The organism is Rhodococcus sp. 21391 (assembly GCF_016772255.1).
Taxonomy (GTDB): Bacteria; Actinomycetota; Actinomycetes; order Mycobacteriales; family Mycobacteriaceae; genus Rhodococcus_F; species Rhodococcus_F opacus.
In genome coordinates, this window is sequence record NZ_CP063781.1 from 114,673 (window position 1) to 171,554 (window position 56,882).

52 protein-coding genes and 1 pseudogene (2 of these 53 only partly in view) are annotated in these 56,882 nt (G+C 67.1%); 23 read left to right on the plus strand and 30 right to left on the minus strand.

The window, feature by feature from the left end; translation table 11 throughout:
* Both GO592_RS00520 and GO592_RS00525 read right to left on the minus strand, forming a co-directional pair.
* A protein-coding gene (locus GO592_RS00520; RefSeq protein ID WP_039953129.1) for an AMP-dependent synthetase/ligase crosses the window boundary here: on the minus strand, window positions 1–445 show its start. Its footprint begins 1,226 nt before the window's first position; 445 of the gene's 1,671 nt are visible here — the first part of the coding sequence; the start codon lies at window positions 443–445; its stop codon lies beyond the left edge, outside the window.
* Complete coding sequence (locus GO592_RS00525; RefSeq protein WP_007301722.1) at window positions 442–1,425, minus strand: phosphotriesterase family protein; 984 nt, start codon at window positions 1,423–1,425, stop codon at window positions 442–444. Before GO592_RS00525 ends, GO592_RS00520 begins: the two co-directional genes overlap by 4 nt.
* 188 nt (window positions 1,426–1,613) lie before the next feature.
* Here GO592_RS00525 and GO592_RS00530 point away from each other — a divergent pair, with 188 nt between their 5' ends.
* Window positions 1,614–2,738, plus strand: coding sequence for a PucR family transcriptional regulator (locus GO592_RS00530; RefSeq protein ID WP_007301721.1), 1,125 nt, complete (start codon window positions 1,614–1,616; stop codon window positions 2,736–2,738).
* A 144-nt stretch (window positions 2,739–2,882) separates the two neighbouring features.
* Entirely contained in the window at window positions 2,883–3,188 is a 306-nt protein-coding gene (locus GO592_RS46220) for a hypothetical protein (RefSeq protein WP_337460067.1), read from the plus strand.
* Between the two features lie 286 nt (window positions 3,189–3,474).
* Here the strand turns inward: GO592_RS46220 and GO592_RS00540 are convergent, their stop codons facing one another.
* The 3 genes and pseudogenes from GO592_RS00540 to GO592_RS00550 all read right to left on the minus strand — a co-directional run bounded on the left by GO592_RS00540 (window position 3,475) and on the right by GO592_RS00550 (window position 5,902).
* Window positions 3,475–4,065: a hypothetical protein gene (locus GO592_RS00540; RefSeq protein ID WP_007301719.1), complete on the minus strand. Its 591-nt coding sequence runs from the start codon at window positions 4,063–4,065 to the stop codon at window positions 3,475–3,477.
* Window positions 4,066–4,551: 486 nt separating this feature from the next.
* Window positions 4,552–5,273: pseudogene (locus tag GO592_RS00545) on the minus strand (mycofactocin-coupled SDR family oxidoreductase); the annotation flags it as partial.
* Window positions 5,274–5,371: 98 nt separating this feature from the next.
* Window positions 5,372–5,902: a 2,4'-dihydroxyacetophenone dioxygenase family protein gene (locus tag GO592_RS00550; protein ID WP_007301716.1), complete on the minus strand. Its 531-nt coding sequence runs from the start codon at window positions 5,900–5,902 to the stop codon at window positions 5,372–5,374.
* A gap of 241 nt (window positions 5,903–6,143) precedes the next feature.
* Between GO592_RS00550 and GO592_RS00555 the strand changes: the two genes are divergently transcribed.
* On the plus strand, window positions 6,144–7,046 hold the full coding sequence (locus tag GO592_RS00555) for a LysR family transcriptional regulator (RefSeq protein WP_039953128.1): 903 nt from the start codon (window positions 6,144–6,146) through the stop codon (window positions 7,044–7,046).
* A gap of 70 nt (window positions 7,047–7,116) precedes the next feature.
* On the opposite strand, the gene GO592_RS00560 is transcribed toward GO592_RS00555, so the two are convergent.
* From GO592_RS00560 to GO592_RS00575, 4 genes are all read right to left on the minus strand, one after another.
* Window positions 7,117–7,362 carry a double-stranded RNA binding motif domain-containing protein gene (locus GO592_RS00560; protein ID WP_007301714.1) on the minus strand — a complete coding sequence of 82 codons (246 nt, stop codon included), beginning with the start codon at window positions 7,360–7,362 and terminating at the stop codon, window positions 7,117–7,119.
* 769 nt (window positions 7,363–8,131) lie between these two features.
* Complete coding sequence (locus tag GO592_RS00565; RefSeq protein ID WP_007301713.1) at window positions 8,132–8,410, minus strand: YciI family protein; 279 nt, start codon at window positions 8,408–8,410, stop codon at window positions 8,132–8,134.
* A 90-nt stretch (window positions 8,411–8,500) separates the two neighbouring features.
* Window positions 8,501–9,676: an Nramp family divalent metal transporter gene (locus GO592_RS00570; RefSeq protein ID WP_007301712.1), complete on the minus strand. Its 1,176-nt coding sequence runs from the start codon at window positions 9,674–9,676 to the stop codon at window positions 8,501–8,503.
* Between the two features lie 367 nt (window positions 9,677–10,043).
* The gene (locus GO592_RS00575; protein ID WP_005565809.1) at window positions 10,044–10,982 is read right to left on the minus strand and encodes a dihydrodipicolinate synthase family protein; all 939 of its coding nucleotides are present in this window, start codon (window positions 10,980–10,982) and stop codon (window positions 10,044–10,046) included.
* Window positions 10,983–11,160: 178 nt separating this feature from the next.
* Here GO592_RS00575 and GO592_RS00580 point away from each other — a divergent pair, with 178 nt between their 5' ends.
* The gene (locus GO592_RS00580; protein ID WP_007301711.1) at window positions 11,161–12,249 is read left to right on the plus strand and encodes a LacI family DNA-binding transcriptional regulator; all 1,089 of its coding nucleotides are present in this window, start codon (window positions 11,161–11,163) and stop codon (window positions 12,247–12,249) included.
* 168 nt (window positions 12,250–12,417) lie between these two features.
* Window positions 12,418–13,614 carry a TetR/AcrR family transcriptional regulator gene (locus GO592_RS00585; protein WP_007301710.1) on the plus strand — a complete coding sequence of 399 codons (1,197 nt, stop codon included), beginning with the start codon at window positions 12,418–12,420 and terminating at the stop codon, window positions 13,612–13,614.
* Window positions 13,615–13,698: 84 nt separating this feature from the next.
* Here GO592_RS00585 and GO592_RS00590 read toward each other — a convergent pair whose 3' ends face one another.
* The 9 genes from GO592_RS00590 to GO592_RS00630 form a co-directional block, all read right to left on the minus strand.
* On the minus strand, window positions 13,699–15,336 hold the full coding sequence (locus GO592_RS00590) for a thiamine pyrophosphate-binding protein (protein ID WP_007301709.1): 1,638 nt from the start codon (window positions 15,334–15,336) through the stop codon (window positions 13,699–13,701).
* 94 nt (window positions 15,337–15,430) lie between these two features.
* Complete coding sequence (locus GO592_RS00595; protein ID WP_007301708.1) at window positions 15,431–17,245, minus strand: AMP-dependent synthetase/ligase; 1,815 nt, start codon at window positions 17,243–17,245, stop codon at window positions 15,431–15,433.
* Window positions 17,246–17,284: 39 nt separating this feature from the next.
* Complete coding sequence (locus tag GO592_RS00600) at window positions 17,285–18,094, minus strand: enoyl-CoA hydratase/isomerase family protein (RefSeq protein WP_007301707.1); 810 nt, start codon at window positions 18,092–18,094, stop codon at window positions 17,285–17,287.
* 35 nt (window positions 18,095–18,129) lie between these two features.
* Window positions 18,130–18,915: an SDR family NAD(P)-dependent oxidoreductase gene (locus GO592_RS00605; RefSeq protein ID WP_007301706.1), complete on the minus strand. Its 786-nt coding sequence runs from the start codon at window positions 18,913–18,915 to the stop codon at window positions 18,130–18,132.
* Window positions 18,912–20,081 carry a thiolase family protein gene (locus GO592_RS00610; RefSeq protein ID WP_007301705.1) on the minus strand — a complete coding sequence of 390 codons (1,170 nt, stop codon included), beginning with the start codon at window positions 20,079–20,081 and terminating at the stop codon, window positions 18,912–18,914. The genes GO592_RS00605 and GO592_RS00610 overlap by 4 nt, the downstream gene beginning before the upstream one ends.
* A gap of 67 nt (window positions 20,082–20,148) precedes the next feature.
* On the minus strand, window positions 20,149–20,952 hold the full coding sequence (locus tag GO592_RS00615) for an SDR family NAD(P)-dependent oxidoreductase (protein ID WP_007301704.1): 804 nt from the start codon (window positions 20,950–20,952) through the stop codon (window positions 20,149–20,151).
* 26 nt (window positions 20,953–20,978) lie between these two features.
* Window positions 20,979–21,374: a MaoC/PaaZ C-terminal domain-containing protein gene (locus GO592_RS00620; RefSeq protein WP_007301703.1), complete on the minus strand. Its 396-nt coding sequence runs from the start codon at window positions 21,372–21,374 to the stop codon at window positions 20,979–20,981.
* Window positions 21,371–21,826 (minus strand): MaoC family dehydratase N-terminal domain-containing protein, encoded by a 456-nt coding sequence (locus GO592_RS00625; protein WP_007301702.1) that lies wholly within the window; start codon window positions 21,824–21,826, stop codon window positions 21,371–21,373. Before GO592_RS00625 ends, GO592_RS00620 begins: the two co-directional genes overlap by 4 nt.
* 3 nt (window positions 21,827–21,829) lie before the next feature.
* Window positions 21,830–23,017, minus strand: coding sequence for a lipid-transfer protein (locus GO592_RS00630; RefSeq protein ID WP_007301701.1), 1,188 nt, complete (start codon window positions 23,015–23,017; stop codon window positions 21,830–21,832).
* Between the two features lie 312 nt (window positions 23,018–23,329).
* Between GO592_RS00630 and GO592_RS00635 the strand changes: the two genes are divergently transcribed.
* From GO592_RS00635 to GO592_RS00685, 11 genes are all read left to right on the plus strand, one after another.
* Window positions 23,330–24,562: a cytochrome P450 gene (locus tag GO592_RS00635; protein ID WP_007301700.1), complete on the plus strand. Its 1,233-nt coding sequence runs from the start codon at window positions 23,330–23,332 to the stop codon at window positions 24,560–24,562.
* Window positions 24,563–24,581: 19 nt separating this feature from the next.
* Window positions 24,582–24,788 (plus strand): ferredoxin, encoded by a 207-nt coding sequence (locus GO592_RS00640; protein WP_007301699.1) that lies wholly within the window; start codon window positions 24,582–24,584, stop codon window positions 24,786–24,788.
* Entirely contained in the window at window positions 24,785–25,738 is a 954-nt protein-coding gene (locus tag GO592_RS00645; protein ID WP_007301698.1) for an acyl-CoA thioesterase, read from the plus strand. The genes GO592_RS00640 and GO592_RS00645 overlap by 4 nt, the downstream gene beginning before the upstream one ends.
* Before the next feature lie 58 nt (window positions 25,739–25,796).
* Complete coding sequence (locus GO592_RS00650; RefSeq protein ID WP_007301697.1) at window positions 25,797–26,699, plus strand: SDR family NAD(P)-dependent oxidoreductase; 903 nt, start codon at window positions 25,797–25,799, stop codon at window positions 26,697–26,699.
* Window positions 26,700–26,775: 76 nt separating this feature from the next.
* Window positions 26,776–28,341, plus strand: coding sequence for an acyl-CoA synthetase (locus GO592_RS00655; protein WP_007301696.1), 1,566 nt, complete (start codon window positions 26,776–26,778; stop codon window positions 28,339–28,341).
* A gap of 9 nt (window positions 28,342–28,350) precedes the next feature.
* Window positions 28,351–29,508: an acyl-CoA dehydrogenase family protein gene (locus GO592_RS00660; protein ID WP_007301695.1), complete on the plus strand. Its 1,158-nt coding sequence runs from the start codon at window positions 28,351–28,353 to the stop codon at window positions 29,506–29,508.
* 47 nt (window positions 29,509–29,555) lie between these two features.
* Window positions 29,556–30,782, plus strand: a complete 1,227-nt coding sequence (locus GO592_RS00665; RefSeq protein ID WP_007301694.1) for an NAD(P)/FAD-dependent oxidoreductase — start codon at window positions 29,556–29,558, stop codon at window positions 30,780–30,782.
* 13 nt (window positions 30,783–30,795) lie between these two features.
* Window positions 30,796–31,587, plus strand: a complete 792-nt coding sequence (locus GO592_RS00670) for an enoyl-CoA hydratase/isomerase family protein (RefSeq protein ID WP_007301693.1) — start codon at window positions 30,796–30,798, stop codon at window positions 31,585–31,587.
* Between the two features lie 45 nt (window positions 31,588–31,632).
* Window positions 31,633–32,805 (plus strand): CaiB/BaiF CoA transferase family protein, encoded by a 1,173-nt coding sequence (locus GO592_RS00675; protein WP_007301692.1) that lies wholly within the window; start codon window positions 31,633–31,635, stop codon window positions 32,803–32,805.
* 333 nt (window positions 32,806–33,138) lie between these two features.
* Entirely contained in the window at window positions 33,139–34,449 is a 1,311-nt protein-coding gene (locus GO592_RS00680) for an MFS transporter (RefSeq protein WP_237720672.1), read from the plus strand.
* Window positions 34,450–34,553: 104 nt separating this feature from the next.
* Window positions 34,554–35,711 (plus strand): acyl-CoA dehydrogenase family protein, encoded by a 1,158-nt coding sequence (locus GO592_RS00685; protein WP_007301690.1) that lies wholly within the window; start codon window positions 34,554–34,556, stop codon window positions 35,709–35,711.
* A gap of 66 nt (window positions 35,712–35,777) precedes the next feature.
* Here GO592_RS00685 and GO592_RS00690 read toward each other — a convergent pair whose 3' ends face one another.
* The 6 genes from GO592_RS00690 to GO592_RS00715 all read right to left on the minus strand — a co-directional run bounded on the left by GO592_RS00690 (window position 35,778) and on the right by GO592_RS00715 (window position 41,353).
* Entirely contained in the window at window positions 35,778–36,542 is a 765-nt protein-coding gene (locus tag GO592_RS00690; RefSeq protein WP_007301689.1) for an IclR family transcriptional regulator, read from the minus strand.
* Window positions 36,543–36,598: 56 nt separating this feature from the next.
* A complete protein-coding gene (locus GO592_RS00695; protein ID WP_007301688.1) occupies window positions 36,599–37,594 on the minus strand; it encodes a cyclase family protein in 996 nt (331 codons plus the stop codon).
* Window positions 37,591–37,866 (minus strand): hypothetical protein, encoded by a 276-nt coding sequence (locus GO592_RS00700; RefSeq protein WP_007301687.1) that lies wholly within the window; start codon window positions 37,864–37,866, stop codon window positions 37,591–37,593. Before GO592_RS00700 ends, GO592_RS00695 begins: the two co-directional genes overlap by 4 nt.
* 19 nt (window positions 37,867–37,885) lie before the next feature.
* Window positions 37,886–39,223, minus strand: coding sequence for a TRAP transporter large permease subunit (locus GO592_RS00705; protein ID WP_007301686.1), 1,338 nt, complete (start codon window positions 39,221–39,223; stop codon window positions 37,886–37,888).
* Window positions 39,220–40,581, minus strand: coding sequence for an NAD(P)-binding domain-containing protein (locus GO592_RS00710; RefSeq protein ID WP_007301685.1), 1,362 nt, complete (start codon window positions 40,579–40,581; stop codon window positions 39,220–39,222). The genes GO592_RS00705 and GO592_RS00710 overlap by 4 nt, the downstream gene beginning before the upstream one ends.
* 400 nt (window positions 40,582–40,981) lie before the next feature.
* A complete protein-coding gene (locus GO592_RS00715; RefSeq protein ID WP_085990405.1) occupies window positions 40,982–41,353 on the minus strand; it encodes an alpha/beta fold hydrolase in 372 nt (123 codons plus the stop codon).
* On the opposite strand from GO592_RS00715, the gene GO592_RS44000 reads away from it, so the two are divergent.
* Window positions 41,300–41,452 (plus strand): hypothetical protein, encoded by a 153-nt coding sequence (locus GO592_RS44000; protein WP_162130663.1) that lies wholly within the window; start codon window positions 41,300–41,302, stop codon window positions 41,450–41,452. The two genes, GO592_RS00715 and GO592_RS44000, sit on opposite strands and share 54 nt — an antisense overlap.
* Window positions 41,449–42,045 carry a short chain dehydrogenase gene (locus GO592_RS00720; RefSeq protein WP_007301683.1) on the plus strand — a complete coding sequence of 199 codons (597 nt, stop codon included), beginning with the start codon at window positions 41,449–41,451 and terminating at the stop codon, window positions 42,043–42,045. Before GO592_RS44000 ends, GO592_RS00720 begins: the two co-directional genes overlap by 4 nt.
* A gap of 61 nt (window positions 42,046–42,106) precedes the next feature.
* Here GO592_RS00720 and GO592_RS00725 read toward each other — a convergent pair whose 3' ends face one another.
* The 3 genes from GO592_RS00725 to GO592_RS00735 are packed head-to-tail and all read right to left on the minus strand — an operon-like array spanning window position 42,107 to window position 45,196.
* On the minus strand, window positions 42,107–43,318 hold the full coding sequence (locus GO592_RS00725; RefSeq protein WP_007301682.1) for a CoA transferase: 1,212 nt from the start codon (window positions 43,316–43,318) through the stop codon (window positions 42,107–42,109).
* Window positions 43,319–43,343: 25 nt separating this feature from the next.
* Complete coding sequence (locus GO592_RS00730; protein WP_007301681.1) at window positions 43,344–44,351, minus strand: MaoC family dehydratase; 1,008 nt, start codon at window positions 44,349–44,351, stop codon at window positions 43,344–43,346.
* A complete protein-coding gene (locus GO592_RS00735; protein WP_007301680.1) occupies window positions 44,348–45,196 on the minus strand; it encodes an HpcH/HpaI aldolase/citrate lyase family protein in 849 nt (282 codons plus the stop codon). The genes GO592_RS00730 and GO592_RS00735 overlap by 4 nt, the downstream gene beginning before the upstream one ends.
* A gap of 180 nt (window positions 45,197–45,376) precedes the next feature.
* Between GO592_RS00735 and GO592_RS00740 the strand changes: the two genes are divergently transcribed.
* The 3 genes from GO592_RS00740 to GO592_RS00750 all read left to right on the plus strand — a co-directional run bounded on the left by GO592_RS00740 (window position 45,377) and on the right by GO592_RS00750 (window position 52,108).
* Window positions 45,377–46,528, plus strand: coding sequence for an acyl-CoA dehydrogenase family protein (locus GO592_RS00740; RefSeq protein ID WP_007301679.1), 1,152 nt, complete (start codon window positions 45,377–45,379; stop codon window positions 46,526–46,528).
* Window positions 46,529–46,559: 31 nt separating this feature from the next.
* The gene (locus tag GO592_RS00745; RefSeq protein WP_007301678.1) at window positions 46,560–47,312 is read left to right on the plus strand and encodes a GntR family transcriptional regulator; all 753 of its coding nucleotides are present in this window, start codon (window positions 46,560–46,562) and stop codon (window positions 47,310–47,312) included.
* Window positions 47,313–47,626: 314 nt separating this feature from the next.
* Window positions 47,627–52,108 carry an AAA domain-containing protein gene (locus GO592_RS00750; RefSeq protein ID WP_007301677.1) on the plus strand — a complete coding sequence of 1,494 codons (4,482 nt, stop codon included), beginning with the start codon at window positions 47,627–47,629 and terminating at the stop codon, window positions 52,106–52,108.
* Window positions 52,109–52,140: 32 nt separating this feature from the next.
* Here GO592_RS00750 and paaI read toward each other — a convergent pair whose 3' ends face one another.
* From paaI to paaZ, 3 genes are read right to left on the minus strand one after another with little or no spacing between them, the layout of a single operon-like run.
* A complete protein-coding gene (paaI, locus tag GO592_RS00755) occupies window positions 52,141–52,554 on the minus strand; it encodes a hydroxyphenylacetyl-CoA thioesterase PaaI (protein WP_007301676.1) in 414 nt (137 codons plus the stop codon).
* 7 nt (window positions 52,555–52,561) lie between these two features.
* Window positions 52,562–52,879 carry an EthD family reductase gene (locus GO592_RS00760; protein WP_005565792.1) on the minus strand — a complete coding sequence of 106 codons (318 nt, stop codon included), beginning with the start codon at window positions 52,877–52,879 and terminating at the stop codon, window positions 52,562–52,564.
* A complete protein-coding gene (gene paaZ / locus GO592_RS00765; protein WP_007301675.1) occupies window positions 52,876–54,915 on the minus strand; it encodes a phenylacetic acid degradation bifunctional protein PaaZ in 2,040 nt (679 codons plus the stop codon). Before paaZ ends, GO592_RS00760 begins: the two co-directional genes overlap by 4 nt.
* Window positions 54,916–55,074: 159 nt before the next feature.
* Here paaZ and GO592_RS00770 point away from each other — a divergent pair, with 159 nt between their 5' ends.
* A complete protein-coding gene (locus GO592_RS00770) occupies window positions 55,075–56,295 on the plus strand; it encodes a thiolase family protein (protein ID WP_007301674.1) in 1,221 nt (406 codons plus the stop codon).
* Window positions 56,292–56,882 carry the 5' portion of an enoyl-CoA hydratase/isomerase family protein gene (locus GO592_RS00775; protein ID WP_007301673.1) on the plus strand. 138 nt of this gene lie beyond the right edge of the window, so the window shows 591 of its 729 coding nt (coding positions 1–591); it begins with the start codon at window positions 56,292–56,294; the stop codon falls past the right edge of the window. Before GO592_RS00770 ends, GO592_RS00775 begins: the two co-directional genes overlap by 4 nt.

The window sequence follows — 56,882 nt, forward strand, 5'->3', positions numbered from 1 at the left end:
CGACGAGGACGACGTGCTCGATGTCCGCCATACCCAACTTCACCTGCTCCAGGAAGCGCCGCTCGGTAACGGCAACCCGTGGGCCGGCGTTGGCGCAGACCTCCGCGATTTGCCTGGGAGTAAGCGTGTTGTACACCGAGAAGGGCGCTGCGCCCAAGTGCAGAGCCGCCATGTCGGCGATGTGGAACTCGGGTCGATTGGTCAGCATCAGCGCGACGGTGTCCCCGCGCTCCACGCCCAGCGCCGCAAGACCGGCGGCGACGCGCCCCACTCTTTCCGCATATTCTCGCCAGGTGAGCGCGACCCCGCCGTCCGCGGTTCGCAACGCGATCTGATCACCTCTGGCCTGGGCCGTCGTCTGAAAGGCTGCACACAGCGTAAGTGCAGAGAGGGCCGGGATGTCACGGCCTTGCTGTCGGGGCTCCGGCGTCGTCGCGTTCGTCATGACCGCACCTCGAAGTATCGACGCGGGTTATCGATCAACATCTTTCGGATCTGCTCGTCGCTGACCCCGCGCTCCTTGAGAGCTGGCAGCACGTCCTCGGGAACGTGCAGGTAATGCCAGTTCGGCAGCGCCTCACGTACCTGTTCCTGCATCTTCTCTCCGGAGAAGTAATCCATGTAGCAGGCGGCGTCCTGCGAGAGCACGATGCGGTCGGCGTAGCCTTGATGACACAACGTTGCGAGTGTTTCGATCCGGTTGGGGCCCGGATTGAAAACGTCGATTCCGAAGCGATCGCAACCGATGATGGCGCCTTGGTCGGCGATCCAGCGGAGGTAATCGAGGTCGTTGGAATCCCCTGCATGGCCCACGACTACCTTACTCAGGTCCACGTCTTCCGCGCGAAACAGTTCCAGCGCGGCGCGGCCAGTTTGGTGAGCCGCATTGGTGTGCACCGTGATCGGCGCGCCGGTCAGTCGGTGGGCCGCGGCGATGGCCTTGGCAACTCGGGTCTGGTCGCGTGTCAGCCCCCGCTCCTCCACCACGCACTTGAGGAAGGCCGCCTTGATCCCGGTTCCGCCGATACCCTCTTCGATGTCCCGCACGAACATCTCGGTCATCGGCTCCGGCATGTCGAACAGCATGCCCGGGCCACGGTAGGAGAAGTAATGCGGGATCTCGTCGTAGGTGTAGAGGCCGGTTGCCGCCACGATGTTGATGTCGACCTCGGCATTCACCTGCTGGATCCGCGGGATGTAGCGGCCCAGGCCAACCACCGTCGGGTCGACGATCGTGTCGATCCCAGCGGCCTTGAGCGTCTCGAGCTTCGAGATCGCGTCGGCGATCCGCTCATCCTCGTCCCAGTACTCGTCACCGTAGTCCTGGTGAACGTCGGGAGTGAGGATGAATACGTGCTCATGCATGAGCACCTTCCCCAAGGATGCGAGGTCGCGTGGCCCCCGTACCGTCTCGAGCATGGACATTCGGGACCTCTCGTGTGGGAAATGATCGAAGACCACCAGCGTGTCAGCGCCGTGGGCGTGTGGGAATGGAGCCGCCGACAAGTCCTACAAGGCGTGCGTTGTCGGCGGCTCCAAAGAACAGGCCATGCCGTAGAGTCAGCTTCGTGGCAGTACCGCGTCGGCGGACCGGACAGGACGAAACCAAGAGCATGCTTCTCGAGCTGGTACGCCAGCGGCTGGAGCCGCTCGGCAGGCGGATCGTCCAGCGAATGCAGGACGAGATGCCGGCATACGCCGAGTTGCCGGTCGATGACCTGTTGCCAGCGGCATTAGTGAACGTCGAGTTGATGCTGCCTGCCATGTCGTCGTCCCGTTCTTTTACCGATGCCGAAGTTGCTGCGTTTGTGGCGCACGGCGAGGCCCGCGCCCGGCGGGGAATCGCGATCGAGGAACTCTTGCGGGGGTGGCGTCTCGGAACCCGGGTCATGGTCGACGAGATGCTCGCCTTGGCGCGTCAGGAGACGTTGGACGAGGGCATCGTGCTCGAATTGACTCGAAATGTGCTCGCCGCCTCCGACGCGGCCATGGTGTTCGCCGCGCGCGGCCACCGCAATGCCGAACTGCTGTGGGACCGAGCGGAACAGCAGCGACGAGTTGATCTCCTTCGCAGCATCTTGTTGGGAGGTATCGATCCCGCTCAGAGTCGCGAGGACATGGAGTCCCTGGGTCTCGACCCAGATGCGCGGTACCGTGCAATACGCGCCTGTCCCACCCCCGAGATGCCCGCCGACAACGTGGAACGGCTGCTTTCCGTCGGGCCGTGGCGCCACGCGCCACGGGGACTTACGGCTTTGATCGACGGCGACGTGTGCGGGTTCGTCGACCACGTTCCTGCCGACACCACCGAGGTGTCGGTCGGGGTTGGTCCGTCGACGCTGCTCGACGGTCTGCCAACGTCGTTTCGAATCGCCAGTAGGGCCGCTGCGACCGCCGCCGCTTTCGGGCTCGGCGGCGTCCACAGCCTCGATCAACTCGGGTTGCTTCCAGCGGTGCTGGCCGACGACGACGTGGGCGACGAGATGGTTCGGCGTTACGTCGCCCCGCTCGACGACGGCCAGGGCGGCCTAGACGTGTTGGAGACCGTGCGACGGTATCTCGCCAATCATATGAAGGTGGATGTCACCGCCTCGGCGCTCTTCGTGCACGAAAACACCGTCCGCTATCGGTTGCGCCGCTTCGAAGACGTCACCGGTGCAGAGTTGCGCGACCCCGGCAGCGCGATGGAGGTGTGGTGGGGTCTGCAGCGCTCCTCTATCGCCGCCCGACGGACCTGACCGGGTTACCGCAGGCGGTGGCGGTCCTGGGTCGACGACCCCGGCGTCGTCGACCGGTTCGACGCGAAACTCTGTTGGCGCGGCGAGAAGCAGTGTGCGGCGGGGCTGGGGAGTGTCTCGTCCACCGGACACGGTTCCTTCCGGGTGTGCGAGCCTGCCCGGACCGTCCCGCCGCGGCACCGTGCGGGCCACATGATCGCGTACCAACTCGGGTACGGGATCATCCCGCGGCTGGGATGGTCCGGCGCCGACGACGCCGTGCTGTGTCACCAGTGCGACTTCGCCGGCTGCCTGAGCCCACACCACTCGCGCCTGGGCACCAACTCCGTCAACAGCACCGAGTACCACCTGCGCCGGAGTAACCTCGCCAGCCCGCTCGGCGATGTCCGCGGCCCGCCGGGCGCACCCGCGCCTCGCCGCCCCCGTCCGCACCGGTCTCGCCTACGGTGACGACACCGGCAGCGTCGAGAGACGGATCCGGTCTGCGGAAGCGGCTGGGCTGCCTCTAGGGCGGCGGCCAGGACGACTGTTTCGGCGGCCAGCAGGATCAGTACCAGGATCTGGTTCTCGTAGAGATCGCCGAGTGGCACGACCAAGAGAAGGTCTACGCCGTAGATTCCTCGTGCCCATGGTTGTGCAGGTTTCTCGTCATTGTGTCGGGACCCGTCACGATAGCGAACTGCTATCGTAACGGGTCCGCCGTCGGCTTCGTCCCTACATCAGACAGACTCGGTGATCATTCCGGCACGCCATACTTCTCGATGAGCGGGGCAAGAAGCTCCACGGCGCGTCGGGCTGTGATGACGTCCGCGTCGCGTACTTTCGTGACTACCTTGGAGTTGGCGTCCTCATAGACGTGTTCGCCGATCATCTTTCCCTTCTCGTTGTACGGCCACACAAAGGCGAGGGTGCGGCGGACGAGGTGGGAGTCGGCGTCGTATTGTGACTCGGTTGCAGTGTCCTGGTCGTCAAATTGGAAAACATTGTCGCCCAGCAATGATGCCGGAACGAACTGATTGAATTCAGCTTCGCCGGCGAAGCCCCAATCGTTTGCCGCCATCTTCTGCTTTCCGGTCCGCATGACGAGCATGTCCATCTCGGCGAGGGACTTGTAGAAGCTGCGAACCGCGTCCATGTCGTCGAGGATCGCACCTTGCCCACCTTCGAAGATCCGGTAGTGCGGTTCGGCGACCGTCATGTTCGGGGCGAGAAGTTCTTCATAGCGGCCGGAGACTTCGAGGAGTCCGTGCCTGCGATAGTTGATCAGGATCTTGCGGTGCAGGGGGTTGGTGAGGGAGTCGATCAGTGCATCGACATCGTCCATCATGTGGACGAATTCCTCCTCGTAAGGGTATGGGCTGTGGCGGTGAGTGTTTCGTGGGCGGTGCTCATTGTTGTTCTCCTCAGAGATGTTTGCCGAGATCGGGAGTTGCCGATTCCTATCCGTCGTCGTCGACGACGAGCGCGGCGCCAGCGATGTCGCTGGAGTCACGGCTTGCGAGGAATGCCTTCGGGCCACTTCGGAAGGCTGGACCCTTTCGCCGACGTGCGGGACGCAGCGGCGACGGGAGCGGTCGACGCGACGGCGGATCGCGGGAATTTGCCACACGCTGTTCAGCGAAGGCGGTCGTACGCGAGAAGCGTCACCACCGCCGCGGCTGACGTACACGTTCACCAGCGTCTACGGCGTGCTTTTGTGAGTGTTATCCATTCCGGTGCAGGCGCGCCGACCGGCGACCAGTCGCAGCGGGGTGGTGACCGGATGCGACAACAGCGTCCCGCCTAGTGGTGGGGCAACTTGAAATGGTGCGGTAGCGCCGGCGTCGATCGGTAGGGCGACCCCGGTGACGTAGCGGGCTTCCTCGGAGGCGAGCCAGAGCGCTGCGTTGCTGACATCGACGTCCTCGATCCACGGCACGGGCAACGCATTCAGGTTTCTTCATCAGCTCCGCCGCTACCTCGCGGTCCGGATTCTCCACTCCCGGGAGGAACAATTCACGTGTCTCGACGTTGTCGACCATGGGGGTGTCCACGGTCGTGGGATGAATCGAATTGACGCGGATGCGATGAGGAGCAAATTCGGCCGCGAGAGCGCGCATGAGTCCGACCACCCCGTGTTTGGCCGCGGTGTAGTGGGCCAAATTGAGGAAGGCGACGAGGCCGGCGACCGAACTCGTCAAGATCACCGAACCGCCTTCGCCGCGCTCGACCATCGCCGGGGCCACCGCACGCACGGTCTTCCAGACTCCGGTCAGGTCGACGTCGATGACGTCCTGCCATTGCTGCTCGCTGATCTCCAGAGCGGGACCGAAGCTTCCGACACCGGCATTGGCAACGAGCACGTCGATCTTGCCGAACTCGTCGATCGCCAGTCGGTGCGCGCGCTCGAGTGCGGCGAGGTCGCGAACATCGGCCCGAACGCCCAGGACGGACACTCCGCGATCTTTGACGAGACGCACGGTCTCATCCAGATCATCGGTGGTCGCCAAAGGCGTAGGGAACGGAATCGATGTCCGCGCAATGATCGACGACCACGATGTCGGCGCCCTCCTAGACGAAGCGCACCGCGTGCGCCCGTCCCTGGCCGCGGGCACCGCCGGTGATGAACGCGACCTTCCCCGCGAGGCGGCCCATCAGCTGTCGGCCTTGTCGTGCATGTTCACCGACGGGTCGGTGGTGTAGTCGACAATCTGTGCGTGCGCGATCGCGTCGTTGTCGCGGGCCATGTAGTAGTGCAGGCGAGCGTCGGCCACGACGCCGAGGGTCCCGTCGGGCAGGTATCCGGCGATCGGTCCCTCGACGAACGCCAGCATCGTCGTACCGTTCGGCGCGATCGGTTCGTGAATCGCACCTGCAATTTCACAGGTGTAGGTGCCGGCGACCCCGGGATCGTCTTCGTGGTAATGGAATCCGCCGTCGAGGATGTAGGCCTGCACATTGCCCATGTGCCAGTGTGGAGTCGCTTGCACGCCTGGGTCGACCTGCGGAATCACCGTGAAACTTCCGGTCGCCAGATTCGCGTAGAGCAGCCGGAAGCGAGTGCCCGGCATGAGCCAATCCGTCCACGGGATGTTGTTCGGGTCGATGAACTCTGTGCGCGAACCCTTGGGGGTCGTCCCGGGATCGGTCATCCAGAACAGCGGACCGGCAGCTGTAGTACGCATTGCTTGTAAATTCAACCTTTGAAGAGATGATCATGACTCGCCTCGCCAGGCCAGGCCCGCCGAGTCCCATCCGACTGGCGGTGGTCCCGGCGATCGTGCTGGGCCCCACCAATGTGACCCAGCGCGTGATGTGACGTCCATTACATTCCCGACGGGGGGTGTTAACCTTTCACTTAACGTCGCAGTAGAGCGGTGCTGTTCAGCTCGCGCGAAGACGCAATTGACTGTCCGAGGAGATCGGGTGAGCGTGGTGGAGCTCAACCTGCGGCAGGTGTCCTATCTCATCAGCGTCATCGACGCAGGACACTTCGGTCGCGCAGCCGACAAGCTCTTCATCAGCCCCCCGGCATTGACACAGCAGATCCGCAGTCTCGAACGCAAAGTCGGTGTCGAACTCGTCGACCGCTCCGCCCATCCCCTGAAACCGACTCTCGCGGGAGAACGATTCCTGCGCGAGGCGCGCGCGGCCGTCGCGGCCGCCGAACGAGCACTCGAAGCAGTCCGGCAGGAGCAGGCTCACCTCCGCATCGGATTCATGACCGCCGCGATCGGTATCCACACCCAGGCGTTGTTCGACCATCTCCGCCAGGAACACCCCCGGTGGTCAATCGAACTCGTCGAGCTCGCCTGGTCCGAGCAGGCATCAGCGGTGCGCCGCGGCGCTGTTGATGCCGCGGTCGTGCGCCTGCCCATGGCAGACGACCGCGGACTACGCTTCGACGTGCTCTACGAAAAGAGCCGGGTCGTCGCACTCCCCGCTACGCACCGCCTCGCTCATCGCCAGTCGGTGTCCGTCAACGAACTCGACGACGATCCACACGTGACCGACCCGGATGCAGACCACGAATGGGTTCGGTGGTGGGCATGCGACCCGCGTCCGAGCGGAAGACAAGTGACCTACGGCCCCTCCGTACGCACAATCGGCGAACTGCTCGAAGTTGTCGCGTCCGGAGAAGCCATAGCCATCACGAGCGCTCTCGTCCAGAACACTCACCGCCATCCGCAGGTCACCTTCGTCCGTGTGCACGACGTGGCACCCTCCCCGGTATGCCTGTGCACCAGAGAAGAAGACACCTCCATCAAGACCGAAACAGTCAGGAAGGCAGTACGGTACGCACTGACAGACTCCGGGCCCTTAGCATGATTGCGTAGCGTTCGCGTTCCGCAGGGCCGGTGTTGTTTACCGCTGTAAACAAGCGCGTCGGTGGCCGCGTTCAGCTCTCCGTGACGATCGCCTCGACCAGTGCGGTGGCGGAGGCGATCTTGGCGGCGGACTTCGAGCCCGCCTCGGCTGCGGCGGTGCGTCCGGCGAAGTGCGCGGTCGCGGTGAAGCAGGGTGCCTGCGCGGGACCTTCCGTGTGGAAGTCCCACTCGGGCTTCGGGAGCTGTTCGTTCTGGGCGAGGCTCATCAGCCAGGCGACCGGATTGGACGAAGCCTTCCGCTTCTTTGTCTCGGACATGGCGGTAACGGCGGCCAGCGGCGCACGGGCCGCGGCGATGAGGGTGGGTGCGGCGGGAGCGGGTTCTGGTCGGCGCTCCGGCTCCGGCTCCGGCTCCGGTTCCGGCTCTGGGGGCGGTGGTGGGAGGGGGCCATTCCGGTTCCGGCTGAGTGTGGTCGGTTCCGGTGAGGTAGGCCCGTAGTGCCGCCCAGAGGGCGGCCTGTTCGGCGTGCTTCTTCGTTGCCGCGTTCATCCAGACTCCGCGGACGCCTTGGTGGGTGGCGCGGGCGGCGAAGGTTCTGTTGGGGTCGGCGCCGTGCGCTCGGTGATCAACCATGGGCTCTGGTTGGTCGGGTGGCGGCAAGGTCGGTTCTCCTCGCTGCGCTGCGGGGACTCCACCTTGCCCCCGAGCAATCCTCAACCTTAAGTTTAGGTTAAGTGCTGGACACGATGAGAATTTCGTCCATGGATTGCGCTGCGCCGCTGTTGTTTTGGAGTCGTGTCGAACATGTTGATACGGAAGGGCTTGCAATGGACGAGCAATCAGTCGGGAGGGTCGAGGATCGAGTCGATTGCAACATACTGGCGCAGGCCCTCGCCGAGTTCCTCACGAAGAGTGAGCCATTCGTCTGACCGGATACCGCGGGCCGAATGCCGGGGGACGCCATGACGCGTCTCTCGAGGTCGGCGAGCGCGAGGATCTCGAGTCGGTCCTTCCGGCCGCGGTCATCCCACAAAGCTCGCGGATGATCGACCGGTCCGACTCCGAATCCAGTCCTGTCCCATCGTTCTAGAGACGACCCATCACCGGCGTCCACTCGACGATGCGATGGTCCGGTACCAGGCCGTGGATGACGAAGGGATCGTGCGTGAAGAGCTGTGCGACCGTGTCGGTCGTATCGGACTCGACGAGGATGAAGGCACCGCTGTCATCGGCGTACGGACCGCAGGCGATGACTGTCTGGTGGTCGACCAGTTCGGAGAGCCATGCTCGGTGTGCCGATCGGTACGTGTCACGGCCTGCGGCGGTGTGGGCTGAGTAGCTGTAGTCGACGACGAAGAGCGGCATGGGTTCTGATCCCTCGTGGGTTGCGTCAGGGGGTGGATGCAGCAGTCGAGCGGCACACTGCGGTGTGCAGTGTGCCGCCCAGTGTCGGTGTCAGCCGAGCAGTTCGTAGATCAGCAGGCCGGACAGGGACAGGATCGAGAGGAATCCCAGAGCGCCGATGATGTTCTTCCACCAGGTGTTGCGGAGGTTGCCCATCAGCTGACGGTTGTTGCTCATCACGAAGAGCAGGAGCCCGAGGAACGGTGCGATCAGCACGGTCAACGCCTGGGCGAAGATGATCAGCTGGACAGGGGATTTCGTGAACAGGATCGTGATCAGGAGTCCGAAGCCGAGGATCACGGCGCTGGTGCGTTTGGCTGTCGGTGTGCTGGGGGACGGTCCTTTTCCGAGCGCGTCGGAGAGCATGGTGCCTCCGGCGGTGGCGTTGGCGACCATCGCGGAGAACGCGGCCCCGGACAGCCCGAGCGCGAAGATCGTCGATCCGATCGGGCCGGCGATGGGTTCGAAGATCTTGGCCAGGCCTGCGAGGGTGGTTGCTTCGGTGTTCTGTCGGCCGAGGACGGCGGCGGCAACGATGATCACGAGCGAGGTCATGATGCCGGGTGCCACGATGCCCGGGATGGTGTCGGCGATGGTGGTTTGCCGGTATTCGGCTGCAGTGCGCTTACGTTCGTGGGTGCCGTAGGACGTGAAGAAAGCTGCGTTGAGGGAGAAGTTGGTGCCGACGAGGGCGACGACGAGCAGTTGTCCACCCGGCGGGATGCTCGGGACGAGTCCGTCCACGGCCTGGAACCAGTCGGGCTGGGCGATGACGGCGCTGAAGACGAAGGTGGCCGCGAGGAGGGCAACGATCACCAGCAGAACGCGCTCGACGGTTCGATAGACGTTGCGGAACAACAGGATCAGTCCGACGAAGACTGTGCAGACGGCGGACCACACTATCGGGGACCCGCCGAAGACCATCGACAGTCCCAGGCCGGATCCGACGGCGTTGCCCACGGAGAAACACAGGGTGATGATGAAGACTCCGACGCCGGCGGAGACGCCGACGCGTCGGCCCAGGACGTCCTTGACTGAGTTGATCATGGACACGGGGGTGCGGATGCCGAGGCGGACGCTCATGTCGGCATAGACGAGCATGAAGATGGTCGAGACGGCGATCACCCAGATCAGGGAGTAGCTGTACTCGCTGCCGGCCTGGACGGCACTGGCGAGGTTGCCGGGCCCGAACTGCCACGCTCCGGCGATGAATGCGGGACCGGCCATGGCCAGGGTCCGAACCCAGTACCGGCGCTGGGGCCGGACGCGACCTCCGGGCGGCGGAGGGGTGCCTGCGACCACTGAACCGCCTCCGACGGGATCGGCTGATGTGCGAGATGGCTGACTCATCGATGAGCCTACTTTCTGGTGTTCGAACCGCAGACGAGGAGTGTGGCGCAACTGACGATGGGGGCATCCGACGCTGCCGGCTCGGGAGGGGCGAACGGAACCTGCGGCCGGGAGTGGGCCGGGTCTGCTGCGGGCGGTGCCGGCCGGCCCGGGGTGTCCGGGCCGGGCGGCAGAACCGGCACGCGGCGCGGTGGCACAGCGTGCGGTGGATTCGGTGAATCCGAAGGTGACGGGTCGAGCGGGGTCAGGCGTGGGCGACGACCGAGGTCAGCTCGGCCGACTGCAGCGCAGCGGCGATTTCGGCACCTGCGCCCTCGGCCAGTGGCAGCAACGGTGAGCGCACGGTGGCGTGTTCGAGGATTCCGCGGGCGACGAGGCCTTCCTTGAGGGCGACGGTGCCTTCCATGTGCGAGCCGCGGTGATAGACGTTCGCCGTCACCGGCAGGAGGCGGTCGTGGATCGCCCGGGCCGCGGGGTAGTCCTTGGCCTTGCCTGCCGCAATGAGTTCGACCAGCGGCTCGGGTGCGAGTCCGCCGTAGCCGACCAGCAGGCCGTCGACGTCGAAGATGGTGTGCAGAAGGTACTCGTCGTGGCAGCTCAGGATCTGCAGGTCGGGGTTCTCGCGGCGCAGGACCGGGATCTCACGGTCCCAGCGGCGCATGTTCCGCACGCCGTTCTTGGTGGCGAACACACCGGGCTGGGCGGCGATCTCGAGCTGGGTGTCCAGGTTGTACGTGGCCTTCGTGGCGTCGGGGTACTGGAACAGGATCAGCGGCAGCCCGGACCCTTCGTGAATCGCCTTGTACCGATCCTGCGGGGCGCCGTCCTGGTAACCGAACCGCAGCCATCCGTGGGAGGGGTACACGAGGCCGGCCGAGGCGCCCGCGTCGACCGCGCGGCGGGCCTCCTCCACGGAGACCGCGGTGCCTTCGCCGGTGATGCCGGCGATGATCGGCAGCCGGCCGTCGACGGAGTCCTTGAAAGCGGCGATGACGCGAACCTGCTCGTCCTGGGTGAGGAAGGTGCCTTCGCCGGCGTGGCCGAGTACGACCAGGCCCTTGACGCCGTCGACGCTGCCGAGCCACGAGCCGAGGCGCTGGATGGCGTCGTAGTCGACGGCGCCGTCACGGGTGAAGGGTGTCACCGGCGCCGGTGTGAGGCCGCGGAGGTCGAGTGTGCTCATGGTTGCTCTTTTCCATCGGGGGATGCTGGGGCTTGCAAACGTTCCCGGGAACGTTCCCGTGAACGATTTCATCGTGCGATACGATCGTGGCTGTGTCAAGGGTCACGTTCTGAATCGGATGTGATCAGGCCTTACCTCACGCGCGGAGGACCGGGCCGAGGCGGTAGAGAGGAAGACCATGGAAGCCAATGGGAGCGCGCCCCAGCGGGCGCGGGACGGTAAGCACGTCGTGACGCTGCGTGAAGTGGCGGACGCGGCGGGGGTGAGCACCTCGACCGTCAGCCGGGTGCTCGACGATCGCGTTCCACCGTCTCGCTCCGCTACCGCCGAACGAGTGCGGGCGGTGGCCGATCAACTGGGCTACCGGCGTAACACCTTCGCGTCGAGCCTGCGCCGCGGGCAGACCGCGACGATCGGCGTCCTCGTCCCACGGTTGAGCGACACCGTCATGGCCTTGATGTACGAGGCGATCAGCCGCGCCGCGACCCGCCTCGGCTACTTCACGGTCGTCGCCACGACGGGGGACAACCCCGCCGACGAGTCCGACGCGGCGAGGACGCTGCTCGCCCGGAACGTGGACGGCCTGATCGTCGCCTCGAGCCGGCGCGAAGACCCCCTGCCGCGCGAGCTCCGGGAGCGCGGCGTGCCGCACGCGCTCGTGCTCAGGACCGACGGGATCAGTCCGTCCTCGGTCGGCGACGACGAGGCGGGCGGCTATCTCGCCACCCGCCATCTGATCGACCTCGGGCACACCGGCATCGCCGTCCTGTCGGGCCCGTTGTTCGCGTCCACCGCCGTCGGTCGTCTGGCTGGGGCGCGAAAGGCGCTGCGGGAAGCGGGAATCGCGGAAGTGCCCGAGTGGATCGTCGAAACGACGTTCGGCATCGAGGACGGCGAGGAGGCCGGGAACCGGCTCTTCCGCTCCGCGTCCCGTCCGACCGCCGTCTTCGCCGCCAACGACAACCTCGCGCTCGGAGTCATGGCTGCCGCGCACAGATGCTCGTTGACCGTCGGCGACGACGTCGCCCTGGTCGGCTACAACGACATCCCACTGTCGCAACGTCTTCCGGTCCCGCTCACCTCGGTGCGCACCCCGTTCGACCAGATCGCAGCCACCGCACTCGATCTGATGCTCGCCACCACCCCCGTCGACGATCCGATCCGGCGCGCGATGCCCACCCTGATCCCGCGGCGCTCGTCCGGATCGCACCGGGCCACGACCGCGGCACGCCAGCAGACCGCCGGTGTCGTGCACCCCGGCGAATAGTGGCTAACGACTGATATCAGCGAGGCTGGTCCGTGGGATGGATCGAGTCGTGGCACTCCGAAATCATCCCGAACGACTGCTAACATGATGGTGAAGGACGGCGGTGCCCCGGGCGCGCCTCGCCGTGGAGATTCGCCGAGTACGGCACCTGGATGAGAGGAGCGGACCATGACCGAGGTTGCCGTGCAGCGTCGGCCACGAAACCGCAAGCAGCTCATCGTCGCCGCTGCGGCGAAGCAGTTCGAGCGCCGGGGTTTTCACGATGCCGCGATCGCGGACATCGCGGCCGATGTCGGTATCACCGGTCCGGCGTTGTATCGCCATTTCCGAGGTAAGCAGAATCTACTTGCCGCCGCGGTCGAGTTCGAGATCGAGGGGCTCGAGGCGGCCTACGCTGCCCCGCAACCGGGGCTTCGGGACCTGCTCGAGTATGCCGCGGGGAAGTCGCTGGGGCAGAATCGCGCGAGCGCGCTGTGGGAACGTAATCAGGCGTATCTCGATCCGACGGTGGGCGCCGAGTTGCGCGACCGCTATCAGAAGGCGATCGCCCCGTTGCGTGAGGCGATACAGACCGCAAGGCCCGGTCTCGACGGACCGGCGGTGGAACTGCTGGTGGGAGGCGCCCATGCGGTGCTGAGCAGCAACCGGTTGTTCCGTCGGGGAAAACTCGAGCCTTCCCGAGCGCGAATGCTCATGACCGAGGCGGCCTCGGCGGTGTGCGAGATGACAGACCTGGGTGTTGTCGATCAAGCGCTATCCGTGCATGGCGACGCGGGGGGGCGGATCATGCCGGCGTCGCGCCGCGAAGCGATCCTCGAGGCGGCGGTGACCCTGTTCGCCGAACGTGGTTATCAGGCCGTGGGAATGGACGACATCGGTACTGCGGCAGGGATTACCGGCCCGACTCTCTACCATCATTTTCCCGGGAAGTCGGCGATCCTCGTCACCGTGATCACTCGGTGTCTCGACGCGCTGTACTTCGATGTCTCCGGGGCACTCTCGGGCACGGATGATCCTGCCCTCGCGCTCGACGCCGCGCTGGCGTCCTTCGTCCGGATCAACGTCGAACACGGGGACGCGCTGAGTGCGTTGCTCACCGAGGTCGTCAACGTGCCGGAGGACGAGCGCGCACCTATCCGTCGCCTGCAACATGATTACGCCAGCGAGTGGGTTGCGCTGTTGATCCGGGTCCGCCCAGAACTTGCGGCGCCGGAGGCCGAAGCGCTTACCCGGACCGCCCAGTCCGTCATCAACCGGATGCGGAGGCAACTGCGCGGCGACCCGGTGGAGGTCCGGAACCAGTTGAACCGTCTGGGCAGTGCTGTCCTCGGGCTGACCGGGCCGACGTCGTCCGGGCACCGGTAGGCGGCCCGCGGCGCTCGATGGCTGGTCCTCGGACCGATCAGTGGTCGCCGGCGGTCAACCGCCCGGTCTCGGAACCCCCAGTTGTCAACTCGCGTGCCCGACGGCCGCAGCCACTTCGGGACGACGCCGCGCGGGATCTGCCTTGACCTCGACGACCAGCGGGTAGTCTCCGTTCTTCACCAGCGCCGCGACCTGCGCGAAATCGTCGACCTCCCGGATCGTGACCGCCCGTGCTCCGAGTGCGCGCGCCGTCTCCGCGAACCCCGGCCATTCGACCTCCGAATGCGCGGGTTTCAAATCGAGATTCGCGAGCTTGAGGTATTCGGCGCCGTAGCAATTGTCGTCGAGGACGACAAGCACCAGCGGCAGGCGATGCCGGACCGCAGTGCTCACCTCCGTCAGTCCCATCATCGTGCCGCCGTCCCCGGCCACACAGACCGTCGGTACGTCGCGGCGACCTGCGGCAGCGCCCACCGCAGTCGCGACGCCCAGCCCGATCGACCCGAATGCACCGGGAACGGTGAACCGACTCGGCTCGACCGGCAGATACTTCCACGCCGCGGTCGAGAACCGTCCGATGTCGGTGACGACCTGCGCCCCTGGCGGGAGCAGCTCGGCGAGCCGGGCCATCGCGTCTCGCATGTCGACGGTGCCGCCGCCGGAGATGCTGCGGTATCCCTTGTGTTCGAGTTCGCGGAGAGCTTCGGCGAGTTGCGCGACGCGGCGCCCGGACGGTGCCGGAGCGTCGGCTTCGGCCAGGCGCTCGCACAAAGCGTGCACCACACCCGCGGCGTCACCCGGAATCGGGAGCGACACCGGCGCGAACCGCCCGAACGCGCTGGACCGGTCGTCGATCTGGATGACGAACTTGCCCGCGAGTAACGCCGTGTTGTCAGTCGTGAACGACGACAAGGCCGCGCCGACGACGAGCATGCAGTCGACGCGACCGATCTCCTCGATCGCCACCGCATGTGACAACGACCCGTGCACACCGAGATTGTCGGGTTCACCGGCGAAGAGGTCCTTCGCGAGCAACGTCGTCATCACCGGCGCGTCGATGGCCCGCGCCAGGCGCAGGATATCCTCGCGGGCACCGGATTCGACCGCCCCGCGGCCGGCGAGGATGAGCGGACGTGTACTGCCGAGCAACGCGGCGAGCGCGTCGTCGACGAGCTCGGGGTCCGGCGCACCGGCTACCGGGGGCGAGGGCACCGCGTGCGGCAACTCACCGGTCACCGTGACCTCGAGCAGGTCGTAGGGCAGGTCGAGCACCAGGGGAGTCCGGGTGGCGGCGACGCGCGCGAGAGCTTCGGCGATATCCGCGCCGACCGCGGCGGCCTTGCGAACCCGGCGGTATTCGGCACCGGTGAGGCGGGCGAAACCCTCGAGGTCGAAGTCCTGGAAATGATCTCGCACGTTCGGAGTGCTGCCGGTCAGCAGCAGCACGGCACTGCGCGACCGCACCGCCTCGACAAGGGCGGTCGTGCAGTTCGTGACGGCAGGGCCGTGCGACACGGACGCGACGCCGACGCGACCGGTCGTGCGAGCATATCCGTCTGCCATCGACACCGCCCCACCCTCGGCCACGGCCGCGACGAACTCGCCGTCCCGGTTTTCCGCGAAGTCACCCAGATACGCGAGGTTGGCGTCTCCCATGAGTCCGAAGACGGTGCCGACACCGAACTCGGACAGGGCGCGGGCCGCAAGCTGGTAGGTCTTCATGGGATTTCCTTGAGTGATCATCGGTGGGCGGCCCGCGCCACTCGGGCCCGGGCCGCCGGAAGCTGGCGACAGTGCAGTCGGATCGGAGGGCGCTCTACAGGACCGACGTTGCCGTCGGGTTGTACAACGCGTCGATCTGGTCGGCGTACTTGGTGTTGACGAGCGTGCGGCGCACTTTCGTGGTGGCGGTGAGTTCTTCGCCGTTGACCTCCCAGAACGTGGGGAGCACGGTGTAGGCCCGCACCTGCTCGACTCGGGAGAGACGCTCATTGCCGCGGGCGACGCCCTCGGCGACCGCCGCCAGTACCCGGGGATCCGCGGCCAGGGCCTCCGGGGTGCGGTCTTCGATCGCGTGAGCGTCGGCAAAGGCGTTGGCCTGCTCGGGATCGAGGATGAGCAGCGCAGCGATGTGCGGTCTACCATCGCCCACCGCGACTACGGCTCCGAGCACGGGGCACTCGAGCTTGATCGCGTTCTCGATGTTCGCCGGGGCGAGATTCTTTCCCGAGGAATTGATGATCATGTCCTTCTTGCGGTCGACGATGGTCACGTAGCCGTCGGCGTCGATGGTGGCGATATCGCCGGTGTGCAGCCAACCGTCGGCGTCGAGGGTTTCGGCGGTCTTCGCCGGGTCGTCGCGATAGCACCGCATGACACCCGGGCTGCGCAACAACAGTTCCCCGTCGCTCGCGAGCCTGGCCTCGACGCCGGGACGTGGTTGGCCCACCGTCCCGATCCGGATACGGTCGGGATGATTGCCGATGCCGGACGCGGCGGTCTCGGTCAGGCCGTAGACCTCGCAGACCCGCACGCCCAGCGCAAGGAAGAACTCGAGTGCTTCCGGAGCTATCGGGGCGCCGCCGGAGGTGGCGAATCCCAGGTGATCGACACCGAACTCGCGGCGCAGCGGGGCCAGGACGGTGCGGTCGGCCAGTTCGTGAAGAGCGGCCAGCCGTGCCGGGACGGGTTGCCCGGCGAGTTCGAGCCGCACCTTGTCGAGACCGAGCGACAGCGCCCACGCGGCCTGTTCCCGAGCCGGTTGCCCGGACCCGGCCACGGCGGTGTCGATCATCGCCTTGAGCCGGTACCAGATCATCGGAACGCCCATGAACGTCGTCGGGTGCACGTCACGGAAGACCTGCAGCACAGTCTTGCCGTCGCGCACATCGGTGACGGTGGCACCGCTGGCCATCGGCACATAGTGCGCTGCGAAACGGTTCGCGAGGTTGGCGTCGGGGAGATAGGACAGCACCCGCTCGGTAATCTCCGATCCGAGGGCCTCACGCTGACTTGCCACCTTCGCCGCGACGGCGAAGAGAACATTCTCGTGGGTGAGCTCGACGCCCTTCGGCGCTCCGGTAGTGCCGGAGGTGAAGATCAGTGCCAGGAGGTCGTCGCGGCTCACCGCCTGCCAGGAGGCGTCGAAGTCGAAAGACGGGTCACCCTGAGCCACCAGGTCTTCCAGCGAGATCGTGTCGTGGCCGCTGCCGTCGACACACACGATGTGCTCGACGGGACGAACCACGGCGGCCTGGCGAATCTTGTCGACGAACTGCTCCTCGCACACGATCACCTGGTTTCCGGCGCTGGTCCACAACTGCGCGATCTGTTCCGGTGTGAACGTGTTGTAGACGGAGAACGCCGTCGCACCCAGGTGCATCACGGCCGTGTCGACGAGGTGGAACTCGGGCCGGTTGGTGAGCATGATCGCCACCGTGTCCCCGCGACGGACTCCCAGCTCTGCCAGGCCGGCGGCGATCTGCCGCACCTGCTGCCCGTAGGCCCGCCAGGTGATGGTCCGGTCGCCTTCCGCGGTGCGGAGAGCGACCTCGTCGGCGCGGGCGCCGACCATGGTCTGAAAGACCGCACACAGGCTCTGTGCTTCTTCTACCTCATCCAACGACATCATGGGCGTGCTACCTCTCTTCGGTGACTTCGGGTGACATCGTCAGGCGTGTGCACGAGCCGCCGACTTCGCGAGTTCCCTCTGGGCGAGAAACGTTTCCACGGCGCGGGCATGGTCGCCGGAGGCGAAGCACTCCTTCTCGCTGAGGAGTGCGGCGTCGAGGACGAGGCTCGCGGTGTCGCGAAGGATCCTGTTCAGCGCCGCCTTGGTGCCCTGGATCGCACGGACCGGGCTCTCCGCCAGCCGGTGGGCGAGGGCGTGGGCCTCGTCGAGGAGCGCATCCGGTTCGACGACCCGGTTCACCAGGCCGATGCGCTCGGCCTCCACTGCGCCGACCTTGTCGCCGGTGAGCAGGTATTCCTTGGCGCGCGACATTCCGGTCAGCCACGGCCAGGCCACCACTCCGCCGTCGCCGGCGACGACGCCGACGGTCACGTGCGGGTCGGCGATCACGGCGTCGGTGGACGCGTACACCACGTCGCACAACAGGGCGAGGGTCGCGCCCAGTCCCATGGCCGGCCCATTCACGGCGGCGATGATCGGCTGGGGGAGTTCGAGGAGTTCGATGATGATGGAGCGGGCGTCGAGGAAGAACGCGTCGAGCTCGGGTCCGGCAGTCCTGCGCGGCCCCTTCAGGTTTCCGCCCGCCGAGAACGCCCGTCCGTTGCCGGTCAGAACGACGGCACGCACGTCCGCGTCGCGACGGATCTGCCCCCACAGCCGAATGATTTCGGTGTGCAGGTCGTGGTTGATGGCGTTGTAGTCGTCCGGCCGGTCGAACCGGACGGTGAGGACTCCGTCACGCTGGTCGATCTCCAGATTGGCGTAGTCGTAGGGTGCGGTGGTGCCCATGGTGGTGTTCCTCGAGTTCGTAGGTGTGAGTCGGATCATCGCGGGTCTGCGCCCGTAGGGCGCCACAGCGGCAGAATCTGCCCGGACATGTACGCGGAGGCGGGTGACACGAGGAAACGGACCGCCTCCGCGACGTCGTCCGGGGACCCGATCCGCGAGAGGATGTCCGCGCCGGAGTCGGCCCGCTCACGCAGGCGGTGCTGGGCTCGGCCGGTCGCGATCAGTCCGGGCGCGACGCAGTTGACGCGTATCCCCTCCGGCGCCAGGTCGTTCGCGAGATAGCGGGTGTAGTGCATCACCGCGGCCTTCGTGATGCCGTAATGGGCATAGGTTCCGGTGGGCTTCGCTTCGACACCGGTGATCGACCCCATGGTGACGATCGAGGGATCGGTGGCCCGGCGGAGCGCGGGCAGCGCGGCGCCGACGGTGATGATGGTCCCGTGCAGGTTTCGGCGCAGGACGTCGTCGAGGTCGGCGAGGTCGATCGCGGAGGCCCGGTTGCCGTCGAACGCACCGGATCCGCCGCCGGCGTTGCAGACCAGTGCGCCGAGCGCCGACCATTCATCGAGGATGCGTGCTCCGAGTTCGTTCATCGCGTCGACGTCGGCGGTGCTGGCTTCGACGGCGATGACCGGGACACCGTGACTTTCGAGTTCGTCGACGACGCTGGTGTTTTCGTCGTCGGCTGCGAACTCGCGGTACCCGTCGAAATCGGTGTCGACGACCGCGACGGCGTATCCGTCCTTGGCGAGGCTCACGGCGATCCGGCGGCCGATGCCGCGTGCTGCTCCCGTGACCAGAGCGGTCCGTGCCGCGGTCATGACAGCAGCTCCAGGATGGTGGCGTTGGCCATGCCACCGCCCTCACACATCGACTGCAGGCCGTAACGAACGCCCTGTTCACGCATGTGGTGGACCAGTGTGGTCATGATCCGGGCGCCGGATCCGCCGACGGGGTGTCCGATGGCCATCGCTCCACCGTTCGGGTTCATCTTGGTGTAGTCCGCGCCGGTCGCACGCAGCCAGGCGAGAGTGACCGAGGCGAAGGCCTCGTTGATCTCGAACACTCCGATGTCGTCGAGTGTCAGCCCGCTCTTCTCCAATACCTTGGCAGTGGCGGGAATCGGACCCTCCAGCATGGTGACGGGGTCGGTGCCGGCGACGACCGCGGTGTGGATACGGGCGAGCGGCGTCCACCCCTGGGCCCGGGCGTACTCGCTGGTGGTGATCAGCAATGCGCCGGCACCGTCGGAGATCTGCGAGGCGTTGCCCGCGGTGAGGGTGCCACCCTCCCCGAAGGCAGGTGCGAGTCCGCCGAGTTTTTCGAGGGTGGAACCGCGCCGCACGCCCTCGTCGGTGTCGAAGGTGCGTTCGGTGCCGTCGTCGCCGGTCACCGTGATGGGTGCGATCTGGTCCTTGAAGCGTCCCTCGTCGATCGCCCGGGCGGCGTTGGCGTGCGAGTCGAGGGCGTGCTGGTCCATCTCGGTGCGGGAGATTCCATATTTGTCGGCGATCATTTGCGCGCCCACGCCCTGATGGAATCGTCTGTCGTCGTAGCGCTTCCACACGTCGGGACCGAAAGGCTGACCGTACTGCCCGTCGGCGAGAGTGGCGCTTGCCGGCACTGCGCTCATGATCTCGACGCCACCGGCCACGGCGACGTCGTACTGGCCGGCGATGACACCGGCCGCGGCCTGGTGTACCGCCTGCTGGGAGGATCCGCACTGACGGTCGATGGTCAGGCCGGGAACCGATTCGGGCCAACCGGCGGCGAGGACGGCGGCGCGGCCGATGCAGCCGCTCTGCATGCCGACGCCGATGGCGCAGCCCCAGACGACATCGTCGACGACGGCGGGGTCCAGATGGTTGCGTTCGGCGAGGGCGGTGAGAACATGGGCGGACAGGGTGGCGGAGTGAAGCGTCGCCAGTGATCCGTTCCTTTTGCCGACGGCGGTGCGTACCGCATCGACGATGACGGCATCACGCATGGTTGCCTCCGAGGGAGTGAGGGCCCGGCGGGCCGATGAGGGTTTCGGGATTGCGGTCGGCACGGGATCAGCGGGAGCCGGCGTCGACGGTAAGACATTGCCCGGAAACATAATTCGTTTCCTGCAGGCAGAGTGCGTAGACAGCGCCGGCGGCCTCGGCGGGTGTGCCCGGCCTGCCGAGGGGGTTGGTGCGCTTGACCGAATCCATGACGGCCTGACTGACCCCGACCTTGATCTTGCGGCCTTCGATCTCGACGTATGCGTCGTCCGAGGCGACGGCCTCGGTCATTCGGGTGAGGATGAACCCGAAGGCGACAGCGTTGACGTTGACCCGGTAACGGCCCCACTCCTTGGCGAGGGTCTTGGTGAGCCCGATGACCCCGGCCTTGGCGGCAGCGTAGTTGGCCTGCCCGGGGTTTCCGAAGACACCGGAGACCGAGGAGACGTTGACGACCTTGCGGTGGTGATCGGTCGGATTGGCCTTGATGTACGGCTGAGCGGCGCGCAGAATTCGGAACGGCGCCTGCAGGTGCACGTCCAGCACGTTCTGCCATTGTTCGTCGGTCATCTTCTGGATGACGTTGTCCATGATGTAGCCGGCGTTGTTGACGATGATGTCCAGGCCGCCGAAGGTGTCGGTGGCGGTTGCGACGAAGCGGTCGGCGAAGTCGAGGTCGGTGACCGAACCGACGCAGGCCACCGCCTTTCCGCCTGCGGACACGATGTCGGCGACGGTCTCGTCCGCCGGCGCCTTGTCGACGTCGTTGACGACGACGCTGGCGCCTTCGGCGGCCAGTTTGAGCGCGACTTCGCGCCCGATGCCGCGCCCGGAGCCGGAGATGAGTGCGACGTTGCCGTCCAGGGTTTTCATGATGGGGGTCCTTGTGTTCGGCGGAATCAGTGGGTGGTGACGACGGCGGTGCCCGAGAGGGTGACGGTTCCGTCGGGGAGAGCGACAGTGAGATCGAGGTGGGCGAGGCCGTCCTCGACCTTGGCGACGGTGCCCGTGCAGGTCGGTGTGGTGTTGACCGGTGTGATCGCGGTGAACCGAACGTCGAAGCAGCGGAGGCGATCCAGCGGGAAGGTCGCGGTCAGCAAACGGCCCAGGTAGGCCATCGACAGCATTCCGTGGGCGAAGACGTCCTCGATTCCGACGGCCCGGCAGGCGTCGATGTCGATGTGGACCGGGTTGTGGTCTCCGGAGGCGCCGGCGTACAGGGCGAGGGTCGTGCGGGTGATCGTGGGGCAGTCGAGGGAAAAGGAATCTCCCGCGGTCAGGTATGCGGTGTTCATGCGGCAGCCTTCGGGTCGCGGACGACGATGGTGCTGGTCAGTGTCGCGATGGGGGCTCCGTCACGGCTGACGTGAGTGTCGCGGACGATGAAGTCGAGGGCGCCGCCCTTCTTGTCGTAGACGTCGGTGACCTCGGTCCAGAAGGTCAGCGTGTCACCGGCGTAGGCCTGGGCGTGATACTGGAATCGCTGTCCTCCGTGCAGGATTGCGCGCATGTCGACTCCGAGGTCGGCGAGGAATCGATGCCGGTCGGGGTTGTCCATCTCGAGGCAGAACAGAAACGTCGCCGGGATCGGGAGATCGGGGTACCCCGCGAGTCTCGCGGCGTCGAGGTCGGTGTACGCCGGATCGGGCTGTCCGGTCGCCTGCGCGAAGAAGCGCAACCGGTTGCGCTCGGCGGTGGTCTGGAATTCGGGGGTACGGGTGCCGACGATGGTCGGGTCGATGGGCATGGTTCAGGACAACCTTTCGAACAGGGTGATCACTCCGGCGGTGCCGAGGCCGAGGTTGTGCTGGAGGCCCAGGGTGGCGTTCTCGACCTGTCGATCGCCTGCCTCGCCGCGCAGTTGCCAGGTGATCTCGGCGGTCTGTGCGAGACCGGTGGCCCCCAGCGGATGTCCCTTGGACAGCAGACCGCCGGAGGGGTTGGTGACCACCCTTCCGCCGTACGTGTTGTCGCCGTCGAGGATGAACTTCTCGGCCCCGCCCTCGTCGCACAGGCCGAGCGCCTCGTAGGAGAGCACCTCGTTGACGGTGAAGCAGTCGTGCAACTCGACGACCGCGATGTCGGCGGGGTCGACACCTGCCTGCTGGTACACGTCCCGGGCGGCATTGCGGGTCACGTCCGTGCCGACCAGCGACATCGCACTCTTCTCGGCGAAGAGGTCGCCGCTGTCCGACTGCAGAGTCTGCGCGGCGATGGCGACCCTCGGGGTCAGTCCGTTCGCGCGGGCGAACTCGTCCGAGCAGACCACTGCCGCGGCGGCGCCGCAGGTGGGTGGGCAGCATTGCAGCCGGGTCAGCGGGCCGGCGATCTGCGGGGAGCCGAGCACCTGTTCGAGCGTGATCGGATCGCGGAACACGGCGTAGGGATTGTTCGCGGCGTGGCTGCGGGCTTTGACGGCCACCGCGGCGAAGGTCTCCGGGCTTCCGCCGTACTTGTCGAGGTACTCGAGGCCGGCCGCCGCGAAATATTGCGGAGTCATCGGGACGGCGGGATCGATGTCGTAGATGTCGCGCAGTGCCGCCACGAAGTCGCTCAGTGGCGCAGGTCGGTCGGTCCACTTCGCGCTCAGCGCACCGGGTGGCATCTGCTCGAAGCCGACGGCGAGCGCGCAGTCGACGGCGCCGGATTCGACCGCCTGACGGGCCAGCCACAACGCGGAGGATCCCGAAGCGCAGTTGTTGTTGACGTTCAGCACCGGTACCCCGGTCTTGCCGAGCTGATACACGACCCGCTGACCACTGGTCGAATCACCATAAACATACCCGGCGTAGACCTGCTGCACCCGGTCGTAGCTCAGCCCCGCGTCCGCGAGGGCGGAGGTCACCGCCCTCGGACCTTGGACGTCGTAGTTCTCTCCGGCGCTGGGTTTACTGAACGGTGCCATGCCTACGCCGGCCACCAGTACTCTTCGAGTCATTTTGTCTCCCTATCGCTCTAACGGTGATTCACTTTCGAGGATCGGTGGTGAGCCTGTCAAGGGGTGGGTGCGAATTTCGACACCGACCTGCGTCAACGCTTGCGCGCGACGCGGCACTCGTCAATATGTGACAGGTCGTTAGGCAGAATTGAGAAACCGTTGAAGGGCACCAGTCCAGGCGTAGCGACCGGATTGAACTCAGAATATGGACTCCGATCGAAGATCCTGCCCTTGACATCGAACGGAATAAGTGAAGTATGGTTTGAGCAGAAACCGATGGCGAGTGAGCTCGCCCGTGACAGGAGAGTTCCCATGCTCGACACCACCGAAGCCCCGGTATTTCCGATGCAGCGCGATGTCGCCCGGTGCCCCTTCGACCCGCCCGCACCGCTCGCAGAGTGGCGCCGAGAGGGGGCGCTCAGGCGGGTGCGGATCTGGGACGGTAGTGAGCCGTGGCTCGTGACCCGACACGAAGACATCCGCGCCGTGCTCAGCCACCCCACGATCAGCGCCGACACCGACAATCCGGGCTACCCCCACTCCTCGGCCGCCATCAAGGCGCGCCGGGCACGCGCGAAGACGTTCTTTCAGATGGACGGTCCCGAGCACGACGATCCCCGGCGGATACTCGCCCGCGACTTCACCGCGAAGCGGATGCAGGCACTGCGGGACCGCATCCAGCAGATCGTCGACAGCCTCATCGACGAACTGCTCGCAGGTCCGAAGCCGGTCGATCTGGTGGAGGCATTCGCGCTCCCGGTGCCGTCGCTGATGATCTGCGAGCTGCTCGGGGTGCCGTACACCGATCACGATCTGTTCCAGCGATTGAGCAAGGTTTTCGTCGCCAAGACGTCGTCGCCCGAGCAGACCACCGCGGCAGCGGAGGAACTGATCGGCTTCATCGCCGGTCTGATCGATGCGAAAAGCGCGGACCCGGGCGACGACGTGCTCAGCCGTCTCGCGGTGGAACAACTGAACCCGGGCCTGATGACACGCGAAGAGGTTGCGCGGATGGGCCTGCTGTTGCTCACCGCCGGCCACGAGACCTCGGCCAACATGATCGCCCTCGGGACGGCCGCACTGCTCGGCAGGCCGGATCAGGTGGAATTGCTTCGCACGAGCGAAGACCCGGCATTGCTGGCGGGTGCCGTCGAAGAATTGCTTCGCTACCTGACCATCGTTCACAGCGGCCTGCGCAGAGTGGCCACGCAGGACATGGAGATCGCCGGGACCATCATCCGGCAGGGTGAAGGTGTCATCCTGTCTCTCGATTCCGGCAACCGCGACACGTCGGCCTTCCCCGGTGACACCGCGGAGGGTCCGGACGCCCTGGACATCACCCGTCAGGCACGCCACCACCTCGCCTTCGGCTTCGGTGTCCACCAGTGCCTGGGGCAACAGCTGGCGCGCGTGGAACTGCAGGTCGTGTTCGGCACGCTGTTCCGCCGGATCCCCACCCTGGCGCTTGCCGAGCCGCTCGACGAGGTCGCCTTCAAACATGACATGTCCATCTACGGGGTGCACCGCCTGATGGTGACCTGGTGACCGGAAAGGGCCACAGCACATGAAAATTCACATCATCGAGGACAAGTGCGTCGGTGGCGGGCAGTGCGTGCTCGCGGCCCCCGACGTATTCGACCAGCGTGACGAGGACGGCGTCGCCGTTCTGCTGGTCGAGGATCCGCCGGTCGAGTTGCACGACGGGATCCGCGAGGCCGCTCGCCTGTGCCCGGCGGTGGCCATCGAACTCGCCGAGCGGGCCGAGACGTGACCACGGCTACGACGCCGGTGGAGGTCGACCAGAGCATCGGTGCCGGCCCACCCGAGGTTCGGTGGGGAACGGGACTCGTGGACTTTCTGCGCGTCGAACGCCTGGACCTGAACCTGTTCCGGGGATGGTGTCACGGCGGCTCGCCGATGCGGGCGATGGGAGGGCAGGTGGTCGCTCAGGCGCTCGCCGCTGCCGGGCACACTGTCGATCCGGAGCGCAAGGTGCATTCACTGCACGGGTACTTTCTCCGGGGTGGGGATATCCACAGGCCCGTCTACTACACCGTCGAACGCCTGCGTGACGGGCGTAGTTTCTCGGCCCGCCGAGTGGATGCAACCCAGGACGGCCGGCCCATCTTTACCCTGACCACGTCATTCAAGAGCCCCGAGGAGGGGGCCGAGCGGCAGACGACGATGCCGGACGTCCCTCCGCCGGACGATCTGACCGACGCCTTCGAATGCTGGGCCGAACTCAAGCCCGAGAGTTTTCTCGAGTCGAAGTACGCCCATGTGACGTCCATGCGCGTCGCCCCGTTGTCACCGAACGGTGCCACGTGGGCCGAGGAGGACGGTCAGCTCCGGCAGGCGGTGTGGTTCCGCACGAAGGACCCGTTGCCCGACGACCCGTTGCTGCACGCGTGCGCTCTGACCTATTGCTCCGACATCACTTTGCCGCAGACCTCGGGCCTGAATCTCGAATTGCTCTACCCGCTGCGGGCGGAGCCGTCGAAGGTGACCCTGGCCTCCCTCGACCATGCGGTGTGGTTTCACCGACCCTTTCGAACCGACGACTGGTTGCTGTTCGCTCAGCGCAGCACCTCGAGGGTCGATGGGCGGGGCTTCAACCTCGGCGAGTTCTGGAGCCGGGAAGGCACATTGGTCGCCTCCGTCACCCAGGAAGCGGCGATTCGTCCGCGGAGATCCGCGGGCCCGGCCGAGCCGAAAACCTAGTGAACGACCCCGACGGGCAACCCCCGACGGGTTGAATCTGTGCAGAAAGGAAGAATTCATGGGACAGCTGCATAATCGCGTGGCCGTCGTCACCGGGGCCGGTGGCGGCCTCGGCCGCGCGCACGCATTGCTGCTCGGCGCCGAAGGTGCCAAGGTGGTCGTGAACGACCTCGACGGCACTCGGTCCGTGGTCGAGCAGATCCGCTCCGCCGGCGGGGAAGCGATCGCGGTCGAAGGGTCGATCGCCGATTCCGCCACGGCAGAGCAGCTCGTCGCTGCTGCCATCGAGTCCTTCGGCGACCTTCACGTCATTGTGAACAACGCCGGTGTCGTTCGTGACGCAATGCTGTGGAACATGACCGATGAGCAGTTCGACCTGGTACTCGACGTACACCTCAAAGGCGCGTTCGGGCTCACCCGGGCGGCGGCACGGTACTGGAGGGACCAGGCGAAGGCGGGCGCCGTCGAAGACCGCTCGATCGTCAACACGACGTCCGCCGCCGGGCTGCACGGCAACGTAGGCCAATGGAATTACGCCGCAGCGAAGGCCGGTCTGGCGATTCAGGCCGTCGTCGGGGCAGAGGAATTGGGCCGATTCGGGGTTCGCGCCAATGCGATCTCGCCGGCGGCCCGCACCCCGATGGTCGCGACCGCGCCGACTCTGGCCGCGGCGGTCGCGGCACCGGACGACGACACCGCGTTCGACCGGTTCCACCCGAGCAACGTCTCGGCGCTGGTGGGTTACCTGGCCACTGCACGGTGCCCGTTCACCGGTCAGGTCTTCTCGGTCACCGGCGGCCATGTCGGGCTCTACGCGGGCTACTCCCTGGCCCACGCCCTCGACACCGACCGTGGGTGGTCGGTCGGCGACCTGGCCGAGCTGATGGGCGCTGACTCCTTCCCCAAGTCGGCCGAGGTCACCCGGCCCAGCCTGATCCAGCTCGAGGGTGTGGGCACATGAGCACCGCGGATTCCTGCACCTCGGCAACCATTCACCTGCCCCGGCGGCTCCGCCGCACGGAACATCGGGAGTTGCCGTGTTTCTGACCCACGCCTTACACCGCGCCCTCGCACAGCGGCCCGATCAGACCATGACTGTCGACGGCGACCGATCCCGCCCCACCCGCGAGGTGGCAGACCGGGTCGCCCGCCTGGCCGGGGCGCTGCAGCGGGCCGGAGTCGGAGTCGGCGACCGCGTCGGGATCGTGGCGCTCAACTCCGAACACCACCACGAGGTGTTCTTCGCCAGTTGGTGGGCCGGGGCGGTGGCGAACCCCATCAACACCCGTTGGTCGCCGGCCGAGATCGCGTACGCACTGACCGACTCGGGCACCGAGGTGCTGCTCGTCGACGATGCGTTCGCCGGATTCGGGCCCGAGCTGCGTGAGCGAGCCCCCGGCCTGCGGACCCTGATCTACTGCGGCGCAGGGCCGACGCCGGAAGGCATGCTGGCCTACGAGGAGCTGGTTGCCGACACCGCTCCGGTGCCCGAAATCCGTCGGAGCGGTGACGATGTGGCGATGCTGCTCTATACCGGCGGCACCACCGGCAAGCCCAAGGGCGTGATGGTCACCCACCGTTCGTTCATGACCTCGCTGCTGAGCTATCACCTCGCCGGTTCCTCGGTCCGTCCGGGCGGGGTCACGATGCTGACGGCGCCGCTGTTCCACATCGGTGCGCTGTTGAGCTGGTACGGGCAGACCCTGCTCGGCGGGACGCTGGTGTTTCTGCCCACCTTCACACCCGAGGGTGTGCTGAGCGCGATCGACGAACACCGCGTCACCGGGTGCGCGCTCGTACCGGCCATGATCCAAAGGATCTGTGAGCACCCGGATTTCGGCACCTACGACGTCAGCAGTCTCGAGTTCATCGGCTACGGCGCCTCGGGTACCCCGCAGAGTCTGCTCGACCGGGCGCTGGAACACTTCCCGTCGGTCAACTTCATCCACGTCTACGGAATGACCGAGACCGGTGTGCTCACCGTGCTGGGCGGCGCGGAGCACCGGGCAGGCGGAGCCAGATTGCGATCGACGGGCCGAGCCACCCCGATCGTGGAGATCGCGGTGATCGCACCGGACGGTCACCCTCTGCCACCCGGGCAGGTCGGCGAGGTGGTGACCCGGGGTGATCACGTGATGGCCGGCTATTGGGGAAAACCGGAGGACACCGCGACCGCACTCAGGGACGGCTGGATGCACACCGGGGACGGGGGATACCTCGACGACGCCGGCTACCTCTACATCGTCGACCGGCTCAAGGACATGATCATCACCGGCGGAGAAAACGTGTACTCCGCGGAGGTGGAGAACGCCCTGGCCGCCCACCCCGCGGTGGCCTCGTGCGCCGTGATCGGTGTCCCCGACCCGGATTGGGGCGAACGGGTGCACGCCGTGGTCGTGCCACGCCCCGGCCACTCGGTCACCGCCGAAGAACTACGTGCCCACGCCAAGACCCTCATCGCCGGTTACAAGGCCCCGCGCACCGTCGACTTCGTCGGCGCACTGCCGGTGTCCGGCACCGGCAAAATCCTCAAGCGCGAGCTCCGCGCGGCGTTCGCAGAGAACGACACCGCCGCGGCCGCCGCCACGACTTCCCAGAAGTGAGCAGCTGACATGAAACGCACCGTCTACGACGCGGACCACGAAGAATTCCGGACGATGATCCGGGACTTCATCGGCAAGGAGGTCCTCCCGCACTACCCGGACTGGGAAACGGCCGGCCAACCACCCCGCGAACTGTTCCACAAGCTCGGTGAGATCGGAGTCACCGGCTTCGGCATTCCCGAGGAGTACGACGGCCCGGGGGACACGAGCTACAAATTCCAGGCGATCATCTCCGAGGAGAGCGCCCGCGCCGGCATCATGCTCGGCCACTACGGTCTCAGCACCGGAATGGTGCTGCCCTACCTGCTGGCGCTGGCTACCGAGGAACAGAAGAAGCGCTGGTTGCCGGGTATCGCGGCAGGCGATCTGGTTCTGTGCATCGCGATGACCGAACCGGGCACCGGCTCGGATCTGGCCGGCATCCGGACCTCCGCGCGGCTGTCCGAGGACGGCACCCATTACGTCCTCAACGGCGCCAAGACCTTCATCTCCGGTGCCCGCAACTCCGAGCTGTGCGTCGTGGTGGCTCGCACCTCGTCCCCGACCGAACAGGACCGGCGAGCCGGACTGAGCCTGCTGATCGTGCCCACCGACAGCGAGGGCTTCGAGTACGGCCGCAACCTCGAAAAGATCGGCCTCAAGGCGAGCGACACCAACGAGTTGGCTTTCACCGACATCCGGGTACCCGTCGAGAACCTGCTCGGTGAGGAAGGCAAGGCCTTCTCCTACCTGGGTCAGAACCTGCCGCGCGAACGTCTCATGGTCGGCGTGGACGCCGTCGCCCGCGCTGCCGCGGCTGTCGAACTGGCCAAGGCGTACGTCACCGAGCGCAACGTCTTCGGACGGCCTGTGGCTTCGTTCCAGAATACCAAATTCGTTCTGGCCGAATGCGATACCGAGGTCGAGGCCGCGCAGGCGCTGGTGGACCGGGGGATCGAACTCGAACACGAAGGCGCGTTGTCCCCGGCCGATGCGGCACGAATCAAGTTGTTCACGACCGAGACCGCCGGCCGCGTCGTCGACAAGTGCCTGCAGCTGCACGGGGGGTACGGATACATGCGCGAATACCCCATCGCCCGGCTCTACACCGACGTGCGCGTCAACCGCATCTACGGCGGATCCAGCGAGGTGATGAAGACCATCATCGCCAAAGACCTCGGCCTGTAGACGAGAGAGCCGAACGTCGTGAGCGAACCGAACCGAAGGAATATGCGATGACACTCCGAGATGTCGTCGTCGTCGGCGCATCGGCGGCGGGATTGACCGCCGCCGAAACACTGCGCCGGGACGGCTTCGAGGGGCGGCTGACGGTGATCGGCGACGAGCCGCACGCCCCCTACGACCGACCGCCCCTGTCCAAGCAGGTGCTGCGCGGCGAGTGGGAACGTGAGCGCGTGGCTCTGCGCGCCCAGGAGTCGCTCGACGCCCTCGACGTGGACTGGTTGCTGGGCACCAGAGCCCAGCGCCTGGATGTGGGTGCGCGCACCGTCGAGTTGGGCGACGGAACACGAGTGCCCTTCGACGGACTGGTCGTTGCCACCGGGGTGCGGCCCCGGCGACTTCCGTTCGGCCACGATCTCGACGGAGTACATGTGCTGCGCGGAGTCGACGACGCGTGGGACCTGAGGGAGGCACTGCAGGAGCGCCCGCCCGTGGTGGTCGTCGGTGCCGGATTCCTCGGCGCCGAGGCTGCGGCAGTGGCCCGGGAATTGGGCTGTGCTGTAACGATTGTCGATCCGCTGGACGCGCCGATGGTGCGCCAACTGGGCGCCGGTATGGCGGCGCGGGTCGCCCGGCTGCACATCGACCACGGAGTGGACCTGAGGTGCGGCACGGGAGTCGTCGGCGTCACGGAAGACGGCGGACGGGTCACCGGTGTGCGCCTCGGCGACGGCACGGTGACTCCCGCCCGGGTGGTCGTCGTCGCGATCGGCTCGGTACCTGCGGTCGACTGGCTGCGCGACAGCGGTCTGCCGGTCGGCGACGGACTGCTGTGCGACGAGTACTGCGAAGCCGCACCCGGCATCGTCGGCGCAGGCGACGTCGCCTCGTGGATTCATCCCCGGTTCGGCCGAATTCGCGTCGAACATCGGATGAACGCGACTGAGCAGGGGATGGCCGCGGCCCGGACGCTGCTCGGCCACCGGACGCCCTTCGCCCCGATCCCGTACTTCTGGACAGACCAGTACGACAGCAGGATCCAGGTGTACGGACGCATCTCGACTGACATCGAGTTCACGATCGTCGACGGTGATCCGGAGGACGGTCCGTTCGCCGCCGTGCAGTTCGATGCGCACGGCCGGCCCCGCGCCGTGGCCGCCTGGAACATGCCGCGGACCGCGCGCACGTGGCGAGCACGACTCGTCGACGCCGCATCGACCCCGCAGCCCACACCATCGACGGCGGGCGTCGGCCCGTCACACATCACAGACGCTGAGTAGTGAGGACACAACCATGACCGAGACGGTCGTATATCGAGAAGAAAACGGTGTCGCGACGATCGCGATGAACCGCCCCGAGCGCCGCAACTCCTTCACGATCGAGATGGCCGACGGGCTACTCGAGGCCCTCGAACGGGCGGAGAACGACCGAGGCATCCGAGCGGTCGTCATCACCAGCACCGGCGACCACTTCTCCGTCGGACGCGACAACGCCGACACCAACCCGCCGCCGTACCCGGCGGGAGACCACCTGCGGGGCCGCACCTCGCTCATGCGCTATACGCGCCTGGTGACCTGCATGCACGATATGAACACGCCGACCATCGCGGAGATCCGCGGTGGCTGCGCCGGAGCCGGAATGTCCTTCGCGCTCAACTGCGATTTCCGGTACGCCTCGACTACGGCGGTGATGAGCACCGCGTTCGTCAAGGTCGCCTTCGGCGGTGACCTCGGCGGTGTGTGGCACCTGACCCGGCTCGTCGGTCCGCTCCGGGCCAAAGAGTTGCTTCTGCTCTCCCCGAAGCTGCGCGGCACCGAACTGCTCGACTGGGGACTGGTCAACGACGTGGTACCGCCCGAGGAACTTTCGGCGAGGGTGATGGCCACCGCTACCGAGATCGCGTCCTACTCGCCCACGGCGGTCGCAGCGGCGCGGCGCAATCTGCAAGCCGCGACCAGTCTGTCCCTGGGAGACTACCTGCCCCTCGAGGCGGAGCAGTTCGCCGTCTGCGCGGCCTCGCCGGACTCGGAGGAAGCGCGAATCGCCTTCCTGGAGAAGCGTGTTCCTCGATTCGCGGCCGTCTGACGTGTGCGCGCACACCTCGAACAACTCCCACCGAGAGCTACTGCCATGACCTCTTCGCCCCCCACGCGTGACCCGATTGACCAACGCGGTCCGCTGTCCGGCATCCGTGTCCTCGAACTCGGCGGCATCGGACCCGGACCGTTCGCGGGCATGCTGCTCGGCGACCTCGGCGCCGAGGTCATCCGCGTCGACCGCGTTCAGGACGCGGGAAAGTCAGACCCGCATCCGATCCTGCACCGCAATCGCCGCTCCGTCACGATCGACCTCAAGGATCCGCGGGGCGCCGACGTCGTGCTGGCGCTGGCCGAGACCGCGGACGCTGTGATCGAGGGTTTCCGTCCCACAGTCGCGGAGCGGCTGGGCGTCGGCCCCGATGCCCTGCTCGCCCGGAACCCGGCACTGGTCTACGCACGGATGACCGGCTGGGGCCAGGACGGACCGCTGGCCGCGGAACCGGGCCACGACATCAACTTCATCGCCCTCACCGGGGTACTCCATGCGATCGGGCCGGCCGACGAGCCGGTCGTACCGCTCAACCTCGTCGGCGACATGGGAGGCGGTGGAATGTTCCTCGCGTTCGGACTGCTCGCCGCAGTCGTCAACGCGCGGAGCACAGGCCGCGGCCAGGTCGTCGACGCGGCGATGACCGACGGATCGGCAACCCTTCTCGCTATGATCCACGGCTTCCTCAACGCGGGAGGGTGGCAGGACGAGCGTGAACGCAACTCCATCGACGGTGCAAGTCCTTGCTACGGCGTCTATCGGTGCTCCGACGACCGCCATATCGCCCTCGGGGTGGGGGACTCGCGTTCGTACACCGCTCTCCTCGAGGTTCTCGGCCTCGCCGACGATCCGGACTTCGCCGACCGGCGCGACCAGGGGGCGTGGCCTGTGATGCGCAAGAAGCTCGGTGAGGTGTTCTGCACTCGGGGCCGGGACACCTGGGAGCAGGTGTTCGCCGGTCGGGGAGCCTGCGTGACTCCGGTACTCTCCCTGACCGAAGCACCCCGGCATCCGCACAACGTGGCCCGAAACACCTTCCGGACCAGTCCGGAAGGACACATCGAACCTGCTCCGGCGCCGCGGTTCTCGGGGACCCCGGCCGCCGAACCGTCCCGTGCGCCCGTCGTCGGTTCCGACACCGACGGAGTGCTCGTGCACGCCGGCTACGGACCGGACCGCATCGCACAACTGAGAGCCCGGGGCGTCGTCGGATAACTCGAGGTAGCGACACCGTCGAACACGACGGACAGCAGCAGGCGACCGCCTTGCCCGTGGATTCATGGGCAAGGCTATCGGTCGTTCGCGGCCCGGCGCAGCCCGTCTCCTGCGATTTAGTGATCAACTGTTAGAGAATATATCCAGACTTCATAGCTGTGAACATTACAAATTGAAACAAGTGAATCGATAAGCGGCTGAAACCTTGCGCAGGCAAAGTGTGGCGTGCTTCACTTCTGGAGAGACGCGAGCCCGTGATGTGTCACCGGGACAGGCGAACTCGACGTGGGAGCGCTCCCACCATCAGATAACTCATCCGAGGAAGGTCGCTCAATGACTGTTGACCAGTCTTCTCCGGCAGCACAACACTCGTCCGGGACCCGCGTCCCGGTGTCCCGGCGCCAAGCCTGGACGATTGTGGTGCTGCTCTTCACGTTCCTACTGCTCAACTACGCAGACAAGGCGATCGTCGGCCTCGCCGGCGTCGAGATGATGGACGATCTCGACATCGACGCCGGTGCGTTCGGCCTCGTGCAGAGCGCCTTCTTCTGGCTCTTCGCGGTGGGCGCGATCCTCGGCGGCTACTTCGTCGGCAAGGTGCCGGCCCGGTGGCTGGTCGGCGGCGTCGCCCTCCTGTGGACACTCAGCTTGGTTCCGATGGTGTGGAGCACGAGCTTCACCGTCCTGATCATCACTCGGATTCTGCTCGGATTCGCCGAAGGGCCCAGCGCTGCAATGGCCTTCGGTATCACCCATACCTGGTTCGCCCCGGAGAAGCGTGCCCTGCCGACCTCGATCGTCGGTGCCGGCGTCGCAGTCGGTCCGGTCGTCGCCGCACCGGTGATCACCGCGCTGATCACCAGCTTCGACTGGCACGCAGCCTTCGCGGTCGCGGCGGCGGCCGGTGCACTGTTCGTCGCGGCATGGCTGCTCCTCGGCCGGGACGGCCCCGAAGCGGTCGGGCACCAGCAGTCCTCGATCGCCCTGCTGCCCGAGCACGTGCCCTACCGGCGGCTGCTCACCTCCGGAACGGTCATCGGGGTGGCGGTGCTGTTCTTCGCCACGTTCTGCACTGCCGCAACGAAGATCAGCTGGCTGCCCTTGGCGCTGCGTCAGGGATCGGGCTACGACGCGAAGACGGCCGGCTGGCTGGTGTCATTGACGTACCTGGCCAGCGCAGTCCTCATGATCGCCTTCGGAGCGGTCTCGCGGGCAATGACCAAACGGGGCGCGAGCGTTCGCGTGGCGCGAGGGTTGTTGCCGTGCGCGCTCGTCGGGATCGGCGGCCTCAGCACCAGTGTGTGGCTGGTTCCCGATCCCGGACCGCTGCAGACCATTCTGCTGATCGTCGGTGCCGCACTCGTCGTCGGCGCGCAAGGAGTGGCGTGGTCGCTGCTTTCCGACGTCGTTCCGGCCAAGCAGCGCGGCACCGTAATCGGCACGATCGTCGCCTTTTACAGCATGGGCGGGATCATCGCTCCGTTGATCCTCGGTGGCTTCGTGACGGGCGCCTCGACGCCGCTCGCGGGCTACCAGTCCGGGTTCGCCCTGCTCGGAGGAATCTTGGTCGTCGCGGGAGTGGTCGGTGCCCTGCTGATCAGGCCCGAGCGCGACGTCGCTGCGTTCGCGGCGGCCGACAAGTAGTTCACAGGGCCGGCGTCATACCCGGCGCGGTGGGTCCCGATCGTGTGATCGCGGCCCGCCGCGCCGGCGATGTTCGGTCACCCGCCCATGAAGGAGTGAGAAAAATGCAGTCAACGTCGGTGAGCGATACGCACTCGGAATTCCGGTCGACGGTCCGCGATTTCATCTCGAAGAATGTCGTTCCGTACCAGGAGGAGTGGGAAGATCAAGGGCGTCCACCGCGTGAATTCTTCCGGCAGCTCGGTGATCTGGGGATCCTGGGCATCCAAGTGCCGGAGGAGTACGGCGGCAGCGGAGAGGCGAGCTTCCGTTTCAGCAGCATCGTGTTCGACGAGGTTGCCCGCGCCGGCGTCTCGTTCGGCTCCTACACCGTTCACTGCTGTCTGATCCTGCCGTATCTTCTCGAATACGCCACGGACGAACAGAAGGCACGGTGGTTGCCGGGCTTCGCCGCCGGCACCCTCATGACGGCGATCGCGATGACCGAACCCGGAACCGGCTCGGATCTGGCGAGCATCTCGACCACGGCAACGCTGTCCGCGGACGGAAAGCATTACATCGTCAACGGAGCGAAAACGTTCATCACCGGAGGGGTAACGGCAGATCTCGTCCTCACCGTGTGTCGGACGGTGCCGTTCGACCCCGAGAATCGGCGTGCCGGGCTGTCCATCCTGTGCGTTCCGACGGACAGTCCGGGATTCTCGGTCGGGCGAAACCTGAAGAAGATCGGACTGCGTCAGCAGGACACGGCCGAACTCTTCTACAACGCCGTAAAGGTTCCGGTCGAGAACCTGCTCGGCGCCGAGGGTGTGGCGTTCGACTACCTGACTCACAATCTGCCGCAGGAACGGATGAGCATCGCGCTGAACGCAGCGGCGCACGCGGAGGCGGCGATTCGGCACGCGACCGCATACGTGCAGGATCGCAAGGTCTTCGGAAAGCAGGTCGCCGCATTCCAGAACACCAAGTTCGTACTCGCCGAGTGCTCGGCAGAGACACGTGCCGCACGCGTGTACGTCGACCACTCCCTCGATCTTCTCGACCGCGGGGAACTGTCCGTCGCGGACGCCGCGCGCACCAAGTTGTTCTGCACCGAGGTGGCGGCCCGAGTGATCGACAAGTGTCTCCAACTCCACGGCGGATACGGCTACATGACCGAGTATCCGATCGCGCGTCTCTACGAGGACACGCGGGTCAGCCGTATCTACGGCGGGACCAGCGAGGTCATGAAGTCGATCATCTCCAAGGATTTGGGGCTGTGAGCGTGAGTGCTTCGAATCCGCGCGACCGCCGCGGATCAACCCGTGGACGTCGACGAAGTCGCCCCGCTATCCGGCGACGGGTACCCGTGTGCCGACGGTGGTGGCTGCGCGGCGGACTTCGGGGATCAGTTGGGCGATTCGGGTGTCGGTGAGGGAGTCGGCGGGTCCGGTGACACCGAGGACGGCGACCAGTGTGCCGTCGGAGGCTCGGACGGGGGCGGTGACGGAGGCGATGCCGTAGAGGCGTTCGCTGACCGACACGGCGAAGCCGTCGCTTCGGATCTTGTCGAGTTGGGCGAACAGTTCCGCTTTCGAGATGGTCGACCCACTCGCCAGTGCCATGTCACCGATACCGCCGACGATTTCCTCGACCTCCGCGGTGTCGAGATGAGCGAGGATCGTCTTCCCGGCGCCGCCCAGGTAGAGCGGTAGGCGTTCGCCCACGGGGAGGATGTAGTTGAGAGGGTTGTCGCTCTCCACCCGGGCGATGAGCACTCGGGAGGACTCGACCTTCACGTACATCGACGCGGTGAACCCCGTACTCGCGGCGAGCTGCTGCAGCGTCGGCTGAGCGAGAACGCTGAGCGGGTTGGTGACCATGAAAGCGTGCGCGACCGCGAGCGCGGCCGGGCCGGCGGTGTAGGTGTCGCCGATCCGGGCGGCGTACCCCCGTTCGAGGAGCACCCCGAGGATCCGCTGCACGGTCGCGACGTGCAGCGAGGAGTGACGCGCGACTTCACTGAGTCGCAGGGGTTGTTTTGCCTCCTGGAGGACGCCGAGCACGTCGAACGCGCGGTCCAGAGATCGCATGTTGTTGGTCGGCGCCGCCACGTTTCCTCCTCGATTCACCTACTTTCGATGAAACTTATCATTGTGCGATAAACCTGTCAGCGAATGGCGGTCGCGTTGCAGGGCGAACCGACCCCGCCGACGAAGTTCAGTGGCTTGACGGTGAGCAGGGCGTCCCAGGTGTGGGTGCGGCGGCTGTCCTCGACGAGTGCGGTGAGGTTCCACAGTTCGCCTAGCGGGACGCCGAGTTTGCCGATCAGTTCCTGGTGCATCATGCCGGCGTCCTCGGGGGCGGACTCCGCGAACGGGCTGTCGGGGAGGACCGGGAGAACTTCGACGGCGAAGGTGTCGGTGCCGCAGAGCGCGATCTTGTTGTTCCACAACCACTGTGCGAGGTAGCGGCTCTGTGCGAAGCCGGTGGAACGGCGACCGGCACGGACCTCGTTGCGTTGGTCGTCGGTGGCGGTGAGGTACCAGTGCGCCCAGCCGGTGTGGACGAGAATCAGGTCACCGCAGCGGATCTCACAGCCCTGGCGGTGCGCGGCGGCGTCCAGATCGGCAGGGTCGAGCGCCGGACCCTGGGCGTGGTCGAGCGGATGCCCGCGTTCGGCGTGGAGCGCTTCGAGGTCGAGGAGCAAGCCGCGGCCGACGATCGGGTCCTGCGACCAGGCCTGGATCCCGAGAGCCGGACTACCTTCGGTGACCTGGTCGTCGGGGACGCCGCCGTAGAAGCCGTGCCCGGACACCCGCCGGTGGCGGAGTCCGTCGAGATGGCTGCTGGCCTGCAGGTAGAAGCCGTCGAGGAGGTCGTCGCGGGATTCGGCGTGCGCGGAGACGATGGTGTGCTTCGGCGCCGTGCGCGAGCGGGCCATGGGTGGGTCGAACGCCCCGAGCGGGTAGTCGAGGGCGAACACCGCACCCCGGGTGACCAGGGTGGCGGCGTCGCGGACCTGTTCGGGTCCGGCGAAGTTCGCCGTCCCGCGGTCCCGGTTGTCGAAGACTCCCCAGCTCGACCCGGCCGGGGCGTCGTCGGTGCGGGCGCACAGGTCGGCGTAGGTGGAGTCGGCACCGATCGTGTTTACGGGCCTGGTCATCCGACGTGCTCGGCGGTGCGGGCGGGAGAGTCCTCGTTTCCGAGGGCGTCCTCCTCTCCGCCGTGGTGGAAGTACGACAGGACGAAGGCGAGTAGTCCGGCGATGCCCGCGGCGCCGTAGGCGTAGGGGGCGAGCAGTTCCTCGACGTGGGTGACGACGACGCCGTCGCCGAGGATCAGTCCGACGGTCTGGCCGAGCACGATCGCCAGTCCGCCGAGCAGGAACGCGACGACGCTGATGCGGAAGAGGGTGGAGAAGGATTTCTGAAACATGACGTGTCCTGTCGCGGGATTAGACGGGGAGGAGGCCGAGGGCGATCAGTACCCCGATGCCGAGGATGGGAACGCAGTAGTACTTCAGGAGCGGCATGAAGATCTTCGACGGGTCGATCCGGGCGATCCCGGAGGCGACGTAGATGGGGGCACCCGAGGGCGGGGAGGCGCCCTCGGTGGACGCGAAGACCAGAACGGCGGCCGCGGCCACCGGGGCGGCGATGCCGGTGCCGACCAGCGCGGCGACGGCGACGGGACCGACCGAGGCCATGGTGGCAGAGGCGGTCAGCGGGATCGCGATGACGACGATGATGATGCCGACGAGCATCGCCATCAACCAGGATGGCGCGCTGAGGCTTTCGAGCATGGAGGTCAGTTGCTGGGGCAGCTTCAGCTTGGCGAGCACCGCCGATGCGGAGAATGCGGCGACGATGGTGATGCCGATGACGCCGAACTGGGGAGCGGCGTCGCCGAGGACCTTCCACCAGCCCGTGGTCGTCTTGGGCAGGTGCCGGCGTCCGAGGAAGAGCACCAGCAGGATCATCAGGACCGGGATCCAGGTGATCAGGCTGAGGGCACTCGACATCACCAGGTCGGTGTAGTGCGCGATGGGTGCGGCGATCGGCCCGCGGGTGAGCAGCAGCGGGATCAGGATCGGGACGAACAGCAACAACGAGGTCCACCCGACCCGCAGGCTCCGCTTCACCGGGATGCGGTCTTCCGGGGCGATCGGCTGCAGGCCGTTCTTGCGGACCAGGTAGTAGCTCAGGACCAGTCGGTAGCCGAGGCACCAGAGGCCGGCGATGGCGAGGGGAACGATGATGTCGTCGGCGGCCATCATCCCGGTGACGGTGCTGGACCCGACCAGGATGAACATGGTCGCGCTGAACGGGAACGTCACGCCCATGCCCGCGCAGCCGGCGACGACGGTGGCGGAGAGTTCGCCGCTCACGCCGGAGCGTTTCATCCACGGCACGGTCACCGAGCCGACCGCGGCGGTGACCGAGGCCCCGACGTGGGCGATGGCACCGAACATGCCGCCGGCGACGGTGGACGTGTAGATCGGGCCGCCGCGCAGGCGGCCGAGGAACGAGTTGAGGATGTCGATGAGCCGGTCCAGCACCGGGGTCTTCGCGAGGATGAAGCTCATGAAGATGAACGCCAGCCCGGCGAACGTCACTTCCTCCTGCATCGAGTTGACGAAACCCTCCCACATGTATTTCGGGGCGTCACGGCCGGCGAACGCACCGACGACGACGAACCCGACGATCATCGCCTCGCCGATGTTCCGTTTGAGCACCGCGTTCCAGAAGACGATGGAGGCGATGAACGCCAGCAACGCCCAGATGGCGATCATGCCGCGACCTTACGGGCGGCGATGATCGCGGCGCGGCGCTGCGCCTCGTCGGCTTCGACTGCCCGGCCACCGGCCAGGCTGGTGAACGCTTCGGCCGCCGGGATGATGATGACGCCGTCGTCGTCGGCGACGACGAGGTCGCCGGGGGCGCAGACGACACCGCCGACAGCGACCGGGACGTCGATCTTGCCGGGGCCGTCCTTGTAGGGGCCCGAGGGGTTCACCGCACGCGCCCACACACCGAAGCCGATTTCCTGCAGGACGTCGATGTCGCGGGCGGCGCCGTCGATGATCATGCCGACGCAGCCGCGGGAGCGGGCGCGTTCGGCGATCAGCTCGCCCATCAAAGCCCGGTTCTGGTCGCCCTGTCCGTTGATGACGATCACCTCACCCGGTTGTACCTTCGCCAGCGCCTGGTGCAGCGCCTTGTTGTCGCCGGCACGGGTCCACACTGTGCGGGCACGCCCGACGATGCGTGCACCTTTCCACATTGCGTGGATACCCGAATCGACCATGCCCATGCGTTGGCGGGCGTCGCCGATGTTGGCGACCGGGAGCCCGGCGTAGGCCTCGAGCAACTCGTCGGTGGCGCGGCCATTCGCGTCGGCGAGGGTGCGGTGCACCTCGGCCGTGGCGGACGCGAGGACCGGGCGGACCCCCAGGGTGTCGAGGAGCTCGACCGAAGCGGCCGCCTCCACCGAGCGTCGGGCGGCGTGCTTGCGGGTGCCGTCCCGCAACCGGTCGAGGGCTGAGAAGCTGCCGGACAGTTCACCGGCGATCTGCGCACGCACCCACTGCTCGGCGTCGGCGGCGACCCCTGCATCGACCGATTCGACGATCAACGCGCCGAGGCCCTTCATGAACGTGCTGCGCAGCAGCTTGCGGTTCGAGGCGTCCCCGGGAGCGCCGGCGATGTCCTCGACCGAGGCTCCGAGCGCCTCGAAATGCGCGGTCGCCGAGGCTGATCCGTCGCCGCTGATCACCAGGGCGGTACGTGCCCCGTGGGTGGGGACTGACCCGACCACCGCGACATCGGCGAACGAGGCGCCTGCCGCGCCGACCACGTCGGCGACCTGCGCCTTGATCTCGGCCGGCGCGGCGTTCATGTCCGCGTAGCAAATGCCGTCCGACAGATGCGGTGCGGCGTCGGTCGCTGCCCGCACCGCCACCTTCGCGCTGGTCAGGCTCAGCACCAGATCCGCACCCCGCACGGTGTCGGCGACATGGTCGAAGCGCAGCACTCCCGCGGGGGTGGCGGTGTCGGCCGGGTCGAACCCGGTCACCTCCCAGCCTTTCCCGAGGAATCCCGACGAGTAGAGACTTCCGGCTTCACCCAAGCCGAGGATCGCAACCTTCATAATTTCCTCTCATACTGTGATAACCTCTATCACATGATGCAGTAATGGTGGTCACAGCGAGACGTGCTTGTCAAGGCGTGGGACGTCCAGAGAATTCGGCCGAACAGTGGTGTGGGCAGCAGATGCCACGCGCCATTTCGGCATGTCGAATAGTCGGTGAGCGGAAGGTCGACGGGCTCCAAGCCAGGTCCAGTGCGCTCCGGCCACGCGCCGCGGAATCGACATCGTCAACGAACGGGTGTCAGGCACAGAGATCGAAAGTGGCGGCTAGTCGTGAATATGATTGGTTCGGGCCAGTTTTCGTCTCGGCCGACTCGCGCGCTCACGGGAGGTCTATCGGCGGTCGATCATCACGTTCGCCGATACCGCCGGATCGCGAAGGCGGTAACGGGGGAAATTTCTACGCAGTGAAGAAGTCGATGAGTTCGCGGGCGATCTGTTCGGGCGCGTTCTCCGTGGGGATGTGCCCCGCGTTCGGGATGCGGATAAGCGTGGTGTGCGGGATCTCCGAGGCGAATCGCTCGGCGCACGCCACCGTCTCGAAGCCGTCGTCCTCACCCCAGATCAGCAACTTGGGCGTCGTGGACTGCCGCAGCGCTGGAACGAGATCGAGGGTGTAGCGACTGTCGGCCGCACCCGCGAGAGCCCTCTTTGAACGGCGAACCCGCATAGCAGACCACGGATCCAGATAGTCCACGATCCGCCGCTCGGTGGCGGGGTGAAGGTCGACCAGGGGACCACCGTCCTCGCCTGGTCGAACACCACATTCCAGGGCACGGACGGCACGGGCTCGGAGACGACGGCGGAGTTGGTCACCCACGGCGTCGGCAGGACCGAACAGCGGAACCACGAACAGGAGTTCTCACAGTGAAGGTGCTGGTTATCGGAGGAACGGGCCGGATCGGCGCATTCGTCGTCGACGCGCTGAACTCACAGAACGAGGTGATCGTCGCGTCGCGGTCCAGCGCTCTCGACGTGGACCTGCGCGACGGACGGTCGATCGACCGCATGTACGACCGAGTCGGCACAGTCGACGCCGTGGTGAGCGTCGCGGGCGTCACCCCGTTCCCGTCGTTCGCCGACACCACCTCGGCCGACTTCCGGCAACGCTTTCACGACAAACTGCTCGGGCAGATCGAACTGGTTCTCCGGGGGCTGCCCTTCGTCGCCAACGGTGGCTCATTCACCCTGATCACGGGAGTGCTTGCGCGGGAAACCATCCGCTCCGGTGTCGTCGCATCGACGGTGAACGGGGCGCTCGAACCGTTCGTCAAGGCTGCAGCGGCCGAACTCCCGCGGGGGATGCGGATCAACGCCGTCAGCCCGTCGGTGATCACCGAGACGCTCGATGTCTACGGTGACTACTTCCCGGGGTTCGCTTCCGTCCCCGCTGCCGACGTAGCACGTGCCTTCGTCAAATCAGTGCACGGAATCCACACCGGCCAGGTGTACGAACTCGGCTGACCCCGGTCTCACGAGCGACGCTGCGGAACCACGCTTTCCGCAGCGTCGCCTCGTCGAGGCGTCACTTCCCCCCGACGATGCCGCTGTCGAGGAGTTTGGCGATGTCGGAGTCGGAGCTGCCGAGGAGGTCCCGGAGCACGCTGCCGGTGTCGTCGCCGACTGCGGAGGCGGGTGCGACGGTGGCGTGGTGGCCGTCGAACGACGCGGGGTGCCCGGAGGCGAGGTAGGTGCCGATGCGCGGCTGGTCGAGGGGGGCGAACATCGGGTTCTTCTCGAGTTCACCGGACTTCACGACTTCCTCGAAGGTGCGATAGCGCTTGGCGAGCACGGACGTCTTCGAGAGTGCCTCGGCCACTTCGGTTGCGGTGTGTTCGCGGAACCAGCGGGCGAACAGGGCGGTGAGGACGTCGCGGTGGGTGAAGCGATCGGTGTCGCGCGCGAAGTCGACGTCGAGTGCGGTGGCGAGTGCCTCCACGGCGGCGGTGGTTCCGGTGACCGCGACCAGGTCACGGAAGTGGCGGGGGGTGAGGGCGACGATCATGAACCGTTCGCCGTCGCTGGTGGTGAAATCCGTTCCGTACGTGCCGTAGACGGAGTTTCCGGTCGCCGGCCTGCCGGTCCCGTTGATCTGGACTTCGGTGAGGTAACCGAGCGTGCCGGCGGTGGCGAGCGCGACGTCCTCGAGCGGCAGGCGGATGTGGGTGCCCTCGCCGGTGGCGTCGCGGTGCCGGACGGCGGCCGCGACGGCCAGCGCGGCATACAGCCCACACACCACGTCCCACGCGGGCAGGACGTGGTTGACGACGCCGGCATGATCGGTGGGACCGGTGATGGACGGGAAACCGAGCCCCGCATTGACGGTGTAGTCGACGGCGGGGGAACCGTCGGTGCCACCGAGGACTTCGAGGGTGATGACGTCGGAGCGCAGGGCGCTGAGCGCGTCGTGGGCGAGCCAGTCACGACCACCGGAGTTGGTGACGAGAATTCCGCCACCCGCACCGGGGGCCGCGACCAGTTGCTGGACGAGCTGCTGCCCCTCGGGGCTGCGCATGTCGACGGCCACGGACCGCTTGCCGCGGTTGAGACCGGTCCAGTAGATGCTCTCACCGTCACTCGTGACCGGCCAGCGCTTGTAGCAGGCGGAGCCGCCGATGGGGTCGACCCGGATCACCTCGGCCCCCAGTTGAGACAGCGTCAGCCCGCACAGGGGCGACGCGACGAAGCTGGAGACCTCGACGATCCGAAGTCCGGCAAGGGGAGTGTGGGCAGTCACGAGAGTAGCTCCTTGATGGTGGAGGTCAGGCCATGAGGGCGGTGAAACGCCAGTCGAGGACGGGAACGTCGGACGCTGCGGCGTTGTGCGCGAACACGAGTGAACGCAGATGCAGAACTCCGCCACCGCCGGGCAACGCCTCGGCGCTCTCGATTTCGAGTTCGCTGGTGAGGGTGTCGCCCTCGTGGACGGGACCGGTGTGGTCGCAGGACTTCCAGCCCAGGACCGTGACGAGGTTGGGCAACGCGCGCGTGGCCTGCCCGAGCGCGATGCCGATGGTGTGCCCGCCGTAGACGAGCCGCCCGTCCGCGCCGACCCGTTCGTCGTGATGAGTGGCCGCGATGTTGAGGGTGAGGCGCGCCAGTTCGGGGGCGCTCGAGACCACGTCGCCGCTGCTCCGCAAGACGGTGCCGGCGAGGTCGGTCGAGAAGTGCTGTCCGGGAACCTTGTCGCGGTAGCGGTCGAGGTCCCAGCCCTCGGGGGCGGCGAAGGACTGCTCCGTCTGCGGACCGATCGCGGACAGGTCGTCGGACTTGCGGACGCGGTCCTCGTCGGGGTTCTCGCTCAGCGGGAGCATGGCGCAGCGGTAGAAGTCGAGGACGGTGCGGCCGTCCTGATCGGTGGACGTCATCCGGAGTGCCGCCAGCCCGGTGGGTTTGCGTCCGGGCTTCGCCGAATTCTCGCGCAGGCCCACTACTTCGGTGCGGGTGTACAGGGTGTCGCCGAGGTGCGGGAAGTGGTGGAAGCGGAGGCCGCGGTAGAACAGGTTGGCCTTCACGTGGTGCGTGGCGAGCGTGGACTGTCCGATGGCGACGTCGCAGACGAGGCCGGGATTCGCCACGGCGTCGGCGGATCCGGTGACGGCCCGGGACAGGTGCGCGTCGAGGGGCAGCCGCAGGCGGTCGCCGAGGATGGCCTGATGGGCGGCGGCGAGGCCGCTGGTCAGGGTGACGGCGGGGGCGGTGTCGAACACCTGCCCCACCTCGAGTTCGTCGAAGTACGGTCCACCGACGTACGTCTGCGTGATCGTCACTGCGCACCTACCTGGGCGAGGACCCGTCGTGCGGCCACCGCGACGGCCTCGTCGAGCATCTGCCCGTCGAGTTGCGCGGCCCCGCTGCCCGCGGCCTCGGCGGCGGCGAGTGCGTCGATCACGCGGCGCGCGTCCTCGACTGCGGTGTCGGTGGGGGTGAAGGCCGACGCGGCCGATTCGACCTGGGCGGGGTGGATGACCCATTTCCCGTCGAACCCGAGCGCGCTGGTCCATGCGGCCGAGTGGCGGAAGGCGTCGTCGTCGGCGATACCGAGGAACGGTCCGTCGATCGCCTGGATGCCGGCGACGCGGGCGGCGACGAGGACGCCGTCCTGGATCGCGAGCCAGTGTTCGGGGAGGGCGGAGCGGGAACGGCCGAGGGCCGCCCCGAGATCGGCGTAGCCGATGATGACGGATTCGAGCCGGGCCACAGACCGGGTGATGTCGCCGATGTTCTGCACCCCGACCGGAGTTTCGACGAGTGCCTGCAACCCGATGTCGGTACCGGCGAGAGCCTGATCGGCGTGGGCCAGATCCTGCGCCGTCTCCGCCTTGGGGACCACGATGCTCGTGAGGGCGGCGCCGAGGGAAGCGCACAGGGCGAGGTCGTCCTCGGCCCACGGTGTGGTCAGCGCGTTGATGCGGACCGAGACGGCGCGGGAACCGGCGGACTCGCGCACGAGACGGCGCACGAGGTCGCGGGCGTCGGCCTTTCTTGCCGGGGCGACGGCGTCTTCGAGGTCGAGGACCACCTCGTCGGCGGTCGATGCGAGCGCCTTGACGGCCTTGCGTTCGTCGGATCCGGGGGCCACCAGAACGGCGCGCCTGCGGGTGAGGTTCTGCACGATGCTTCATTCCTAGGGTCCGGGAGCCCGGTTCGGGCTGGATATGTACGGCCAGCCCGGTAGGGCTGCGCTGCTGATGCTGGCAGCGGCGTAGCCGTCATGTCAAGACCGATCGTTGACATTAAACAGACATTGTCGGATTATGGCCGCACAAATGTTGTGCGAGTGCGAGGTGGAGTGATGGGCAAGCTGAACGAGGAAGAGGCGTACCTGGTCGAGACGGTGCGCGCCTTCGTCGACCGCGACGTGAAGCCGACGGTGCAGGCGGTGGAACACGCCAACGAGTACCCCGAGAAGTGGATCGAGCAGATGAAGCAGATCGGGATCTACGGTCTGGCGGTCCCGGAGGAGTACGGCGGATCACCGGTGTCGATGCCCTGTTACGCGCAGGTGACCCAGGAACTGGCCCGCGGGTGGATGAGCCTGGCCGGGGCGATGGGTGGGCACACCGTCGTGGCGAAGCTGCTGTCGCTGTACGGCACCGAGGAGCAGAAGCAGCGGTACCTGCCGAAGATGGCGACCGGCGAGATCCGGGCCACGATGGCGCTGACCGAGCCCGGCGGCGGGTCGGATCTGCAGGCGATGTCCACCAACGCCAAGACCGACGGCGACGACCTGGTGATCACCGGTTCGAAGACGTGGATCTCCAACGCCCGCCGGTCCGGGCTGATCGCGCTGCTGTGCAAGACCGATCCGGCCGCGTCCCCCAAGCACAAGGGCATCTCGATCGTCCTGGTCGAGCACGGGCCCGGTCTGACGGTGTCGCGGGATCTGCCCAAGCTCGGCTACAAGGGCGTCGAGACGTGTGAGCTGTCGTTCGACGGCTACCGGACCCCGGCCACGGCGATCCTGGGTGGCACCGCGGGCAAGGGGTTCGCGCAGATGATGAAGGGCCTCGAGACCGGCCGGATCCAGGTGGCCTGCCGGGCCCTGGGTGTGGCGACGGCGGCGCTCGAGGATTCTTTGGCGTATGCGCAGCAGCGGGAGAGCTTCGGCAAGCCGATCTGGAAGCATCAGTCGATCGGCAACTACCTGGCGGACATGGCGACCAAGCTGACCGCGGCGCGGCAGCTGACCTGGCATGCGGCCGAGCAGTACGACAGCGGTGATCGGTGTGACATGGAGGCCGGGATGGCGAAGCTGTACGCGTCCGAGGTGGCGATGGACATCGCCCTGAACGCGGTGCGCATCCACGGCGGCTACGGCTATTCCACCGAGTACGACGTCGAGCGGTACTTCCGGGACGCCCCGTTGATGATCGTCGGCGAGGGCACCAACGAGATCCAGCGCAACGTCATCGTCTCGCAACTCGTGTCGCGGGGCGGTCTGTAGTCCGGCAACCTGCACGTAGGATCGGTGCGCGATGAACGGTAGGGAACGAGAACGAGAGACGGAGCCGGCGTACCAGCTGGTGTCGAAGCAGCTCCGTGAGCACATAGCCGCGGGCAAGTACCGCGGCGGCCTCAAGCTCCCCACCGAATTCGAGCTCGCGGAACAGCACGGCGTGAGCCGGCAGACCGTGCGACGCGCCTTCCAGGATCTGGTAGCCGAGGGCATCGTCTACCGGGTCCCGGGGCGCGGGACGTTCGCCGCGGAGTCCGACGGCCGATACCTGCGTCAACTGGGGTCGATCGAGGATCTGATGAATCTGTCCACGGACACGACCATGGAGGTGGTCTCCCCGCTGCGCCGCCGGGTCGACATCGAGGCCGCGAGCAGGCTCCGCCTCGACACGGACCTCGTCCACACGGTCGTGTTCCGGCGACGCCACGACGACACCCCGTTCGTGCTGACCACCGTGTACCTTCCCGACGAGATCGCCCGGCTCGTCGTCGACGCGCCCGAGATGTCCGAGGGCGCCGTCAGCGCGTACACGATCATCGGTCTGCTGGAGCCGCACCTGCGCAGCCCCATCGTCGAGGCGGCGCAATCGATCACGGTCGCGCCCGCCCCCGCGGACGTGGCCCGCGAACTCGGCTGCCCCGAGGGCCATTCGATGCTGCGGGTGGACCGCCTCTATTCCGATTCGGAAGGGCGGACCGTCGAGTTGGCGGTCAGCTACTTCCTGCCCGAGCACTACACCTATCGCGTGACCCTGCGACGCGGCGGACGCTGAGCGGCCGCGTCCTTCTGCCGTCCTCGCGCTCGACCGACGTTTCCACGCCCCATCCCGGCACGCTGCCGTCCCGTCCCGAACTCCGCGACGTGTTCGAGGCGAACGAACCGATTCGCAAGCAGACCGGGGACTTCACCGCCGGCACGGGTGAACAGTAGAGACCGGCCGGTACGAATCGAGGTCCGTGCGGCACCTCGAGCGACCGTCCAGTCCCTCTGCCAGGGGATGACGCCTCGAAGTTCACCCCCTCGACCCGATAGTGTGCACTGCGGGGGCAAGCGCACGTCATCACCGAGAATTCGCAGAGGTTTACATTGTCGAGTCCCGAAAACGACGCCGAGCTCGCAGGCCGCGTCCAGCGCCTGCTGCAGTTTTTGCGTGAGATCGTCAGGGCTCGCACGAAACCGGTTCTCCGCGTTGACCAGCACGAACAGGTCGAATGGCTGCATCAGGACGGCCGGACGATCCAACTCGATTCCGACGCCGCGCAGGGTGACCTCGTCCTGCGCGTTCCCCTCATCGGTGTCGAGGATCCGCCGGAACTGCCCACGGTCCTGGCCGGCTGGGTGGATGCGTCGGCCCGCTCCGACAGCTCGCGTTCCGATCTCGAACTGAACGCGTCCGACGCCTACGCGGAGGACTCCGACGAGGAATACGACGTGCGTCGCGCGTACGACGTCCGGCAGGCGTTCGACGCCTACGTGCCGCGCTGGCAGGCGTGGGCGAAGGCCGACCGGGAGCGTCGCCCACACGCCGATCTGTACCAGTCGCTGCAGCGGATGCTGCAGGAGCTGAACGCCCGCCCCGAGTCGATCGAACTCGTTCTCGCGTCCGGCCTGCTGACCCTGGCGGGAGCGGGTCCGGACGACGGCATCCAGACCCACCTGGTCACCCAGTCCGCGAGCATCCACCGCGACCCCCGGACCGGCGACCTGCTGGTGCGGCTGATCGCGGGCTCCCAGCCCCGGCTCGAAGACTCCCAGCTGTTCACCGGCCTGGACGTCTACGACAGCGCGCACGCGATGCCGCTGCAGAAGCAACTGCAGGACACGGCCGCATCGCCGCTGAGCGACGGCGTTCGCGCACTGCTCGCGGAGTGGGCGCCGAAGTCGCTGATGACGCCTGTCACAATGCGGGACGGCGTCCGGCCACCCGACGCCGACGCCGACGGCACCCTCACGCTGTCGCCGGCCCTGGTCCTGCGGAAGCGCAGTGCGTTCGCGCTGGTCGAGTATTACGAACAGATGATCTCCCACCTCGAACGCGACGGCGCGACCGTTCCCCTCGGGCTGGCACAGCTGGTCGAGGCGATCGAACCGGCAGACCGGCTGTCGTGGCTCGAGCGCACCGGCGCCGCGACCTCGTCGACGCTCGCCAAAGACCCGCTCTTCCCGCTCCCGGCCAACGCCGAGCAGTCGCAGATCATCGAGCGGCTCGGCGGCGACAGCGGAGTGGTGGTCGAGGGCCCGCCCGGCACGGGCAAGACCCACACGATCGCCAACCTGGTGTCGGCGTTGCTCGCGCGCGGCCAGCGGGTGCTCGTCACGAGTGAGAAGGCGCAGGCGCTTCGGGTGCTGAGGGACAAGCTCCCGCGCGAGATGCAGGAACTGTGCGTCTCCATCACCGATCTCTCCCGCGGCGGCTCGGACGAGCTCACCCGCAGCGTCGCGACGATCGCCGAACGGAAGTCGTCGTTCAACCCGCACAGCGAGGGCCAGAAGATCGCCGATCTCCGTGCCCAGCGGGACGAGGCCGTGCAGAAGCGGGCCGTCGTGCTCGAAGAGGTGAAGGCGCTGCGCGAGTCGGAGACCTACCTCCACGACGCTGTCGCGGACGGCTACGAGGGCACCGCCGCCACCATCGTCCGCAAGGTCATGGATCTGCAGGACGCCTTCGAGTGGCTTCCCGGTCCGCTGCTGAGCGAGCAGCCGCCCCTCACCGGCACCGAGGTCGAGACGCTGCGCCGGCTGTCGGTGACTGCATCCCCCGAACGGGCGCGGCGGTCCCGTCAGACGCTTCCCGTGCTCGACTCGCTGCTGCCCAACCGGGCCGAACTCGAACGGCTCTGCTCGCGGGCGTCGACCAGTATCCCCATCGACACCCCGCAGTCGGCGCATCTGCTCGAGGTCCTCGGGGGCGTCGACCCCGAGACCGCGTACACCGTTCGCCGGCACTGCAAGGAACTGCAGGCCCGCGCTCACGACGTCCTCGACCTCGACGGCCAGTTCCAGGGCCTTGCCGACACGGTCCTCTCCGGCCGTGCGACGCACCTGTGGGGTCGGCTGGACGCCCTGCCCGCGATCGTCGAGGCGGCCGCGGCCGCCGACCGCTACATCGGTGCGCACGACGTCCAGTGCGCCGTCATGACCCGACCCGCACTGCAGGCGGTCGGTGCGCTCGCCGTCGCGATGGAATCCGGCGCCGTCGAGTGGAAGGCACGCTTCCGTCGCAGCGAAGAGCAGAAGGCCGTCGAAGAACTCGGCCTCGACGCCACCGTCGACGGCGCACCCGCAACGACCGCCGCCACGGTGCGGCTCGTGACCGAACACCTGCGCGCCCACGACGCCGCGCAGACCGCCGCCACCCTGCTGGCGGACCTCCGGATTCCGGTCGACATGAACGGTTCCCGTGCCGTCCAGGTCGACAGCCTCAACATGATCGTCGGCCGGGTGGCCCGGGTGCGCGCCCTTCTCGTCGCCCGCGACGCGCTGGCCCGCGAACTGTTCGCGCTGTCCCCGAACGCGCCGCGGATCCGCACTCTCGCGGACGCCGTCGCGGTGGCCGGGGCCGCTGAGGCGATCACCACGCGTGCCGACGTGGACAGTGCCCGTGCGGAACTCGACGCCATCGTCTCGGCCGTCTCCACCGAGGTCGACGCGGGACCGTCGCCGGAAGGCACCGCCCTGGTGGCCGCGCTCGATCAGGCCGACAACGCGGCCCTGTCGGATGCCCTCAGCCGCTACGCGATCGCCCGCGTCGAACAGCAGGATCAGCGGCTGTTCGACGAACTGTCCGACAAACTCTCACCCGTCGCCCCGGCGCTGTACGAACTGGTGCGCAGAACGGCGGCGCTCACCGAGTGGGACGAGATGAGCTGGCAGATGTCGGAGGCCTGGGCGTGGCGCCGTGCCCGCCAATGGGTCACCGAACAGCACCGTGCCGGTCGTGAGCAGGAACTGGAAGCCGAACTCAATGCCGTCGACGCGGATCTCGCGCATCTGACGGCGCGGCTCGCGGCGGCCACCGCCTGGCGCGACTGCCTCGAACATCTGACGGCGGATCAGGTGCGGGCGCTGCAGACGTACCGCGAGCACATCTCGAGCATCGGTGCAGGTGCCGGTAAATACGCCGAGAAGTACCGCAGCGCAGCACGATCCGCGATGGGCGAGGCGCAGGGCGCGGTGCCCGCGTGGGTGATGCCGCTGCAGCAGGTCCTCGCGTCGATTCCGCCCGTGCCGGGCAGCTTCGACGTCGTCATCGTCGACGAGGCGAGCCAGGCCGACATCACCAACCTGTTCCTGCTGTGGCTGGCACCGCGGGTGATCGTGGTCGGAGACGACAAACAGTGCGCACCCGCCGACATCCCCACCACCGGAACCCTCGACGACGTGTTCACCCGGCTCGACGCCTACCTGCCGGACCTTCCGGAGTACGTGCAGGCCACGCTCACGCCGCGGTCGAGCCTGTTCTCGATCCTGCGCACCAGCTTCGGTCAGGTGGTCCGACTCCGTGAGCACTTCCGCTCGATGCCCGAAATCATCAACTGGTCGAGCACCCAGTTCTACGGCGAACTGCCGCTGGTCCCGGTGCGGCAGTTCGGCGCGGATCGGCTTCCGCCGCTGAAACATACGTACGTATCCGATGCCACTGTGTCGGGCAAGGACGCGACGCTGACCAACCACGTCGAGGCCGCCGCCCTCGTCGACCAGCTCATCGAATGCCTCGTCGACCCCCGCTACGACGGGAAGACGTTCGGAATCGTCGTGCTGCAGGGCCAGTCCCAGGTCGACGCCATCCGAACCGAACTCGTCAAACGCATCGGCATCGAACAATGGGAGCAGCGGCGACTGCGGGTCGGGACGCCGCCCGACTTCCAGGGCGACGAACGGAGCGTCGTCTTCCTGTCGATGGTCGTGGGACCCGAGCAGAACTTCGCACCGCTGACGGCGAACCAGTTCAAGCGACGGTTCAACGTCGCGGCGTCACGGGCGCAGGACCAGCTGTGGCTGTTCCACTCCGTGACCGTCGATGAACTGAAGCGGGCGGACCTGCGCAACTCCCTGCTCAGCTACATGATGTCGACGTCGCCGGCACCGGCCGACCCCATGCCGCAGGATGTCGACCGCGACGTCCGGATCCCCCCCTTCGACAACCTGCTCGAGCAGCGGGTGTTCAACGACATCGCCGAACGCGGCTATCACGTAAATTCCCAAGTCGAGGTGAACAATCGGCGCATCGACCTCGTCGTCACCGGTGGCACCATGAGACTCGCCGTCGAATGCGACGGCGACGCGTTCTCGACCACCCCGGAACAACGGATCGCGGACCTCGAACGCGAGCAGGAACTCAAACGGTGCGGCTGGACGTTCTGGCGCGTCCGCGAGTCGGAGTACTACCTCGATCCGAAGGCTGCCCTGTCGAGTCTGTGGGACACGCTGGACAATCTGGGCATCGCGCCGCACGCGGTGGATCACGCGATCGCCATCGAAGCGGCCGCCACCGAGCGGGCAGCGCGCGACGCCGCCGCCTCCGAGCGCGGAAAGCACGCGGCCCCCGTAAGCGCTGCGCGCCCGTGAGTACTTATTAACGTCCCGCGGTTAATAAGTACTCACGGGCGCGGCTGCGCACGACTGTCGCCTCGGAACTCGGCGATGACGTCGTCGCCGCGCCGGACGGTGACGTCGTAGATGCCGTTCCGCCCGAATCGGGCCCGTTCCACGGCCTCGGCGACGAGGATGTCGCCGAGGCGGGTGGCGGTCAGGAATCGGATGTCGGCGCGGGCGGCGACGGCGGGCGAGTCGTATCCGTTGCACGCCATCGCGAATGCGGTGTCGGCGAGGGTGAATACGAACCCGCCGTGGGTGATGCCGTGGCCGTTGACCATGGTCTCACCCACGACCATCGACGCGACCGCGTGGCCGGGGCTGAGCTCGAGGATCTCGATGCCGAGCGCCTGGGACGCGTTGTCGGCCTCGAACATCTTCCGCGCGATGCGGCATTCCGCGGACGCGTCGACAGTCATGGTTCTCCTACTGGTTGTAGACGGATTCTTCTTCTTGGACGTACATGGTGACGCCGCCGGTGGCGAAGTTGCGGACGTCCTTGCCCGCCTGCTTCATCTCCTCGGACTGCAGCCCGGACTTCATGGTGGCGGCGTCGGGGAAGACCAGGCTCGCGACCGCGTAGTACGGCGGCGTCCCGCCGTCGAGGGCACTGCACTTGCCCCAGGTGAAGTCGGACAGGCCGGGAACCTTGCGGGCCAGCGGCATGTGGGTGTCGCGGTAGTAGGCGTCGAACGCCTCGGGGTCATCGGGCTGGCCGTAGCAGACGGCGACCTTGAAGCTCATGCGTTTTCTCCTTTGGCGACGAGGGTGAGAACGTCGTACGTTGCGACGGGATCGCCGTCCTGGTTGACGACGACTGCATCCCAACGGACTTCACCGTAGTCGGCGCTGCTGCGTGGGGTGATGAGCTTCGCGGTGAGGGTGACGGTGAGGCTGTCGTCGGCCTTGACGGGGGTGAGGAACCGGAGGTTGTCGACGCCGAAGTTGGCGAGGACGGGACCGGGATTCGGTTCGACGAACAGGCCGGCGGCGAGGGAGACGACGAGGTATCCGTGGGCGACGATGCCACCGAACAGTGGGTTGGCGGCCGCGGCCTCGGGGTCGGTGTGGGCGTAGAACGTGTCGCCGGTGAACTCGGCGAAGTGGCCGATGTCGGCGAGCGTGACCTGGCGGGGGCCGCCGACGATGGTGTCGCCGATCCGCAACTGTGCGAGGTTCTTCCGGAACGGGTGGGTGCCGTCGTCGTTGCGCTGCGAACCGGTGACCCACTTGTTTCCGACCGCGGTCAGGATGTCGGGGGTGGCCTGGACCGCGGTGCGCTGCATGTGGTGCAGAATGCCGCGGATGCCACCGAGTTCCTCACCGCCGCCTGCGCGTCCGGGGCCGCCGTGCACGAGGACGGGCAGGGGTGATCCGTGGCCGGTGGATTCCTTCGCGTCGTCGCGGTTGAGGACGAGGACGCGGCCGTGGAACGGGGCGAGGCCCAGCACGATGTCGCGGGCGAGTGCGGAATCGCGGGTGACGAGGGAGGCGACGAGGCTGCCCTTGCCGCGGGCGGCGAGTTCGATGACCTCGTCGGTGCTGTCGTATCCGATGACGGTGCTGACGGGGCCGAAGGCCTCGATGTCGTGGGGTTCGGTGGCGTCCTTGTCGTCGGAGCGCAGCAGGATCGGCGGCAGGAATGCGCCCGTCGCCTTGTCGGCGCCGACGACCTCGAAGTTCTCCGGGTCGCCGACCACGATCTGCGCCGTCTTGGTCAGGCCGCGCAGCGATTTCAGGACCTCGTCGCGCTGTTCGAGGCTGGCGAGGGCACCCATCGTGACGCCTTCGGCGTCGGGGGCGCCGACCACGACGCGCGACAGCCGGGCCTCGGCCGCGGCGATGACGTCGTCCATCAGTGCGGTCGGCACGAAGGCGCGCCGGATGGCGGTGCACTTCTGGCCGGCCTTCACCGTCATCTCGGTGACGAGCTGCTTGACGTAGAGGTCGAATTCCTCGCTGCCGGGCTCGACGTCGGAGCCGAGGATCGACGCGTTGAGCGAATCGGCCTCGGCGTTGAAGTGGACGCCCTCACCGACGACGTTCGGATGCGCCCGCAAGGTGGCCGCGGTGTCGGCGGATCCGGTGAATGCCACGGAGTCCTGCCCGCCGAGGTGGTCGAGCAGCCCGCGGGCGCTCCCCGACAGCAGCTGGACCGAACCCTCGGGCAGCAGCCCGGACTCGATGATGCGACGGAACACGAGCTCGGTGAGATAGGCCGACTGGCTCGCGGGCTTGACGATCGACGGGACGCCGGCGATGAACGCGGGGGCGAGCTTCTCGAGGAAGCCCCACACCGGGAAGTTGAACGCGTTGATCTGGACGGCCACGCCGCGGCGCGAGGTGTAGACGTGCTGGCCGAGGAACGTGCCCTCCTTGCCCAGCTGCTCGAACGCGCCGTCGAGGTAGACGGTGTCGTTGGGCAGTTCCCGCCTGGCCTTGCTGGCGTAGCTGAGGAGGGTGCCGAAGCCGCCGTCGATGTCGACGCCGGAGTCGCGCTTGGTGGCGCCGGTCGAGGTGGAGAGGGCGTAGAACTCGTCCTTGCCGGCCATGAGAGTGAGGGCGAGCGCCTTGAGGGCGGCGGCGCGCTCGTGGAAGGTCAGCTTCGCGAGTGCCGGTCCGCCAACCTCGCGGGCGTAGGTCACCATCTCGCCGAGGTCGAGTCCGGTCGCGGAGATGCGCGCCACCTCGGAGCCGTCGACCGCGCTCAGCAGCGGCGTTCCCTCGTCCGGCGCGGTGTACCAGCGTCCGGCGGCGTAGCTTTCCAGTAACTTGCTCACGACAACTCCATTTCACCGTACGTTCGGTCGGTTAACAGAATCGTCGCTTCCGCCGCTGGTTGTCAAGGGAGGATCACAACTTTTCGTGCGCTACCTCCTCTTGCGTACCGACCGAAGATTCGGTTATTAATAGACGGCACCCCCGTGAAGGAGAAGACTGTGGCCGAAGTGTTTCTGGTGGACGGAGCCCGTACCCCGCAGGGGCGATACGGCGGAGCGCTCGCAGGAGTGCGCCCCGACGACCTTGCCGGTCTGGTCGTGGCCGAGGCCGCCCGCCGGGCCGGAATCCCGGGTGACGCCGTCGACGAGGTGATCCTCGGAGCCGCCAACCAGGCCGGCGAGGACAACCGCGACGTCGCCCGCATGGCCGTGCTGCTCGCGGGCCTGCCGGACAGCGTTCCCGGCTACACGGTGAACCGCCTGTGCGCGAGCGGTCTGACCGCCGTCGCCTCCGCCGCGCACACCATCCGCAGCGGCGAGGCCGACATCGTCATCGCCGGCGGTGTCGAATCGATGACCCGCGCACCCTGGGTGATGGCCAAGCCCGGCACCCCGTGGGCACGCCCCGGAGAGGTGGCCGACACCTCGCTCGGCTGGCGCTTCACGAACCCGCGGTTCACCGCCACCGACCGGGACGTTCCGGCCGGGGCCGGACCGGACGTCCGCAAGGTGACGTTGTCGATGGGCGAGACGGCTGAGGAGGTCGCCGCGCTCGAGGGCATCACCCGCGCCGAGAGCGACGCCTTCGCGCTGCGCAGCCAGGAGCGGGCGATCGCGGCGGTGGACGCCGGCCGCTTCGGGCGCGAGATCGTGCCTGTGCCGGTGCGCGACGGTGAACTGACCGCCGACGAAACCCCTAGGCGGGGAACCACTCTGGAGAAACTGGGCTCGCTGAAACCGGTGTTCCGCAAGGACGGCATCGTGACCGCCGGCTCGTCGTCCTCCCTCTCGGACGGCGCCGCGGCACTGGTCGTCGCGAGCGAGGCGGCGGTGGAGAAGTACGGCCTGACCGTCCGCGGCCGCATCGTCGCCAGCGCGAGCGCGGGCATCGCCCCCAACGTCATGGGTCTGGGCCCGGTCCCGGCCACCCGCAAGGCCCTCGCCCGCGCCAACTGGTCGATCTCCGACCTCGGCGCCGCCGAACTCAACGAGGCCTTCGCGGCGCAGTCGCTCGGGGTGATCCGGCAACTGAAGCTGGACGAGTCGATCGTCAACGCGGACGGCGGCGCCATCGCACTCGGCCACCCACTGGGCTGCTCGGGTACGCGGATCCTGTTGACGCTGCTCGGCCGGATGGAACGCGAGGGCGCCCGCCGCGGGCTGGCCACGCTGTGCGTGGGCGTCGGCCAGGGCGTCGCGATGCTGATCGAGGCGCCGTGAACACACTGAAGATCGAGGACCGCGACGACCGCATGGTGGTCACGCTGCACCGTCCCGCGCAGCGCAACGCGATCAACGCGGAGATGATCGGCGAACTGCACCAGGTGTGCGCCTCGCTGGAGGCGACGCCGAAGCCGATGCTGCTGACCGGCGAAGGCGACCACTTCGCCGGCGGCGCCGACATCGCCGAACTACGCGAACGCGGCCGCGACGAGGCGTTCGCCGGCATCAACCGCAATCTGTTCGACCGCATCGCGAAGCTGCCGCTGCCCACCGTCGCGGCGGTGAGCGGGTACGCGCTCGGCGGCGGCGCCGAACTGTCCTACGCGTGCGACATCCGCATCGCCACCGAGACCGCGGTCTTCGGAAACCCCGAGCCGGGGCTGGGGATCATGGCCGCGGCCGGGGCCAGTTACCGGTTGCCCGAGTTGGTCGGCACGTCCGTCGCCAAGCAGGTCCTGCTCGGCGGCCGGAACCTCGACGCGCGGGACGCGCTACGCAGCGGACTCGTGATGAATGTCGTCGCACCCGGCGAGCACATCGATGCAGCGCACAAGGTCATCGACCGCATCACGCGCTCGGCGCCG

Bases quoted from the DNA above. Each gene is read 5' to 3' on its own strand.
- GO592_RS00525 (WP_007301722.1), bottom strand. From the start codon at position 1,425: ATGTCCATGCTCGAGACGGTACGGGGGCCACGCGACCTCGCATCCTTG.
- GO592_RS00530 (WP_007301721.1), top strand. From the start codon at position 1,614: ATGCTTCTCGAGCTGGTACGCCAGCGGCTGGAGCCGCTCGGCAGGCGG.
- GO592_RS00540 (WP_007301719.1), bottom strand. From the start codon at position 4,065: ATGATGGACGATGTCGATGCACTGATCGACTCCCTCACCAACCCCCTG.
- GO592_RS00550 (WP_007301716.1), bottom strand. From the start codon at position 5,902: ATGCGTACTACAGCTGCCGGTCCGCTGTTCTGGATGACCGATCCCGGG.
- GO592_RS00560 (WP_007301714.1), bottom strand. From the start codon at position 7,362: ATGTCCGAGACAAAGAAGCGGAAGGCTTCGTCCAATCCGGTCGCCTGG.
- GO592_RS00565 (WP_007301713.1), bottom strand. From the start codon at position 8,410: ATGCCGCTCTTCGTCGTCGACTACAGCTACTCAGCCCACACCGCCGCA.
- GO592_RS00570 (WP_007301712.1), bottom strand. From the start codon at position 9,676: ATGGCCGGTCCCGCATTCATCGCCGGAGCGTGGCAGTTCGGGCCCGGC.
- GO592_RS00575 (WP_005565809.1), bottom strand. From the start codon at position 10,982: ATGAGCACACTCGACCTCCGCGGCCTCACACCGGCGCCGGTGACACCC.
- GO592_RS00580 (WP_007301711.1), top strand. From the start codon at position 11,161: ATGGAAGCCAATGGGAGCGCGCCCCAGCGGGCGCGGGACGGTAAGCAC.
- GO592_RS00585 (WP_007301710.1), top strand. From the start codon at position 12,418: ATGACCGAGGTTGCCGTGCAGCGTCGGCCACGAAACCGCAAGCAGCTC.
- GO592_RS00590 (WP_007301709.1), bottom strand. From the start codon at position 15,336: ATGAAGACCTACCAGCTTGCGGCCCGCGCCCTGTCCGAGTTCGGTGTC.
- GO592_RS00595 (WP_007301708.1), bottom strand. From the start codon at position 17,245: ATGATGTCGTTGGATGAGGTAGAAGAAGCACAGAGCCTGTGTGCGGTC.
- GO592_RS00600 (WP_007301707.1), bottom strand. From the start codon at position 18,094: ATGGGCACCACCGCACCCTACGACTACGCCAATCTGGAGATCGACCAG.
- GO592_RS00605 (WP_007301706.1), bottom strand. From the start codon at position 18,915: ATGACCGCGGCACGGACCGCTCTGGTCACGGGAGCAGCACGCGGCATC.
- GO592_RS00610 (WP_007301705.1), bottom strand. From the start codon at position 20,081: ATGCGTGATGCCGTCATCGTCGATGCGGTACGCACCGCCGTCGGCAAA.
- GO592_RS00615 (WP_007301704.1), bottom strand. From the start codon at position 20,952: ATGAAAACCCTGGACGGCAACGTCGCACTCATCTCCGGCTCCGGGCGC.
- GO592_RS00620 (WP_007301703.1), bottom strand. From the start codon at position 21,374: ATGAACACCGCATACCTGACCGCGGGAGATTCCTTTTCCCTCGACTGC.
- GO592_RS00625 (WP_007301702.1), bottom strand. From the start codon at position 21,826: ATGCCCATCGACCCGACCATCGTCGGCACCCGTACCCCCGAATTCCAG.
- GO592_RS00630 (WP_007301701.1), bottom strand. From the start codon at position 23,017: ATGACTCGAAGAGTACTGGTGGCCGGCGTAGGCATGGCACCGTTCAGT.
- GO592_RS00635 (WP_007301700.1), top strand. From the start codon at position 23,330: ATGCTCGACACCACCGAAGCCCCGGTATTTCCGATGCAGCGCGATGTC.
- GO592_RS00640 (WP_007301699.1), top strand. From the start codon at position 24,582: ATGAAAATTCACATCATCGAGGACAAGTGCGTCGGTGGCGGGCAGTGC.
- GO592_RS00650 (WP_007301697.1), top strand. From the start codon at position 25,797: ATGGGACAGCTGCATAATCGCGTGGCCGTCGTCACCGGGGCCGGTGGC.
- GO592_RS00660 (WP_007301695.1), top strand. From the start codon at position 28,351: ATGAAACGCACCGTCTACGACGCGGACCACGAAGAATTCCGGACGATG.
- GO592_RS00665 (WP_007301694.1), top strand. From the start codon at position 29,556: ATGACACTCCGAGATGTCGTCGTCGTCGGCGCATCGGCGGCGGGATTG.
- GO592_RS00670 (WP_007301693.1), top strand. From the start codon at position 30,796: ATGACCGAGACGGTCGTATATCGAGAAGAAAACGGTGTCGCGACGATC.
- GO592_RS00675 (WP_007301692.1), top strand. From the start codon at position 31,633: ATGACCTCTTCGCCCCCCACGCGTGACCCGATTGACCAACGCGGTCCG.
- GO592_RS00680 (WP_237720672.1), top strand. From the start codon at position 33,139: ATGACTGTTGACCAGTCTTCTCCGGCAGCACAACACTCGTCCGGGACC.
- GO592_RS00685 (WP_007301690.1), top strand. From the start codon at position 34,554: ATGCAGTCAACGTCGGTGAGCGATACGCACTCGGAATTCCGGTCGACG.
- GO592_RS00695 (WP_007301688.1), bottom strand. From the start codon at position 37,594: ATGACCAGGCCCGTAAACACGATCGGTGCCGACTCCACCTACGCCGAC.
- GO592_RS00700 (WP_007301687.1), bottom strand. From the start codon at position 37,866: ATGTTTCAGAAATCCTTCTCCACCCTCTTCCGCATCAGCGTCGTCGCG.
- GO592_RS00705 (WP_007301686.1), bottom strand. From the start codon at position 39,223: ATGATCGCCATCTGGGCGTTGCTGGCGTTCATCGCCTCCATCGTCTTC.
- GO592_RS00710 (WP_007301685.1), bottom strand. From the start codon at position 40,581: ATGAAGGTTGCGATCCTCGGCTTGGGTGAAGCCGGAAGTCTCTACTCG.
- GO592_RS00740 (WP_007301679.1), top strand. From the start codon at position 45,377: ATGGGCAAGCTGAACGAGGAAGAGGCGTACCTGGTCGAGACGGTGCGC.
- GO592_RS00745 (WP_007301678.1), top strand. From the start codon at position 46,560: ATGAACGGTAGGGAACGAGAACGAGAGACGGAGCCGGCGTACCAGCTG.
- paaI (WP_007301676.1), bottom strand. From the start codon at position 52,554: ATGACTGTCGACGCGTCCGCGGAATGCCGCATCGCGCGGAAGATGTTC.
- GO592_RS00760 (WP_005565792.1), bottom strand. From the start codon at position 52,879: ATGAGCTTCAAGGTCGCCGTCTGCTACGGCCAGCCCGATGACCCCGAG.